The organism is Pantoea sp. GL120224-02 (assembly GCF_900215395.1).
GTDB classification, from domain to species: Bacteria; Pseudomonadota; Gammaproteobacteria; order Enterobacterales; family Enterobacteriaceae; genus Pantoea; species Pantoea communis.
The window spans coordinates 958,167-1,015,837 of record NZ_OBEC01000001.1; the positions used below are offsets into that span (position 1 = coordinate 958,167).

The 57,671-nt window shown below is 53.9% G+C and carries 52 protein-coding genes and 2 pseudogenes (2 of these 54 cut by a window edge); 22 read left to right on the top strand and 32 right to left on the bottom strand.

Features of this window, described 5'->3' with window-relative positions; all coding sequences use genetic code 11:
- Positions 1–96 carry the start of a hypothetical protein gene (locus CRO33_RS04390; protein WP_058959946.1) on the bottom strand. 105 nt of this gene lie to the left of the window's left edge, so the window shows 96 of its 201 coding nt (coding positions 1–96); its start codon is at positions 94–96; its stop codon lies off the left edge, out of view.
- Positions 97–382: 286 nt separating this feature from the next.
- On the opposite strand from CRO33_RS04390, the gene katE reads away from it, so the two are divergent.
- Positions 383–2,647 carry a catalase HPII gene (gene katE, locus CRO33_RS04395; RefSeq protein WP_058959947.1) on the top strand — a complete coding sequence of 755 codons (2,265 nt, stop codon included), beginning with the start codon at positions 383–385 and terminating at the stop codon, positions 2,645–2,647.
- 55 nt (positions 2,648–2,702) lie between these two features.
- On the opposite strand, the gene CRO33_RS04400 is transcribed toward katE, so the two are convergent.
- Positions 2,703–5,063: a membrane-bound PQQ-dependent dehydrogenase, glucose/quinate/shikimate family gene (locus CRO33_RS04400; RefSeq protein WP_097117170.1), complete on the bottom strand. Its 2,361-nt coding sequence runs from the start codon at positions 5,061–5,063 to the stop codon at positions 2,703–2,705.
- A 369-nt stretch (positions 5,064–5,432) separates the two neighbouring features.
- On the opposite strand from CRO33_RS04400, the gene CRO33_RS04405 reads away from it, so the two are divergent.
- From CRO33_RS04405 to CRO33_RS04415, 3 genes and pseudogenes are all read left to right on the top strand, one after another.
- Positions 5,433–6,362, top strand: a complete 930-nt coding sequence (locus CRO33_RS04405; RefSeq protein ID WP_097117171.1) for an aliphatic sulfonate ABC transporter substrate-binding protein — start codon at positions 5,433–5,435, stop codon at positions 6,360–6,362.
- Positions 6,362–7,678: pseudogene (locus CRO33_RS04410) on the top strand (NtaA/DmoA family FMN-dependent monooxygenase). Before CRO33_RS04405 ends, CRO33_RS04410 begins: the two are co-directional and overlap by 1 nt.
- A 293-nt stretch (positions 7,679–7,971) precedes the next feature.
- Positions 7,972–9,291: an MFS transporter gene (locus CRO33_RS04415; RefSeq protein WP_097117172.1), complete on the top strand. Its 1,320-nt coding sequence runs from the start codon at positions 7,972–7,974 to the stop codon at positions 9,289–9,291.
- A 2-nt stretch (positions 9,292–9,293) separates the two neighbouring features.
- On the opposite strand, the gene CRO33_RS04420 is transcribed toward CRO33_RS04415, so the two are convergent.
- A complete protein-coding gene (locus tag CRO33_RS04420) occupies positions 9,294–9,926 on the bottom strand; it encodes a DapH/DapD/GlmU-related protein (protein ID WP_097117173.1) in 633 nt (210 codons plus the stop codon).
- A gap of 132 nt (positions 9,927–10,058) precedes the next feature.
- On the opposite strand from CRO33_RS04420, the gene CRO33_RS04425 reads away from it, so the two are divergent.
- On the top strand, positions 10,059–10,961 hold the full coding sequence (locus CRO33_RS04425) for a ParB/Srx family N-terminal domain-containing protein (RefSeq protein WP_097117174.1): 903 nt from the start codon (positions 10,059–10,061) through the stop codon (positions 10,959–10,961).
- Positions 10,962–11,024: 63 nt separating this feature from the next.
- Here the strand turns inward: CRO33_RS04425 and CRO33_RS04430 are convergent, their stop codons facing one another.
- Positions 11,025–12,119: an NADH:flavin oxidoreductase gene (locus CRO33_RS04430; protein WP_097117175.1), complete on the bottom strand. Its 1,095-nt coding sequence runs from the start codon at positions 12,117–12,119 to the stop codon at positions 11,025–11,027.
- 105 nt (positions 12,120–12,224) lie between these two features.
- Here CRO33_RS04430 and CRO33_RS04435 point away from each other — a divergent pair, with 105 nt between their 5' ends.
- Together CRO33_RS04435 and CRO33_RS04440 are read left to right on the top strand one after the other, a co-directional pair.
- Positions 12,225–13,133: a LysR family transcriptional regulator gene (locus CRO33_RS04435; RefSeq protein ID WP_097117176.1), complete on the top strand. Its 909-nt coding sequence runs from the start codon at positions 12,225–12,227 to the stop codon at positions 13,131–13,133.
- Between the two features lie 43 nt (positions 13,134–13,176).
- Entirely contained in the window at positions 13,177–13,722 is a 546-nt protein-coding gene (locus CRO33_RS04440) for an NUDIX domain-containing protein (protein ID WP_097117177.1), read from the top strand.
- A 90-nt stretch (positions 13,723–13,812) separates the two neighbouring features.
- Here CRO33_RS04440 and CRO33_RS04445 read toward each other — a convergent pair whose 3' ends face one another.
- A complete protein-coding gene (locus CRO33_RS04445; RefSeq protein ID WP_097117178.1) occupies positions 13,813–16,206 on the bottom strand; it encodes a glycoside hydrolase family 31 protein in 2,394 nt (797 codons plus the stop codon).
- A gap of 15 nt (positions 16,207–16,221) precedes the next feature.
- Positions 16,222–17,523, bottom strand: a complete 1,302-nt coding sequence (locus CRO33_RS04450; RefSeq protein ID WP_034827231.1) for an MFS transporter — start codon at positions 17,521–17,523, stop codon at positions 16,222–16,224.
- 375 nt (positions 17,524–17,898) lie between these two features.
- On the opposite strand from CRO33_RS04450, the gene uxuA reads away from it, so the two are divergent.
- The 4 genes from uxuA to uxuR all read left to right on the top strand — a co-directional run bounded on the left by uxuA (position 17,899) and on the right by uxuR (position 22,882).
- Positions 17,899–19,077 carry a mannonate dehydratase gene (gene uxuA, locus CRO33_RS04455; RefSeq protein WP_097117179.1) on the top strand — a complete coding sequence of 393 codons (1,179 nt, stop codon included), beginning with the start codon at positions 17,899–17,901 and terminating at the stop codon, positions 19,075–19,077.
- Positions 19,078–19,133: 56 nt separating this feature from the next.
- Positions 19,134–20,615, top strand: a complete 1,482-nt coding sequence (locus CRO33_RS04460) for a fructuronate reductase (protein ID WP_097117180.1) — start codon at positions 19,134–19,136, stop codon at positions 20,613–20,615.
- Positions 20,612–22,030: a glucuronate isomerase gene (uxaC, locus tag CRO33_RS04465; protein WP_097117181.1), complete on the top strand. Its 1,419-nt coding sequence runs from the start codon at positions 20,612–20,614 to the stop codon at positions 22,028–22,030. Before CRO33_RS04460 ends, uxaC begins: the two co-directional genes overlap by 4 nt.
- 84 nt (positions 22,031–22,114) lie before the next feature.
- A complete protein-coding gene (uxuR, locus tag CRO33_RS04470; RefSeq protein WP_097117281.1) occupies positions 22,115–22,882 on the top strand; it encodes a Uxu operon transcriptional regulator in 768 nt (255 codons plus the stop codon).
- A gap of 33 nt (positions 22,883–22,915) precedes the next feature.
- Here the strand turns inward: uxuR and CRO33_RS04475 are convergent, their stop codons facing one another.
- The 4 genes from CRO33_RS04475 to CRO33_RS04495 form a co-directional block, all read right to left on the bottom strand.
- Complete coding sequence (locus CRO33_RS04475) at positions 22,916–24,103, bottom strand: aminotransferase-like domain-containing protein (RefSeq protein ID WP_097117182.1); 1,188 nt, start codon at positions 24,101–24,103, stop codon at positions 22,916–22,918.
- Between the two features lie 666 nt (positions 24,104–24,769).
- Complete coding sequence (locus CRO33_RS04485; protein WP_097117183.1) at positions 24,770–26,062, bottom strand: PQQ-dependent sugar dehydrogenase; 1,293 nt, start codon at positions 26,060–26,062, stop codon at positions 24,770–24,772.
- On the bottom strand, positions 26,059–26,481 hold the full coding sequence (locus CRO33_RS04490) for a DUF2231 domain-containing protein (RefSeq protein WP_097117184.1): 423 nt from the start codon (positions 26,479–26,481) through the stop codon (positions 26,059–26,061). Before CRO33_RS04490 ends, CRO33_RS04485 begins: the two co-directional genes overlap by 4 nt.
- A 132-nt stretch (positions 26,482–26,613) precedes the next feature.
- A complete protein-coding gene (locus CRO33_RS04495) occupies positions 26,614–27,729 on the bottom strand; it encodes an ABC transporter substrate-binding protein (protein ID WP_097117185.1) in 1,116 nt (371 codons plus the stop codon).
- A gap of 299 nt (positions 27,730–28,028) precedes the next feature.
- Here CRO33_RS04495 and CRO33_RS04500 point away from each other — a divergent pair, with 299 nt between their 5' ends.
- Genes CRO33_RS04500 through CRO33_RS04525 form a run of 6 tightly spaced genes read left to right on the top strand, consistent with a single transcriptional unit; the run spans position 28,029 to position 34,420 of the window.
- Positions 28,029–29,210, top strand: coding sequence for a mandelate racemase family protein (locus CRO33_RS04500; RefSeq protein ID WP_441339528.1), 1,182 nt, complete (start codon positions 28,029–28,031; stop codon positions 29,208–29,210).
- 60 nt (positions 29,211–29,270) lie between these two features.
- Complete coding sequence (locus tag CRO33_RS04505; RefSeq protein WP_097117187.1) at positions 29,271–30,902, top strand: ABC transporter substrate-binding protein; 1,632 nt, start codon at positions 29,271–29,273, stop codon at positions 30,900–30,902.
- A complete protein-coding gene (locus CRO33_RS04510) occupies positions 30,899–31,924 on the top strand; it encodes an ABC transporter permease (RefSeq protein WP_097117188.1) in 1,026 nt (341 codons plus the stop codon). The genes CRO33_RS04505 and CRO33_RS04510 overlap by 4 nt, the downstream gene beginning before the upstream one ends.
- Positions 31,921–32,826 carry an ABC transporter permease gene (locus CRO33_RS04515; RefSeq protein ID WP_097117189.1) on the top strand — a complete coding sequence of 302 codons (906 nt, stop codon included), beginning with the start codon at positions 31,921–31,923 and terminating at the stop codon, positions 32,824–32,826. Before CRO33_RS04510 ends, CRO33_RS04515 begins: the two co-directional genes overlap by 4 nt.
- The gene (locus CRO33_RS04520) at positions 32,798–33,664 is read left to right on the top strand and encodes an ABC transporter ATP-binding protein (protein ID WP_097117283.1); all 867 of its coding nucleotides are present in this window, start codon (positions 32,798–32,800) and stop codon (positions 33,662–33,664) included. Before CRO33_RS04515 ends, CRO33_RS04520 begins: the two co-directional genes overlap by 29 nt.
- Positions 33,665–33,682: 18 nt before the next feature.
- On the top strand, positions 33,683–34,420 hold the full coding sequence (locus CRO33_RS04525) for an ABC transporter ATP-binding protein (protein ID WP_097117285.1): 738 nt from the start codon (positions 33,683–33,685) through the stop codon (positions 34,418–34,420).
- Positions 34,421–34,526: 106 nt separating this feature from the next.
- On the opposite strand, the gene CRO33_RS04530 is transcribed toward CRO33_RS04525, so the two are convergent.
- Entirely contained in the window at positions 34,527–35,162 is a 636-nt protein-coding gene (locus CRO33_RS04530; RefSeq protein WP_034827257.1) for an RpiB/LacA/LacB family sugar-phosphate isomerase, read from the bottom strand.
- A gap of 128 nt (positions 35,163–35,290) precedes the next feature.
- On the opposite strand from CRO33_RS04530, the gene CRO33_RS04535 reads away from it, so the two are divergent.
- Positions 35,291–35,620, top strand: coding sequence for a cupin domain-containing protein (locus CRO33_RS04535; protein WP_034827258.1), 330 nt, complete (start codon positions 35,291–35,293; stop codon positions 35,618–35,620).
- 265 nt (positions 35,621–35,885) lie between these two features.
- Here the strand turns inward: CRO33_RS04535 and CRO33_RS04540 are convergent, their stop codons facing one another.
- From CRO33_RS04540 to CRO33_RS04560, 5 genes are all read right to left on the bottom strand, one after another.
- Positions 35,886–36,389 (bottom strand): protein disulfide oxidoreductase, encoded by a 504-nt coding sequence (locus CRO33_RS04540; protein ID WP_097117190.1) that lies wholly within the window; start codon positions 36,387–36,389, stop codon positions 35,886–35,888.
- On the bottom strand, positions 36,386–37,108 hold the full coding sequence (locus CRO33_RS04545) for a DsbA family protein (RefSeq protein ID WP_045814387.1): 723 nt from the start codon (positions 37,106–37,108) through the stop codon (positions 36,386–36,388). The genes CRO33_RS04540 and CRO33_RS04545 overlap by 4 nt, the downstream gene beginning before the upstream one ends.
- Positions 37,108–39,108, bottom strand: a complete 2,001-nt coding sequence (locus tag CRO33_RS04550; protein WP_097117191.1) for a protein-disulfide reductase DsbD family protein — start codon at positions 39,106–39,108, stop codon at positions 37,108–37,110. Before CRO33_RS04550 ends, CRO33_RS04545 begins: the two co-directional genes overlap by 1 nt.
- Positions 39,109–39,157: 49 nt before the next feature.
- Positions 39,158–39,508: a hypothetical protein gene (locus CRO33_RS04555; protein WP_097117192.1), complete on the bottom strand. Its 351-nt coding sequence runs from the start codon at positions 39,506–39,508 to the stop codon at positions 39,158–39,160.
- A gap of 197 nt (positions 39,509–39,705) precedes the next feature.
- Positions 39,706–40,500, bottom strand: a complete 795-nt coding sequence (locus CRO33_RS04560; RefSeq protein ID WP_034827267.1) for an SDR family NAD(P)-dependent oxidoreductase — start codon at positions 40,498–40,500, stop codon at positions 39,706–39,708.
- A gap of 294 nt (positions 40,501–40,794) precedes the next feature.
- On the opposite strand from CRO33_RS04560, the gene CRO33_RS04565 reads away from it, so the two are divergent.
- Positions 40,795–41,652, top strand: coding sequence for an NAD(P)-dependent oxidoreductase (locus CRO33_RS04565; protein WP_097117193.1), 858 nt, complete (start codon positions 40,795–40,797; stop codon positions 41,650–41,652).
- Here the strand turns inward: CRO33_RS04565 and CRO33_RS04570 are convergent.
- The 7 genes from CRO33_RS04570 to CRO33_RS04600 all read right to left on the bottom strand — a co-directional run bounded on the left by CRO33_RS04570 (position 41,625) and on the right by CRO33_RS04600 (position 46,481).
- Entirely contained in the window at positions 41,625–42,209 is a 585-nt protein-coding gene (locus tag CRO33_RS04570) for an AAA family ATPase (protein WP_097117194.1), read from the bottom strand. The genes CRO33_RS04565 and CRO33_RS04570 overlap by 28 nt on opposite strands.
- On the bottom strand, positions 42,206–42,643 hold the full coding sequence (locus CRO33_RS04575; protein ID WP_097117195.1) for a PTS sugar transporter subunit IIA: 438 nt from the start codon (positions 42,641–42,643) through the stop codon (positions 42,206–42,208). The genes CRO33_RS04570 and CRO33_RS04575 overlap by 4 nt, the downstream gene beginning before the upstream one ends.
- A 9-nt stretch (positions 42,644–42,652) precedes the next feature.
- Positions 42,653–42,922: a hypothetical protein gene (locus tag CRO33_RS04580; RefSeq protein ID WP_097117196.1), complete on the bottom strand. Its 270-nt coding sequence runs from the start codon at positions 42,920–42,922 to the stop codon at positions 42,653–42,655.
- 64 nt (positions 42,923–42,986) lie between these two features.
- Positions 42,987–43,829, bottom strand: a complete 843-nt coding sequence (locus tag CRO33_RS04585; RefSeq protein WP_045814340.1) for a class II fructose-bisphosphate aldolase — start codon at positions 43,827–43,829, stop codon at positions 42,987–42,989.
- Complete coding sequence (locus CRO33_RS04590; protein WP_034827290.1) at positions 43,816–45,183, bottom strand: PTS sugar transporter subunit IIC; 1,368 nt, start codon at positions 45,181–45,183, stop codon at positions 43,816–43,818. Before CRO33_RS04590 ends, CRO33_RS04585 begins: the two co-directional genes overlap by 14 nt.
- The gene (locus CRO33_RS04595; protein WP_034827292.1) at positions 45,176–45,490 is read right to left on the bottom strand and encodes a PTS sugar transporter subunit IIB; all 315 of its coding nucleotides are present in this window, start codon (positions 45,488–45,490) and stop codon (positions 45,176–45,178) included. The genes CRO33_RS04590 and CRO33_RS04595 overlap by 8 nt, the downstream gene beginning before the upstream one ends.
- Positions 45,491–45,500: 10 nt before the next feature.
- Entirely contained in the window at positions 45,501–46,481 is a 981-nt protein-coding gene (locus tag CRO33_RS04600) for a 6-phosphofructokinase (protein ID WP_034827295.1), read from the bottom strand.
- A gap of 435 nt (positions 46,482–46,916) precedes the next feature.
- Here CRO33_RS04600 and dld point away from each other — a divergent pair, with 435 nt between their 5' ends.
- Positions 46,917–48,611 (top strand): D-lactate dehydrogenase, encoded by a 1,695-nt coding sequence (dld, locus tag CRO33_RS04605; protein WP_097117197.1) that lies wholly within the window; start codon positions 46,917–46,919, stop codon positions 48,609–48,611.
- Between the two features lie 108 nt (positions 48,612–48,719).
- Here dld and CRO33_RS04610 read toward each other — a convergent pair whose 3' ends face one another.
- Positions 48,720–49,274 carry a YceI family protein gene (locus CRO33_RS04610; RefSeq protein WP_249221605.1) on the bottom strand — a complete coding sequence of 185 codons (555 nt, stop codon included), beginning with the start codon at positions 49,272–49,274 and terminating at the stop codon, positions 48,720–48,722.
- A 373-nt stretch (positions 49,275–49,647) separates the two neighbouring features.
- Here CRO33_RS04610 and CRO33_RS04615 point away from each other — a divergent pair, with 373 nt between their 5' ends.
- On the top strand, positions 49,648–50,337 hold the full coding sequence (locus CRO33_RS04615; RefSeq protein ID WP_097117199.1) for a hypothetical protein: 690 nt from the start codon (positions 49,648–49,650) through the stop codon (positions 50,335–50,337).
- A 199-nt stretch (positions 50,338–50,536) separates the two neighbouring features.
- Positions 50,537–50,632, top strand: a pseudogene (locus tag CRO33_RS24725) (helix-turn-helix domain-containing protein); the annotation flags it as partial.
- On the opposite strand, the gene pqqF reads toward CRO33_RS24725, so the two are convergent.
- From pqqF to CRO33_RS04665, 8 genes are all read right to left on the bottom strand, one after another.
- On the bottom strand, positions 50,623–52,941 hold the full coding sequence (gene pqqF, locus CRO33_RS04630; RefSeq protein WP_097117201.1) for a pyrroloquinoline quinone biosynthesis protein PqqF: 2,319 nt from the start codon (positions 52,939–52,941) through the stop codon (positions 50,623–50,625). The pseudogene CRO33_RS24725 and the gene pqqF overlap by 10 nt on opposite strands.
- Positions 52,941–54,080: a pyrroloquinoline quinone biosynthesis protein PqqE gene (gene pqqE, locus CRO33_RS04635; RefSeq protein ID WP_097117202.1), complete on the bottom strand. Its 1,140-nt coding sequence runs from the start codon at positions 54,078–54,080 to the stop codon at positions 52,941–52,943. The genes pqqF and pqqE overlap by 1 nt, the downstream gene beginning before the upstream one ends.
- Positions 54,067–54,348 carry a pyrroloquinoline quinone biosynthesis peptide chaperone PqqD gene (gene pqqD, locus CRO33_RS04640; protein ID WP_064511334.1) on the bottom strand — a complete coding sequence of 94 codons (282 nt, stop codon included), beginning with the start codon at positions 54,346–54,348 and terminating at the stop codon, positions 54,067–54,069. Before pqqD ends, pqqE begins: the two co-directional genes overlap by 14 nt.
- A 1-nt stretch (position 54,349) precedes the next feature.
- On the bottom strand, positions 54,350–55,105 hold the full coding sequence (gene pqqC / locus CRO33_RS04645; protein ID WP_097117203.1) for a pyrroloquinoline-quinone synthase PqqC: 756 nt from the start codon (positions 55,103–55,105) through the stop codon (positions 54,350–54,352).
- Complete coding sequence (pqqB, locus tag CRO33_RS04650; protein ID WP_097117204.1) at positions 55,102–56,028, bottom strand: pyrroloquinoline quinone biosynthesis protein PqqB; 927 nt, start codon at positions 56,026–56,028, stop codon at positions 55,102–55,104. The genes pqqC and pqqB overlap by 4 nt, the downstream gene beginning before the upstream one ends.
- Positions 56,029–56,083: 55 nt before the next feature.
- On the bottom strand, positions 56,084–56,155 hold the full coding sequence (pqqA, locus tag CRO33_RS24235; RefSeq protein WP_010617686.1) for a pyrroloquinoline quinone precursor peptide PqqA: 72 nt from the start codon (positions 56,153–56,155) through the stop codon (positions 56,084–56,086).
- A gap of 150 nt (positions 56,156–56,305) precedes the next feature.
- Positions 56,306–57,331, bottom strand: a complete 1,026-nt coding sequence (locus CRO33_RS04660; RefSeq protein ID WP_097117205.1) for a dipeptidase — start codon at positions 57,329–57,331, stop codon at positions 56,306–56,308.
- Between the two features lie 78 nt (positions 57,332–57,409).
- A protein-coding gene (locus tag CRO33_RS04665; RefSeq protein WP_097117206.1) for an ABC transporter substrate-binding protein crosses the window boundary here: on the bottom strand, positions 57,410–57,671 show its final stretch. 671 nt of this gene lie beyond the right edge of the window; only the last 262 of its 933 coding nucleotides appear in the window; its start codon lies beyond the right edge, outside the window; its stop codon occupies positions 57,410–57,412.

A 57,671-nucleotide genomic window follows, 5' to 3' on the forward strand; every position in this document is an offset into this window, starting at 1 on the left:
TTCGTACGCATTGCCGGCATTGGGCGCGGCCTCCGGAAGGCCTTTTTTGACATCGCCTTCTTTCTTTCGCTGTTCGTTCGTATTATGTGCTTTCATAATTAACTCCTTAGGAAGGAATGTTTTAGGTTAGGCTAACTTTTAAAAGTTCGCTTTCATGACTTAGCGTTTTAATTATTTAATCGCATGTATCCGGACATCAATAATTTCCCGCTTGGCTTTTATCACTGTGTAAAAACACTGACAATGTTCTGACCTTCACTTGCCCGAGATTGAACCATTTATACGGCTTCGTTTATTTTCGTTCGAACAAATAACCACCTGCTAATATTTTTTCTTCTCCTATATTTAATGGGGTCATTAAATCAGTCACTGGAGAATAGCAATGTCGAGCGAAACCGATAAGAAAAAGCTGACTCAGCGAGCCCCGACGAAAGGGCCAGAATCATCACAACCTGGATTAGGGTCGCTGGCACCCAAAGACGGTTCACACCAACCTCCCGCTGAACCAACTCCACCCGGAAAGCAGCCTACGGCACCGGGCAGCCTCAAAGCTCCTGATACACAGAGCACCAAGCTTGAGCAACTTGCTGCGCATCGTAAAAACGGCACCGAGCAGCCTCTAACGACGAATCAGGGCACGCGGATTGCGAACGATCAAAACTCATTGCGCGCGGGCACGCGTGGCCCGACTTTGCTTGAAGATTTCATCATGCGTGAAAAAATCACGCACTTTGACCATGAACGCATCCCTGAACGCATCGTTCACGCCCGAGGATCCGCTGCACACGGCTACTTCCAGCCATACCACTCGTTAAAAGCGCTGACTAAAGCGCACTTCCTTTCTGATCCGGAACGAGTCACGCCGGTGTTTGTCCGTTTTTCCACCGTCCAGGGCGGTGCCGGATCGGCTGACACCGTGCGCGATATTCGCGGGTTTGCCACTAAGTTTTATACCGATGAAGGGGTTTTTGATTTAGTGGGTAACAATACCCCGGTATTTTTCATTCAGGATGCTCATAAGTTCCCGGATTTTGTGCACGCCGTTAAGCCTGAGCCGCACAATGAAATCCCTCAGGGTCAAAGTGCACATGACACCTTCTGGGATTACGTTTCCCTGCAGCCTGAGACCTTGCATAACGTTATCTGGGCGATGTCCGACCGCGGGATTCCACGCAGTTACCGCACCATGGAAGGCTTCGGTATTCACACTTTCCGACTGATCAATGCGGAAGGCAAAGCGACCTTTGTGCGCTTCCACTGGAAGCCTGTCGCAGGTAAAGCCTCTTTGCTCTGGGATGAGTCGCAAAAACTGACCGGACGCGACCCTGATTTCCACCGACGCGATTTGTGGGAAGCCATTGAAGCCGGAGACTTCCCTGAATATGAATTAGGCCTACAACTGATCCCCGAAGAGGACGAGTTTAAGTTCGATTTCGATATCCTGGATGCCACCAAACTGATTCCGGAAGAGCTGGTGCCGGTAGAAATCGTTGGCAAGATGGTACTCAATCGCAATCCCGATAACTTTTTTGCTGAAACGGAACAGGTTGCTTTCCATCCGGGACATATTGTTCCGGGGCTGGATTTTTCAAACGATCCCCTGCTGCAAGGCAGATTGTTCTCCTATACCGATACGCAGATTAGCCGCCTGGGTGGCCCTAATTTCCATGAGATACCCATCAATCGTCCGGTTTGCCCTTACCATAATTTCCAACGGCAGGGCATGCACCGTCAGGACATTGATACTAATCCAGCGAATTATGAACCCAATTCGATTAATGATAATTGGCCACGTGAAACACCGCCGGCAGCGGAAGGTGGCGGCTTTGACAGTTATCAGGAGCGCATGGAGGGGCATAAAGTGCGCGAGCGTAGCCCGTCCTTTGGCGAATATTACTCTCAGCCGAGACTATTCTGGTTAAGCCAAACGCCTGTCGAGCAACAGCACATCATCGATGCCTATTCATTTGAGTTAAGCAAAGTCGCCCGACCGTACATTCGTGAGCGAGTGGTCGATCATCTGTTGAATATTGATATTGCCTTAGCGCAAGGGGTTGCTGATAACCTCGGGATTGCCTTGACGGCTGATCAATTGAAGACGCCGCCAGCACCCGATGTTAATGGCCTGCAGAAAGACAGTAGTCTGAGTTTGTATGCTGTTCCCGACGGTGATATCAAAGGCCGCCAGGTTGCCCTGCTGTTGAACGATGGCGTGAAATCAGCAGATGTACTGGCTGTATTACAGTCACTTAAAGCGGCTGGCGTACATACAAAATTATTGGCGGCTCACATGGGACAGGTTCGTGCCGACGATGGTTCAGTCTTACCCATTGATGCGACCTTTGCTGGGCTCCCTTCACTGACCTTTGACGCGGTGTTTGTACCCGATGGCAACATTGATGCGCTGTTGCTGAGTGGTGACAGTCGTTATTTCTTGCTGGAGGCTTATAAACATCTGAAGGTGATCGGCCTGAGCGGTGAAGCACGCCGCTTTAAAGCCCAGTTTGCGCTGCAGGAGAGCGAAAAAGAAGAGGGCATTATTGAAGGTGACAGTTCAGATGATGCTTTGCTGAGTGCTTTTATAGATGCAATGAAAGCACACCGTGTCTGGTCACGTAGCCAGAAAGCCCTTTCCGTTCCTGCCTGATGTTACGCATCGTCCAGAGGAATATTCCTCTGGACGACTTGGCTGTTATTTCACATTACTTCAAACGGAACGCCACTACGCTGTCACCCGCCTGGGTGCCCAGCGAACCGTGACCGCCTGCCGCAATCACCACGTACTGCTTACCGTCTTTACCCATAAAGGTCGACGGCGTGGCCTGCGCACCCGCGCTCAGCTCGGTCTGCCACAGCAGTTCACCGGTGGTGCTGTCGTAAGCGCGGAAGAAGTTATCCGCGGTTGCGCCATGGAACACCAGGTCACCCGCTGTCAGCAATGGACCACCGTGTGCCACCATGCCCATCGGGAAACCGATTGGGAAGCGGCCCGGCAGGAAGCTGGTTTTCAGGTTTTTGGTCACACCCACACGGCGCAACCACTCGGTTTTACCGGTTTTCAGGTCTACGCCCACCATACGACCCCACGGCGGCGCGATACACGGAATGCCGAGGCCAGAGGCCAGCTGCTGAATGTGAATCGCGTAGTCACCCTGGAAGTTTTCGTTCCAGTATGGCTGCCCATCTTTGGTGAACAGACGCTGCGTTTCGGTCTGCGGCGTACGCTTGATCAGGTTGTACTTGTAGGCCAGACGCACTGGCGCGGCAATCAACATCTGACGCTGCGGATCAACCGCCACTGAACCCCAGTTGAACACGCCAATGTTACCCGGGAAGATCAGCGAACCGGCTTCAGTGGCTGGCGTCCATGGGTTGCCATCATAACGCAGCGAACGGAAGTCCATGCGGCATGACATCTGGTCAAACGGCGTGATGCCCCACATTGATTTCTCAGTCAGCGGGTCTGGAATGAAGTTCAGGCTCGAAACCGGCTGCGTCGCGGCAAACTTCTCACCCGGCACACCACCTTCAGTGGAAACCTTCACCTGATTAACCGGATACACGGGCTGACCGGTCAGGCGATTCAAGACAAACAGGTTGCCGGTTTTAGTTGGCAGGATCACCACAGGCTGTATCTGGCCCTGATAATCGATATCCAGCAATGACGGCTGTGATGGGTTATCGCGGTCCCACAGATCGTGGTTCGAACTCTGATAACGCCATTTGAACGCACCGGTTTGCAGATCCAGCGCCACTAACGCATCGCGGAACTTCTCGGTGTTGCTGTTGGCATCACGTTCGATACCCACTTCATCCGGTGACGCGTTACCAAACGGCACGTAAACCAGACCATTTTTCAGGTCAGCGCTCAGCGTGCCCCAGGCGACTGGCGTATCTTGCGGATAGTTTTGTCCCGCAGCGATCGGCGCCGTATTTTCTGGATTCGATGGATCAAAGTTCCACACCAGACGACCGGTTTCAGCGTCATAAGCACGAATCACACCTGACGGGTTACCACTGTTGAAGCCGTTGTCCATCACGGAACCACCGACAATCACCAGCTTGCCGGCCACCAGCGGTGCGGCGGTTTGCATCAACGCATGTGGACGCACTTCACCCATGTTGGCATGCAGATCCACCACACCATTGGTGCCGAAATCAGCACAAGGTTTGCCGGTATCGGCATCCAGTGCAATCAGCTGTGCATCGGTGGTGGCGTTGAAGATACGCTTACGGCAGATGGCCGGCGCTGCAGCAGAATCCTGCGCAGCAACCGGGCTTTGCTCGTAATAGCTCACGCCACGGCAGGTCTGGTGCTGCTGCAGGTAAGAACGATCTTTATTCGGCGTGTACTTCCACTTCACTGCACCGGTTTCGGGATCAAGTGCGTGCACTTCGTTATGCGGCGTACAGAAATACAGCATGCCGTTGGCTTTCACCGGCGTCGCTTCGAAGGTGTATTCGCTGGCATCCGCATCCTGACGCAGGTCACCAGTGTGGTAAGTCCAGGCCACTTCGAGGTTTTGCACGTTTTCTTTGGTGATTTGATTCAGTGAAGAGAAACGCTGGCCATCAGTGGTGCCGCCGTACGCGGTCCAGTCGTTAGCGGCGCCCTGCTCGCTAGCTTGTTCACGCGCATTGCTAATCGTGCCCGCCTGCGGTAACGGATCGTAGAAGCACAGACCGATCACCACCACAATCATCACGATCACCGTGCCACCCAGGAAGGTGTGGAAGCGGCGTTCGCCTTGATACAGCGGTTTCACCACCCACGGCATCGCCAGCCACAGGCCAATCACGCCAAACAGGTCGCCGCGTGGGATCCACTGCCATTTATCAAAGCCCACTTCCCAGATAATCCAGGCCAGGGTAATCCACATCAAAAGCGCATACAGCGCCAGTGCACTACGCTGGTTTCTGAACAGTAAAATGGCGGTGATCAGTAAGCCCACCGCCATCAATGCATAGAACGCGCTGCCGCCCAGCATCAGCAACTTACCACCCATATAGAGCAACGCTAATGCCAGAATCGCCAGCACGATACTGGTTAATTTGTTAACCATGCCAATCCCTCAACGTTTTTCATCAATTACCACCCAAAATAAACCTACATAAACTCAACAGAATTTTAACTTACGTTATCGAATAGTAAAAACCCGTTGCTGAGTGTGTCGTTAGCTCCGCTTATGAATGTAGCCGGGCTAATGACTGACAAATCAGGCAGCCTTCAATCTGTGACTGAAATCACGTTTTATTTTTCGTTGTGATAATTAATCATTAGTGAGGATAAATCGCATTTTTTGATAACGGGAGTTGCGAAATCTTTCACCCTTCGTGGATTTTGCGCTCATTGCATATCGTTGCGCGGATTTGTTACTACGCCTGCTGTAGCGGAAAACTTACGCTGTTTTCTTTTTTCTCAGGGAAACATCATGAAACTCACGTTTATCGCCAGCGCATTGTTGGCCGCCACCTTCACCACTTATGCCGCCAATACCGAACTCGTGGTCGGCGACCAAAAGGGGAACGCCCGCGCCGTGATGTCAGCAGCCGGTGAACTCACCAATGTGCCTTATGAAATCAAATGGTACGAATTTCCTAACGCTGCACCGCTGCTGGAATCACTCAATTCCCAGCATCTGGATGCCGGATTAGTCGGTGATGGTCCGCTGGCTTTTGCCGTGGCGGCTGGGGCTAAAATCCGCGCTATTCAGGCCTCACAATATCTGGGTAACGGGCTGCTGGTTAAAAAGGATAGCGCCGTCCATACCATTGCCGACCTCAAAGGCAAAAAGGTGGCCACGGTGAAAGGTTCATCGGGTCAGAACATGGTACTCACTGCGCTGCACCAGGCCGGTTTGCCTGATGACAGCGTTAACTTTGTTTTCACCACGCCTGCTGAGGCGACATTGGCATTGGATAACGGTGCCGTGGATGCGGTGGCGACATGGGAACCGTATGTCTCTTTTGCGGTGGCTCAGTCAGGTGATCGCATCGCCATTGACGGCAAGGAGACACCGGTCTCCAACTATCTGGTGGCGACCGATAGCGCTATCAGCAATAAACGTGCAGAGCTGGCTGATTTCCGACAGCGTCTGATTCGCGCTCGCGCCTGGGGCGTGGCTCATCCGCAGGAGTATGCCAATGGCATCGCATCATTACTGCGTCTGCCAGATGCCGTCGCCTTGAGTAAGGTTCAGCGTGAAAACAACGCTCCGGTGGAAGACTACACGCTGGTGGCGCAACGCCAGCAGGCTGCGATTGATACTTTCGCACGCAGCGGGTTAATCAAACCCGGCTTGCAGGCGAGCAGCCTGGTCGATGCGTCATTCTTTGCAAAAGCAGGAGCCACTAAACCATGATGAACCTGGCGCTGTACCTCGACTCAGGCATTCATCAGGGTGGCTGGCGTCATCCGCAAGCCGCCACGACCGGTGGCCGCAACTGGCCGCTGTACCGCAAAATTGCCCAACGCGCTGAAGCGGCAAAACTCGATATGATCTTTGTTGCGGATAAGCTGGCGATTGATGATGTGTATGGCGGACATCTGGCGCACACCGTGCAGCATCGCCAGGTGGGCTGGTCTGAGCCGCTCACCTTGCTGGCCGCGCTGGCGGCGGTCACCGATCATATTGGCTTAGGCGGCACCGTCTCATCCTCCTATTCCGAGCCCTATACCACCGCGCGACAGTTGGCCAACATCGATCACATCAGCGGTGGGCGCGCCGCGTAAAATGTGGTGACTTCATTAACCCATGCCGAAGCACGTAATTTTGGCCGCAGCCAACACTTCAGCCATCAGGATCGCTATCGCCGCGCGGCAGAGTTCATCGACGTGATGAAAGCGCTCTGGGACAGCTTTGAAGAGGATGCGTTGGTGGTGGAAAAAAGCAGCGCACGCTTTGCCGATCCGACGCGTTTCCACCGCTTCGACCATCAGGGCGAGTCTTTCGAGGTACAAGGACCGTTGAACCTGCCCCGTCCACCGCAAGGGCATCCGGTAGTAATACAGGCTGGTGTGTCTGAGGCGTTTATTGACCTGGCGGCCCAACACGCGGAGATGCTGTTTGTCGTGCAACCTAACCGGGAACGCGCACAGCAGTTCTACCAAACGATCAAGGAGCGTGCGCAGCACTATCAGCGACAGCCTGATCAGCTGCGAATCATGCCGGGATTAGTGCCGATTGTCGGCCACAGCGAGCAGGATGCACGCGACCGCGCTGAATACCTCAAATCACTGATCACCGTGGAATCCGGGCTCAGTTTTGTTTCTGCCAGCATGAACATCGATCTGTCACAGTATCCGGTGGATGGACCGGTGCCCGATTTGCGCGAGCAGATTACCGGCAGTAAGGGACGTTTTCAGTATGTGATTGCTAACGCCATAGAGCAGAAACTCACTCTGGGGGAGATGGCCAAACGCTATGCGGAGAGCTTGTCGTTCCCCTCACCGACCGGTACGGCGGATCAAATCGCGCAACAGATGATTGACTGGTATCAACATCAAGCCTGCGATGGGTTTGTGATTCTCCCCACCTACATTGATGAAAATGAAGATCTCTTCCTCAGCCAGGTGGTACCCCGTTTGCAGGATGCGCGCGTGTTTCATCAGGATTATGCTGCGGGCACGCTGCGCGAACGTTTGGGCCTCGTGAAACCAGCTAATCGCTTTCATTGATGGATTTTGATCATCGCAAGTAATCGCAAAATGTGGGTGTTTTGAGATTGCTTGCGATCATGAGTAGTTAACAGATGACTGGATGTCGCTCAGAGGTCATTTATACCCTTCGCACTATAAAAGAACGCTTATGTGATCATGCTGGTGCAGACAGACATACTATGGGCGTCCTGATGGTCGCCCTTGCTACAGAAAGGCCTTACCTTGTATATCCGCGCTAATTGTTAGCAGCCTTACCATTCTGGCATCAGCTTTGCTTAATGAATCCTGTGTTCTATTTCAGGAGTCGCGCTATGCAAGCATCCTCTACTCGCTACACTATTTTTTCACTGCTGTTTCTCATCGCGCTGATCAACTACGTTGATCGCGGCGCACTCTCGTTTGCTGCTAACGCTATCTCTCAGGAATTTCACTTCACCAAAGTTCAACTGGGTGCGGTATTGGGCTATTTCGGTTTTGGCTACCTGTTCGGCTCGCTGTGTGGCGGTTTTCTCGCTGATAGATTGGGCACCAAAAAAGTGTGGTTGATGGCGGGGATTCTTTGGTCCTTGCTGGAAATTGGCACCGCATGGGCCGGTGAAGTCGGCATGGCGCTGTTTAGTGGTTCAGCCATTATGGGATTTGCTGCATTGCGTATCCTGTTTGGTTTTTCCGAAGGCCCGGCCTATGCGTTGATGAACAAAACCATTGCCCACTGGGCCCCGGATAATGAACGCGGTTTTGCGCTGAGCATCGGCTTGCTCAGTACTCAGGTGGGTTCACTGCTGACCGCACCCATTGCCGTGGGTTTGCTGCTGTTAACCAACGACTGGCGCATGATGTTTATCCTGCTCGGCGCTTTCTCGCTGCTGGCGATGTTGCTGTTTGCACGCAACTTTACCGACACACCGCTGCTGCATCCCCGCGCCAATACGGCCGAACGTCAGCTGATCATCAATGGACAAAAGCCTGAAAGCCAACATGAGTGTGCACTGCCGTGGTGGCGTTTCTTTACCAGTCGCACGCTGGTGTGCAACGCACTTGGCTATTTCAGTTTTCTCTATATCACCTTTACGCTGGTCACCTGGCTGCCTAAATATCTGCAAGATAACTTCCACTACGATCTACATTCGTTATGGTACGTGGCGATGATTCCGTGGAGCGGTGCCTGTTTCACTGTGTTGCTTGGCGGGCGTATAGCCGACCGTTTGCTGGCACGCTTTAACAACCTTCGCCTGGCAAGGAACGTCTTCGCAGCCGTCACGCTGTGCGCGACCGCCTGCTGTTTTATGGCGATTCCGTGGGTCAGTTCAGCGGCAGGGATCATCGCTCTGATGACGCTAGGTAACGCGCTCAATGCGCTGGTGAATAACGTGTATTGGTCGGTGGTGATTGATGTGACGCCAAAAGCTTCGGTAGGTGCTTACAGTGGCATGACGCTGGCGATAGCCAACCTTGCCTCCATCATCTCCCCGATGCTGTGCGGCTGGCTGGCGGAATATTACGGTTATAACGCCATGTTCACCGTTACCGCCTGCATTGCGTTTGGCAGCATGCTGGCGATGACGCTATTACAACCCGAGAAACGCCTGCAGGCTGATGCACCCAAAGTGGCAGCACAGCAGGCGATGTAATTTTACACCGCGTGCCGCTGGCAGAACGCAGCAATGTCTGGCGATTGGAAATCCGCCAAATGCGTCATCAGCTTCTCCAGCGGCCAGTTCCACCACGCAATCGCCTGCAACTGCGCCGCGATTTCTGGTGTGAAGCGGCCACGAATGGGTTTCGCAGGGACGCCGCCCACAATGGTGTAAGGGGCCACATCTTTGGTCACAACCCCGCCAGCCGCCAATACCGCGCCGTCACCAACGGTCACGCCCGGCAGCACAATGACGCCATGACCAATCCACACATCATTACCGATGATCACGCGGTCCTCGCGGCGATCGGCAAAGAAGCCTGCGTCACGCTGCGCATGCGGGTCATAATATTCCGGGCAGTAGGTAAAACGATGCTGGGACGCACGATCCATCGGATGATTTGGCGCACCAATACGCACCTGATTGGCTATCGCGGTAAAGCGACCAATTTGCGCATCAGCGACACAACAGTGCTCGCCGAGGTAAGAAAAATCGCCCAATTCGCTATATTCAAGATAACTTTCGGCGAGGATCTCACATTGCTGACCAATGTGGGTTTCGCGCATACGCACGCTAGGATCGATGACGGTGTGTTGCAGTTTAGCCGGTTGGACAGCGGCAAGGGCCATAGCAAGCTCCAATGTGGTCAGAGGTCTGGATAACGAGTTGTAATAGGTCAAGCGCGAAGCACAACACTAAAGCGGCAAGATGACAGAAATGCTATCGTAGCGGCTTCGTTTGAGGCCATTTAAGGAAAGGGAATGAGAACACCGTGGTCACTGTTAGCTCTATTGTGGTCTTCTGGCCAGGCGTCAGCAGCACTGCCCGCTGATATCAAAGCAGGTGATATCGTGCAGGTGCAGTTATCACAATTGCATCCCACGCAAGCCGCGATTGGTTATCGCCAGTTGGATTACAAACTGCATCGTTACCAGGCCGATCCCAAAAAGCTGTTCGATGATTTTTGTGAAAGCATGGGGCAGAAAGGCGTAGACAAGTTCAACAGCAAATCACGCATCTCCGATCCTGACAGCTTCACCTGTAAAGCCCCGGTGGGTGCGCAGCCAGGACCGATGAAAACTGCCGTCATCGCCCCGGATAATGCGCTCTATCTCACTGATGGGCATCACACCTTCAGTAATTTCGCTGATGTTGGGGGTTTGAAAACGCTGGTACAGGTGCGCATCACCAATGATTTCCGCAGTCTGAAAACGATGAATGCGTTCTGGCAGCAAATGGAAGCCGCCCATCTGGTCTGGCTGGATACGCCTAAAGGCAAAATCACCCCGCATGACCTGCCTAAAGAGTTGGGCCGTAAACACATGCAGGATGATGAATATCGTTCGCTGGTCTATTTCGTGCGCGATATCGGCTTTGAGAAAGAGGACAATCCGCCGCCGTTCCTTGAATTCTACTGGGGTAAATGGCTGGAGACTGAACTTCCGCTGAAATCATTCGATCTGCACGATCGCAAAGGCTATGGCGCAGCGGTCACCGCCATTGCTGAAAAAATCACCGACGTACCTAAAGACACGGTGATTGCCCAGAGCGACGCCGGACCGCTCACCGCTGAAAAGTTGGGGGCGATGAAAAAGGTCAACGCGAAGAAACTCGATAAAATGATTTCTGCGGATGGAAAATTGGGTTGGGCATTTAAAGAATAATAGTCAGTACGGGGACATGTCGTGCCCCCGTACTGATCACCATCTTCCGATGCGATTAACCTCTTACGCCAGCTCGCAATCCTTAACATCCGCGGAAGGGGCTAACAGATTTTTATCAAACTCACGCAAGGCTGCTGCATCACGGACACGCATCGGCCAGTCGGGATTGGCCAATGCACTTTTGCCCAACGCCACATAATCCGCCCCCTGCTCCAGCGCCTGAGAGGCGGCACGGCTGTTTGACAGCGAACCATTCGCCACAATAGTCAGGCTTGGTGCCGCCTCTCGCGCTATCTGTACCAGCGAAAGCGCATTGTCCGCAAAAGCGGGTTGCAGTGCGTCGTATTCGGTGAGATGCAGGTAATCAATACCTGACTCAGCCAATAAGCGAAACACTTGTTTTGCGCCCGCTTCCCCTTCCTGCCACTTATGATGGAAATCATTCACTTTGCCTTGTGAAATACGCACACCTAAAGTGACATCGTGGCCTATACGCTGGCGTACCGCGCGGATCACCGCCAGGGTCAGTGACAGGCGGGCAGCGATATCACCGCCCCAGCGGTCATGACGCTGATTGGTGTAATCCGTAAAGAATTGATCGAGCAGATAGCCATTGGCGCCGTGAATTTCAATGCCATCAAATCCCGCTACGCCAATAGCGCGCGCAGCGGTCTCGGCAAAACTGTCAATCGCCTGCTGAATCTGATCTTCGCTCATTTCTCCTGGCAACGCATAGTCGCCATGACCATGATAAAAGCCCAGCTGTTCTCCACGCGGTTGCACGACGGAGGGAGCCAGGGTATCGCGTCGGTAAATATTGCCCTGGGAAATCGCACCGGCGTGCATCAGTTGCGCAATGATCTTGCCACCATACTGATGCACACCATCAGTAATGGCTCGCCAGCCTGCGACCTGGCGGCTATTAACCAGCCCCGCTTGAAACGCATACGTCTGCGACCAGGCTTCGTCGATATACAGCCCTTCGGTGATGATGGTGCCAAAACCCCCCCGCGCGAAACGTTCGTAATAGTGCTTCATGCGGTCGCCCGGTACGCCATCTACCGTGGCGGAGATGCGCGTCATGGGTGCCACCATGATGCGATTTTTCAGCGCGAGTCGATTTAATGTCCCGCTCTGAAATAAGTGTTTATCGGCCATTTGCTACATCGTGTTCCCTGATTATCGTCAGAGCGCATTATAGTGTGTCGCTTTAGCGGTAAAAATGACCGAATATGATACGTCTGTATAACGGAAATCGTTAAAATGAACTCCAAAGATATTGAGGTTTTCCTGATGGTGTCGCAAACGCGTAGCCTGACCCAGGCAGCACGGCGGCTGAATACTACGCCGATGACGGTGTCGCGTCGGCTGGCCTCGCTGGAGGACGATCTCGGCGTGCGGCTGATGCACCGCACGACTCGCGCCATCGCGCTCACCGTCGAGGGAGCAGAGTTTCTGCCCTATGCGAAATCGCTGGCGGAAACCGAACAGAGCGCACGCAATCTGTTTTCACCACACCAGCAAGGTGCAACTGGCCAGCTGCGGATTACGGCGCCTTCTGGCTTTGGTCGTCGCACCATCATTCCGCTGTTGCCTGCCTTGATGGAGGCCAACCCGGAACTCCGCATTGAGTTTCAGTTGAGCGATGACGTCACCGACCTGGTAGGGTTGGGCTACGATGTCGCTATCCGCATTGCACCGCTGCGTGACTCCCGTTTAGTGGCTCACCGTCTCGCTAACAACACGCGTATGCTGTGTGCTTCACCCGATTATCTTCAACGCTTCGGCACGCCTCAGACATTAAACGACTTACATCATCACAACTGCCTGCGACTCTCAGGCGTGGTGCAGTGGAGCTTCATCATTGATGGGCATATTTCGAGCTTAAGCGTGGAAGGCCGTTTCAGTGGCAGTAACGTGGAAGGGGTGCGTACTCTGTGCGTGGCGGGCAGCGGCATTGCTCAGTTATCAGAGTGGGACATCCGTGAAGAGCTCGCTTCAGGCGAGCTCATCGCCATTGAATTACAGGATGCTCAACCGCAGATGCTCGGTGTCTGGGCATTGTTCCCCACGACTCGCCAGTTGCCAGCACGGGTGACGGTATTTCTTCATGCGTTAAAACAAGCGATGGAAAAAACAGATAAGTTACCTGTCACGGCACCCCGTTTATAGGCTTAAATCGTTGACTCAATGATTCACTTCATGGAGGCCCCTTTTGAAACCAGAAATACAAACCCTCACATCGACAGAGATCTATCGTAACCGCTGGATGACGTTAAAAGAGGACAAAATTCAGCGTGCCGATGGCAGCGAAGGTCTCTATTCGGTGATCGAAAAAAACGATTTTGTCGTCATCGTTCCGGTGGAGCAGGACAGCATTTTTGTGGTTGAGCAGTATCGTTATCCGATAAGTGAACGCACCATTGAGTTGCCGCAAGGCAGCTGGGAGCTGGACCCTGGCGCTACACCGGAAGCACTGGCGGCAGGCGAACTGCAGGAAGAGACGGGATTAATTGCAGATCGTTGGCAGTACGTGGGCTATCAAAAACTGGCGCAGGGATACTCCGCGCAGGGTTATCACATCTATCTTGCCAGCGAATTACGCTATGAAGGGCAGAATCTGGATGCCGAGGAAGTCGGACTCACTGCACGCAAAATGAAAATCAGCGAGTTTCTGCAGCTCGTGCTGGAAGGTAAAGTGACCGATGCCACTTCAGTGACCGCGTTTTTACTGGCGCGGGCCAAAGGGTTGCTTGATTAAGCCGGGTAACGCACAGGGCCACATTGATGTCAGGTCGCTGTGCGTTTGAAGAGTGTGCATTGCTGCGCACTCTTCCCTGAGCAATGACGCTTAGTGACTCACTATCTCCGCCAGCACTGCTTGCGCATCTGCCGCAGCAACCGCGACACCATCAATGTAAAGCTGGCGCCGTTCTCCGGCTGGCAAAGCAATTTGCAGCGTTTTCCATGCTGGCTGATAATCGCCTTTGCGTGTGAAGCTCAGGTGGATTGCCTCGGCATCGCTGCGCATCTCCCAGCTTAACCACAGCGCATTACCCTGCTGATAACCCCAGGACTCACCGTCATCTTCAAATACCAGGCCTTTGCTCTCGCCTTTACCCTGTAATGGATAAAGTTGCAGCGTGCGACGGTCATCTGCTTGTGCATCAACATGACGCAGACGCTGGCTCAGTGGCAAGGCCGCACCGGCGCGAACCAGCATCGGCTGGGTTTCCAGCGGTGCTGGCAGCGTGATCCATTGACCGCCGCTGTACCACTGTTGCGTTGCGAAGTCATACCAGCCAGTTTGGTTATCTGGCAGCCACAAACTGCGTTCACGCTGTCCTGCTTCCACCACGCTGGCCACCAGCAAATCGCGGCCCAGCATAAACTCATCGCACTCGGCGAAAGTCTGTTTATCCTGCTCATGGTCGAGGAAGGTTGGACGCAGCATCGGCTCATCATCAGCATGCGCTTGCCACAGTAAGGTATACAGATACGGCAACAGGCGATAACGCAGTTCGATTGCAGCACGAATCGCAGGCGTGACCGACGGATACATCCACGGCTCATTCACCGTGTGATCGTCATTCCACGAGTGAATGGTGAAACGCGGGTGCATTACGCCGTTTTGTACCCAGCGTACAAACAGTTCAGCGTCCGGCTTATCACCTGAGAAACCGCCGACATCGTGCCCGACGTTATACAGACCCGACAAGCTCATCCCCAGGCCCATACGGATGTTGTAACGCAGTGACGTCCAGTTAGTACGGTTATCGCCGCTCCATGTCTGCACGTAGCGTTGCATACCGGCACAGCCAGAACGCGAGATCAGGAAAGGACGCTTCTCTGGCGCGAAACGCTGCTGCGCTTCCATCGACGCACGCATCATCAACAACGGCATCACCGGGCGAATATGTTTGATGGCGATGGGCGTACCAAAGCCATGGCAACGCGCTTCGCCGTCCCACACTTCATATTCGTTGTTGTCATTCCAGGTCGAATCGATGCCCTTCGCCAACAGCTGTTGGGTGACGTTCTCCTGCCACCACGCCACCGCCTGAGGATGGGTGAAATCGAGGTGTGAACCCTCGTCGTCCCAGAACACTGAACGCTCTGGCGCATCTTCTTCTGAATCGCGAATAAATAAGCCCTGCGCCGCGACTTCTTCGTAGCGCGGATGGTCCTGCAACAGGCAAGGTTTGATGTTGGCAGCCAGACGCAAACCGGCATCGTGGAACGCCTGGCTCATCACTTCCGGCTGTGGCACTTTGTCGTAGTTCCAGTTGAACACGTAGCGCTTGTTATTGATCGAGGTATAACCCGATGACAATTGGAAAGAGTCGCACGGAATATCATGCTGTTCGCACAGGCGAATGAAGTTCATCAGTTGATTTTGTGCATCCGGTGCATCGGTGTAGTGCATGGTTGAGCCGCTGTAACCGAGGCTCCATTTTGGGCCAAACAGCGTTTTACCGGTCAGGCGCACAAAGGCCTTGGTGACATCCAACACTTTGTTGCCAACAAACAGGTAATAATCAATATCCCCGCTTTCCGCTTGCCAGCGGCGATAAGGCTGATGGTAGTTATCCAGCTCGTTACCGAGATCAAACCAGCTGCTGCTGAGGTTATCGTAGTAAAGACCGAAACTCACATCGCTGCGGCGCGTAATGGTAAACGGCACGTGTTTGTACAGCGGATCGGTTGACGAGGCGTTGTAGCCCATCGCATCGAGGTTACGCATCTCATAGCGCTTGCCATTGCGTTGGAGGTCACCGGTTTTCTCGCCCAGACCGTAATAGGCATCGTCATTCATACGACGCTGGTAGTGCGCCACGCCATCGCCGTGCGCGTTAATCAGGTAGGCACTGGTTGGGCGGTCGCAGGTCAGCAGTTGCCAGGCGCCAGCGCTATCACGATGTTGCCACTCCAGCGCCAGTGGCTGATGGACAATCACGCGCAGCACATCGGTGGAAACCACCAGCGTGTCGCCCTCTTCTTCCAGCGTGAACCCTGGCAGGGTAAAGCCCGCCAGGCTGTCACGTGGACGCCCTTCCCACGGCACATCGCTGTCTGGCGCTATGCTCCAGGTGCGGTCCAGTGCATAGCCGCTCTGACGTTTAATCGAAACACGGAACATGCCGGATTCCAGCACGAATAGGTTCAGCTGGTACTTCCCATCGACGGTTAACGCAACATGGTGTTGATCAGAATGCGTGAGTGACCAATTCTTTAAGGTTTTCATTGTTACCTACTTTATTCAGGCGCGCTGGGCGCGACGTTCAGCAATAAATGCAATCAGGAAGACCGCGCCAATCAGGTCGAAGAAGCCCATGGCGACAAATAACGGGTTAAAGCCAATCTTGTCGGCGGTGACACCAATTACCAGCGAGAACAGGAAGCTGGAGATCCACGCGAAGGAACCGCGCATGCCGTTGACGGTGGCCATCTGGCCTTTATCAAACTTCTCCACCACCAGTGCGCTGAGCATGCAGGAGATGATCTGGTGACCGAAACCGCCAATCGAGATCAGTGCAATCGCCACGTAGGGATCTTTGGTCATTGCCACCAATGCGAGGGAGAGCATCAGGAAAGCGCCGGTGACCGAACTGGCAACCACGGAGTTGACCAGTCTGAAACCAAACAGGCGGGTATAGAGGCGCGTCAGATAGCCACTGGCGACGCTGCCGAGGTCTGCAGCGAGGAATGGCATCCAGGCGAACATGGCAATCTGTTTGAGATCCATGCCGAGATCTTTCGCCAGGTAGAGCGGCACCCAAAAACTCAGCACGCCCCACGCCGGTTCGGCCATAAAAGCGGGAATGGCGATACCGTAAAAACGTTTATTCTTTGAGACACTTTTCAGGGCTTTAAAGAACGGTAATTTGACGGCGGGGGGTTCATTATCCTGACGAATAAATTCCAGTTCCGATGCAGACAGATTGGGATGAATTTCCGGATCGCGATACAGCAACCACCAGAGCACCACCCACGCCAGTGCCAGGCAACCCGTAAACAGGAAAGCGCCCTGCCAGCCGAAAGAAGCGTGCGCGAAGTAGATGATGGGCGGCGCCAGCATAGCGCCAATTGAGAAGCCCACGCCGGCCCAACCCGCTGCAACCGGACGCTCTTTTTTCGGGAACCATTCGCCTATCACTTTGGCGTTGGCTGGCGTGGCTGCGGCTTCCGCTCCGCCCATGACAAAACGCAGAATGGCAAGATGTACCCAGCTCGCCGCGCCGGCATGGAACAGACAGGCGACCGCCCAGACCGAGGCACAAATCAGGAAGCCGACTTTCAGGCCGATGACATCAATCAGCCAGCCGCAAATTGGTTGAAAGAAGGTGTACGCCAGCTGAAACGCACCGACGATCCATGAATATTGTTCAGTGGTGATGCCCAGGCTGGTTTTCAGCTCAGGTGCCAGAATGCCTAATGAGTTACGCGTGATGTAGTTGACGGTAACGCCCGCTAAGAACAACACCAATACCCACCAGCGCAAATTGCGGAAGGTGCGTTTGCTGCCAGCGGCAGCGATCCCTGGATTCAAACTGCGGTTCATCTGGTTCTCCATTCTTTATTAACATCATGAGCTTACAAATCCTGTGGTGAATGCGCGGGCAAGCGATAAACCGGAAATATCGTTGGCTGCCGCCCAGGAATTGTTGCTTGTTGTTGAGGAGCGACTTCAGTGAGTCATCTCTAACCATCCGCCAGGAGTGAACCACAGATGCGGAACCTGGTCGCCACTCAGATGCCGCATTTGTGATCTGGTTAACCAAAATGGCTTGCGAGGTTGACATCAGACGTTAAAGAGCCGAATTTTAGGCTCTGAGAGCGCAATCCACGCCATAAGCGGTGCGCTAACCGATAAATAGGTCAACCAATATAAGAATTGTCCTGGGTTTCATTTTCAGGACCTAAAAGAGGTAACAACATGAAGCAGACCTGGCGCTGGTATGGCCCAAATGATCCCGTTTCTCTTGCCGATGCACGACAGGCTGGCGCGACCGGCATCGTCACCGCCCTGCACCACATCCCTAACGGCGAAGTGTGGTCGGTGGACGAAATTATGCAGCGTAAAGCCATCGTGGAAGCCGCTGGGCTGGTGTGGTCAGTGGTGGAAAGCGTGCCGATTCACGAAGAGATCAAAACCGGCAGCGGTGAGTGTCAGAAGTGGATCCGTCATTACCAGCAGTCTCTGCGAAATCTGGCGCAGTGCGGTATTAAAACCGTCTGCTACAACTTCATGCCGATTCTCGACTGGACGCGCACAGACCTTGAATATCTGTTACCCGATGGCGCGAAAGCGCTGCGTTTCGATCAGATCGAATTTGCCGTATTTGAGCTGCACATCTTGCAACGTCCCGGTGCGGAGAAGGACTACAGCGCCACGGAAATAGCGCAGGCAGCTGAGCGTTTCGCCAACATGAGCGAAGCACATAAAACCCGCCTGACGCGCAATATCATCGCTGGTTTACCGGGTGCAGAAGAAGGTTACACGCTGGACCAGTTCCGTGCTCAATTAGCCCGTTATGACGGCATCGGCAAAGCTGAGTTACGTGAAAACTTCGCCACCTTCCTGCGCGCGATTATTCCAGTGGCGGAAGAGGCCGGTGTTCGGATGGCAGTGCATCCGGATGATCCCCCGCGTCCGATTCTGGGTTTACCACGCATCGTCTCTAACGCAGAAGATTTGCAGTGGATGATCGATACCGTACCCAGCCCGGCGAATGGCTTCACCATGTGCACCGGCTCTTACGGCGTGTTGGCAGAAAACGACCTCGCCGGCATGGTGAAACGTTTTGGCCCACGCATTTACTTCGCACACCTGCGGTCAACCAAACGCGAAGAGAACCCGAACACCTTCCACGAGGCAGCGCATTTAGGCGGCGATGTTGACATGTTCGCCGTCATTAAGGCGATTGCTGAAGAAGAACATCGTCGTAAAGCGGCCGGTCAGGAGGATTTGATTCCGATGCGCCCGGATCATGGTCACCAGATGCTCGACGACTTGAGAAAGAAAACCAATCCCGGCTATTCGGCGATTGGTCGTCTGAAAGGGTTGGCGGAAATTCGCGGTGTGGAACTGGCGATTCATCGCGCTTATTTCTGATGGCATTCGTTGCTGCCGGGTGCCATTGATGGCGCACCCGGCTAGATGGAGTTTACATGGAACCTAACCTCGCCAATGGCGAATTGAACGTGACCCGCCCCGCCTGGAACCATCAGCGGCTGGTGCCGCGTATTGTGCATATCGGCTGTGGCGCCTTTCATCGCGCGCATCAGGCGTTGTATCTGCATCACCTGCTTGAAATCAGTGACACTGACTGGGGCATCTGTGAGGTCAACCTGATGTCGGCGAGCGGCAAACTGTTGGTCGAACAACTGCGCCAGCAAGATCTGCTCTACAGCGTGACGGAAAAAGGTGCCGGGCAGAACGACGTTCACCTCGTTGCGGCCATCAAAGAAGCCTTGCATCCTGCACTGGATGGACACGACGGCATTATCGAAGCGCTGGCTCGTCCGGAAACCGCTATCGTTTCATTGACGGTGACGGAAAAAGGCTATTGCACTCAGGGTGCCAACGGTGAATTGGATGCGGATAATGCACTTATTCAACACGATGTTGCGCACCCTGGCACGCCGAAATCCGCCATTGGTTTTATTGTCGAAGCATTACGTGTGCGTCGTGAGCGTGGTTTAGGGCCGTTTACTGTGCTCTCCTGCGACAACCTGCGTGATAACGGCCATGTCGCGCGCGCCGCTGTGGTAGGCCTGGCGCGGTTGCGCGATGCGGCACTGGCGCATTGGATTGATGAGAACGTTACCTTCCCCAGCAGCATGGTTGACCGCATCGTTCCCGCAGTGACCGACGAAACACATCATGAGATTCGCGACTTGCTGGGCGTTGCCGATCCCTGCGGCGTGGCCTGTGAACCATTTCGCCAATGGGTGATCGAAGATAACTTTGTCAACGGCCGTCCTGACTGGGATCGCGTGGGCGCGCAGTTTGTGGCCGACGTTGCGCCATTTGAAATGATGAAACTGCGTATGCTCAACGGCAGTCACTCATTTCTTGCCTACCTCGGGTATTTGGGTGGCTGTGAAACCATCGCTGACACCATGCAACTCCCGACCTATCGCCAGGCAGCATTAGCACTGATGATGCAGGAACAGGCACCAACGCTATCAATGCCAGAGGGTATTGATCTGCTGGCCTATGCTAATCAGCTGATCGAGCGTTTTAGCAACCCTTCCCTGCGCCACCGGACGCAACAGATTGCGATGGATGGCAGTCAGAAGCTGCCACAGCGCTGGCTCGATTCCGTGCGCTATCACCTGAAGCACGGCAGTGACTATCGCCACTTGATGCTGGGAATTGCCGGCTGGATGCGTTACGTCGTCGCGCAGGATGAGCGAGGTGAAGCATTTGATGTGGTTGACCCATTACTTGCAACCTTGCATGACATCAACCAGCTCACGCCAGAAGGCGATGCGCGCGTTAGCGCCCTGCTTGTAGTGAGAACCATTTTTGGAGACGATTTGCCCGCCAATCCGGGCTTCGTCAGCCATCTTCAACAGGTGTACGCGCAGCTTTGCCAGCATGGTGCCCGCGCCGCCGTTGCATGCCTGAATCAGGAGCCGAAATGAAGCACTTTATGGATGACGATTTCCTGCTGCAAAGCGACGTTGCGCGTCGTTTGTACCATGACTATGCGGCTGACATGCCGATTTATGACTACCACTGCCACCTCAATCCGCAAGAGATCGCCGAGGATCGTCAGTTCGCCAACCTCGGACAAATTTGGCTGGAAGGTGACCATTACAAATGGCGCGCCTTGCGTGCTGCGGGCGTGGATGAATCGCTGATCACCGGTAAATCTACGAGCGATTACGATAAATACCTCGCGTGGGCCTACACCGTACCCAAAACGCTGGGCAATCCGCTTTACCACTGGACTCACCTGGAGCTGCGTCGCCCGTTCGGCATCACCAATACGTTATTTGGGCCGGACACCGCACAACGCGTATGGGACGAATGCGCCGAGAAACTGGCAACCCCGGCATTTTCTGCACGCAGCATTATGCGTCAAATGAATGTACGTATGGTTGGCACCACCGATGATCCGGTTGATTCGCTGCAATATCATCGTCAGATTGCTGAAGACAGCAGCTTTGATATTGATGTCGCCCCAAGCTGGCGCCCTGATAAGGTCTTCAAGATTGAGCTTGAAGGCTTTGTTGAATACCTGGGACGGCTTGAGGCAGCAGCGGATGTGGCGATCACCGACTTTGATGCGTTGCGCACCGCCCTGCTGCGCCGGTTAGATCACTTCTCCGCTCACGGCTGTCGTGCAGCGGATCACGGGATTGAAGTGCTGCGCTTTGCACCTGTTCCCGACGATAGCGTGTTGGACGCCATTCTGGCGAAACGTCGCAACGGCGACACGCTAAGCGAGCTGGAAATCGCGCAGTTTAGCAGCGCGGTGCTGGTCTGGTTGGGTTCCGAGTATGCACGACGTGATTGGGTGATGCAGTTACACATCGGTGCCATTCGCAACAACAGCACTCGCTTGTTCCGCCTGCTGGGTGCAGACAGCGGTTTTGACTCGATTGGCGATAACAATATTGCTTTGCCACTCTCGCGCCTGCTGGATGCGATGGATGTTAACGACCAACTGCCAAAGACCATTCTGTACTGCCTCAATCCGCGTGACAACGAAGTGCTGGCGACGATGGCAGGTAACTTCCAGGGTGCGGGCATCGCCGGTAAAGTGCAGTTTGGTTCCGGCTGGTGGTTCAACGATCAGCGCGATGGCATGCTGCGCCAGTTGGAGCAACTGTCGCAAATCGGTTTGCTCAGCCAGTTTGTCGGGATGCTGACCGATTCACGCAGCTTCCTCTCTTACACACGCCACGAATACTTCCGCCGTATTCTGTGCAACCTGCTCGGTCAATGGGTGCAGGATGGCATTGTGCCGCACGATGAAGCGGTACTCGGCAACATGCTGCAGGATATCTGTTTCAATAACGCACAGCGCTACTTTATCCTCAATCCACGTTGAGAATTCCGCCCTGTGCTATAGTGCAGGGCGCAATTGATGGCAGCGTCAGTGGTCGTCAACTTCTTAATCAGCAGAAAAGAGCTCATGAAAACACAAGCATCAGCGCAGCGCCCTTATCAGGAAGTGGGGGAAATGTTGCGTAACATGATTATGCAAAAGCAGTATGCCGTGGGCGAACGCTTGCCGCCTGAGCGTGAACTGGCTGCGCTGCTGGATGTCACGCGTACGCTGGTGCGTGAAGCACTGATCATGCTGGAGCTGGAAGGCTTGATTGAAGTGCGTCGTGGTGCCGGGATCTACGTGGTAAACGACAGTCCTGCACCGCGCGCGACGACACAAGCCGCCTGTAACGATGCCGGCCCGTTTGAGATGCTGCAGGCGCGTCAATTGCTGGAGAGTAATATCGCGGAGTTTGCCGCCCTTCAGGCCACGCGTGAAGACATCATCAAGATGCGTCAGGCGCTGGAACTGGAAGAGAGAGAACTGGCATCCGGCGCCGTGAATGAGAGCGAGAACGGCGATCGTAACTTCCATTTAGCGATTGCCGAAGCGACCCATAACAGCATGCTGGTCGAGTTGTTCAAACAATCCTGGCAGTGGCGTGAAGATAATGTGATGTGGAGTCAGTTACATCGTCATCTGGTGAACACTCATTATCGTAAGCAGTGGCTCGACGATCACAAGAAGATCCTCGCCACATTGATCAAGAAAGATGCACGCGCCGCCAAGCAAGCCATGTGGCAGCATCTGGAAAATGTGAAACAGCGATTGCTGGAATTTTCAGATGTCGATGACATCGATTTTGATGGTTATCTGTTTGAATCCTGGCCGCTGGACAGTGCCAACGGCTAAAACAAGCCCTTGTTACCAAGGGCTTTCAGGCGATTACTGCGGTAATGAAGCTTTCAAACGCTGTGCTGCTACGGCCAGATTGGTTTCCGATACTGAGGCATACGAAATACGCAGCGTTGAAGTATCTGGATTATCACAATAGAAAAACTCACCCGGCACATACACCACACCCTTGCTCAGCGTAGTCTTCAGCCATTCCGTGGTGTTGAACGCTTCTTTAAAGGTTGCCCATAAGAACATGCCACCCAGTGGGCGATAGAAATGCAGCTGACCCCCCAACTCTGTCTCCAGTGCCGTACAGAGCGCATCGCACTTCTGCTTATAAGCCGCACGGATCAATCTGATCTGCTCCGGCAAGCGACCGGTTTCCAGATAATGACGCGTCAGGGATTGTGACAAGGCACTGGTGTGCAGATCCGTTGCCTGCTTCAGGTTCACCACTGATGACTTCAACCAGCCCGGCATGGTGATCCAGCCAACGCGTGCGCCCGGTGCCAGGATTTTGGAGAAGGTTGAGGTATAAATCACATTCTCGCTGGCCCCCATCGCTTGCGCATGGGATTTTAATGGGCGGAATGTCTGATTGGTGAAGTTGATCTCGCTGTAGGGATCGTCTTCAAAAATCAGGAAATCATACTGCTTCGCCAGCGCGACTAACTGCTGACGACGCGCATCAGATAAGGTGACGCCGCTTGGATTGCCAAAGGTCGGAACGATATACACGGCTTTGATTCTTGTCTGTTTGACTAGCTCTTCCAGCTCATCAACAATCATGCCTTCGCCGTCAGTGCCAACAGATTTGAACTGCGCTTCAGCCAACTGGAAAACCTGCAATGCGGCGAGATAAGTTGGACGCTCCACCACCACCACATCACCGGGGTTGATTAACGCGCGGGCGAGAATATCCAGTGACTGCTGGGAGCCAGAAGTGATCACCACGTCGTCTGGCGTGCAATCAATACCGCGGTCGGCTGAAATGCGGCAGATCGCTTCACGTAATAGCGGATCCCCTTCACTCAAGCCATACTGAAATGCGTTGTGACCATCCTGCGACAAGGCGCGATCCATGGCGATCTGCAGGCCTTCGGTATCAAACAGGTCGGGATTCGGGATGCCACCACCCAGAGAGATCACCCCTTCCATTTTGCTGTGTTTCAATAAATCCCGAATGGCAGATGAATGAATGCGTTGAACGCTTTTGGACAATTTTTGCGACGACATAAAACCTTTACCTGATTATTTTTTTCTAAGACTAAATTCATAACATAAGTTAGCTAAGCTGATAATCACATTTTCACTGTCTGGCAAAGAGAATTTAGTGCCGGAAGGTAACTACCGATATTGAGAAAAAATCACCTGTTGAAACTAACGAAAAAAGGCGGAGGGGTAAGCTCCGCCTTGTTTCAAGTTCCGGTCAGTGCGCCTGACCGGTCAGTTGCAAAAGGGCAACGATGATTTGCAGGATCACCCGGACCAGGTCCAGGAGTAACCGAACAAGTTCCATCACTTTCCTTCTCCTCTGACAGGAGCGCGCTTTTCAGCCTTCGGAGCTTTGACTCCACCCGCCGATGGCCTGAGCACAGCTGTGAGGAGTGCTGAGCGCCACTCATTGTGGAAGCCACAGGCCAGCACCACCTGAAACCTGCCGGGATTTGACAATCCGCGCCCCTGGGAGTCATCAGAAAACAATGAGACTGCGCTCGCCACTCAACACCTGTATAACCATACAGTACTTTTGCGAAACTTGAAATATTCCCCCGCACATTTTATGATTTGCTTTGTGAGGAGTGCTGAGCACCCCGTTCGCAGCGCGGTTACCAGCCGGTTAGCGAACATAAAAAAAGGATTTGGCTATCAAGCCAAATCCTTTTTTATTGCCTGCAGAAATCAATTGGCAGAGCTGATACGCCAAATGGCATTACCTGCATCATCCGCGATCAGCACACCGCCCTGCTGATCTGATGCCAGTCCCACCGGTAAGCCCCGTACCTGTTTTTGGTCATCGGTCAGGAATCCGGTCACCACCGGCTGTGGCTGACCAACCGGTTTCCCGTTTTCGAATTTCACCCACACCACCTGATAGCCATTCAACGGCGTGCGGTTCCAACTGCCATGTTCACTGATAAATGCCCCACCACGATACTGCGGCATGTTGTCAGCGCCATAGAATAGCAAGCCAAGCGGTGCCACGTGTGAACTGAGCGCGTAATCTGGCTTGATGGCTTTTTCTACTAAGTCAGGCCGCTGTGGCTGCGCCCGCACATCGACATGTTGACCATAATAGCTGTACGGCCAGCCGTAAAAGCCTTTGTCCTGCACCGAGGTCATATAATCCGGCACCAGGTCCGAGCCAATCTCGTCGCGTTCATTAACGATCGCCCACAGCTTGCCCGTTTGCGGTTCCCATTGCAGACCGGTGGGGTTGCGCAGCCCACTGGCATAGATGCGGCTGGCACCGCTCGCCGCATCGACTTCGAGTACCGCCGCTCGACGATATTCGGCACCAATGCCATTTTCCGTAATGTTGCTGTTTGACCCTACCCCGACATACAGCCTGCTGCCGTCGGGGCTGGCCAGCAGTGACTTAGTCCAGTGATGGTTAATCGGCCCGCCGGGCAGTTCAGTCACCACCACCGGCGGCGTACGAATCTCAGTTTGTCCGTTTTCATACGGGAATTTCACCAGACTATCGGCGTTGGCAACATACAACGTATTGCCCACCAGCTGCATGCCAAACGGCGCGGTCAGGTTATCGATAAATCGATGCTGCTCCCACTTGCCGTTCACATTACGCAACAGCGTAATACGATTGCCACCGGCCCCGCCTTTGCCCGAAGCATTTTTTACGATGCCGGTAATGAGATCTTTCGGCGCGGTTGTCGGTTTCGGTGTGCCGTTGGATTCGGCCACCAGCACATCATTGTTCGGCAGCACCAGTACCTGACGTGGATGCTGTAAGTTATCAGCGATCTTTTCAATCTTCAGCCCCTCCGCCACTTTTGGCATTTCACCGGCTTTCCAGGGGATACCCTCCGGCACCTGCATCGGCGGTACAAAGAAGTTTTGCGCCTGGGGGAGTTCAGGATTGGGGCCAATCTGTTTTTGCGGATCGATAAGTGAGCCATCATCACAAGCGCTGAGAAGCATGGCGAGGGTCACTGCACTCAGAATCTGTTTCATGCGCGACCTCCTGCTGTAATGCGTCCACGCAGCGCTAACTGCACGTTGGCGAGCAACAGCAGTACCACCACCAGAGTCGACAACGTTACCCCAAGCGGCACCACGGCATACGCATCACGACTGTGAATAAAGGCATTCGCGATAGCCACGACGATGGCCAGTAGTGACAGCCAGAAATGGGTCTTTTCACTGGGATAAGGCCCGCGGAATAAGTAAACAAGACTGATTAATCTTGGCAGGATGGCGAGCACCAGACCGATAGCAATCAACCAACTGGCTGATTTGGTCCACATGATGACGAAGGTTTGCAGATAGATGATATCGAACAGCCAGGCCGCAACAAAAAAGCCCAGCGGTAGCGGTTCCAGCAGAGCGTAAAGCCCCACCGCAAACGCTGAACGTCCCGAGGTATACAACATTTCACTCTCCCTATTACGTTTATTATTCAGGCGATGGCTGCGTTTCGCTTCCCCGAAATCGCAGCCAACCGCCTGTAAAATATTAGTAAAGATGAAGAGTAATGCGCGCGATTACCGCAAAAAGCCTAAAGGTTATGACTTATCCGCAGGCAGTGTCACCCAGTAACCCGGCTGATAAGGCAATGGCAGAAACTTTTCATGGAACTCACGGAAGGTGGCGTCAGGATCGATATCTTTGAACAGATCCGGATGCAGCCACTTGGCCATCGCCTGAATCGCGACAAACTGATATGGGCTGTCGTAGAACTGGTGCCAGATGGCGTGTGCATTGCCGTTGTGGGCAACCGGCAGGGTTTTAAACGCATCGCGCATCATCAGCAACTTCAGACGTGCCGTGGCTTCTTTGGTGTCTGCGCCAGGGCCAACGCCCACCCATTTGCCCACGGTGTTGTAGTTCTTCCAGTTGGCACCGGTCACTACCACCACATCCGGACGGCTGGCAATGATTTGCTCTGGGTTCAGGGTACCGAAGGTGCCAGGGATCAGATCTTTAGCGATATTGCTCCCGCCGGAGATTTCGACCATCTGACCAAAGTTCTCATTACCAAACGACATGCAGCATTCATCGGTGTAGCCGCCTGCACGATCAATCATCACTTTTGGACGTGTGCCGGTGAAGTTTTTCAGGCGATCGGTCACCTTTTCGATCTGCGCGCGGCGGAAAGCCACAATCTCTTCAGCACGCTGCGGGTTATTGACCAGTTCGCCCATGATGCGGATGCTCTTCTCGGCGTGCTCCATCGGCTTCTCGCGGAAGTCGATAAACACCACCGGTACACCAACCGCCTGCAACTTTTCAATCAACTTGCCTTCATCCGTGGCGGCTTTTGATTCGAGGTTCATCAGCACCAGGTCCGGCTTTAACGTCAGCGCCTGCTCAACGTTGAAGGTGCCGTCTTTCGCCCCACCAAAGGTAGGCAGCTTTTTAATTTCCGGATACTTGTTCTCATAAGCCATATAACCGTCATAGTCGGCCTTATGGAAATCATCACGCCAGCCCACTACGCGATGGAAAGGCGCGGCGGTATCGAATGCCGCCAGCAGATACATCTGACGCCCTTCACCCAGAATGATACGTTTGGATTCTTCTTTGACTTCAACCTGACGCCCTGCGATGTCAGTGATGATTTTTGCCGAAGCAGAACCCGTTACAGCCAGTAACCCCAGTGCTAACAGCCATTTTTTCATTGTGTCTACCCATACAAATGATAATGATTATTATTAAAATTTCGCGGCGTCACTATTACCTGGCAGACGCGAAATGAAAAGCCCCTGAGACACATTTTTTTACATCCCCTTGCCGTTTTTCTTACTGTGTAGCCGCTCACAAAACGACCTCCTTTCGTGAAAGTGCTCACAGCACCCCATGCAACTGCCCAGGTAATGACCTTCTCTTCCCGCATTTCACCTAATGCGTAAACAAATTGTGAACGCTAAATTACGAATTGAAACGCTGTTTTATTTTTAATTTAACGCTCGCCCTGAGCATGGAAATCCTGTCTGGAGGTCTTACCGTGAAGATCAGCGCCATTGATGTCACCCTCTTTACCTACCCTACGCGCCGCGTATCAGATAGCGCGGGCCACTCGCACCCTGGTGCAGAAACCGATGCGCAAATGGCGCTGCTCACGCTGACCAGCGAAGACGGCGATTGCGGATATGCTTTCGCACCAGCCGAAGTCATACGGCCGCATGTGGTCAACGCCTTCTTCCGTAAGGTGCTGATCGGGCAAAACGCCTTCGATCGTGAACGCTTGTGGCAGGATTTAGTGCACTGGCAGCGTGGCAGCGCGCACCAACTCACTGAGCGCGCACTCTCCGCTGTCGAACAAGCCATGTGGGATCTGATTGGCCGCAAGCTTAAACAACCGGTGCATAAGCTAATGGGCGGTTACCGTGAAAAAATTCCCGCTTACGGCAGCACCATGTGCGGCGATGAGTTGGAGGGTGGCCTCTCAACGCCGGACGAGTACGCCCAGTTTGCCGAGAGGTTGGTAGCACGCGGTTATCAAGCCATAAAACTGCATACCTGGATGCCGCCGGTTTCTTTCGCCCCCAGCACCTCAATGGATATCAAAGCCTGTGCCGCGGTACGCGAAGCGGTAGGTCCGGATATCGCCCTGATGCTGGATGGCTACCACTGGTACAGTCGCAGCGAGGCACTCACCATAGGTAAAGCGCTGGAGAAGCTTAACTTCGCCTGGTTTGAAGAACCGATGGAAGAGGAGAGTATGGCCTCTTACGCCTGGCTGGCGGAAAATCTCAGCATTGACGTACTCGGCCCGGAAAGCCTCGGCGGCAAACACCACAGTCGTGCCGACTGGGTGCGTGCAGGTGCCTGTGACATCCTGCGTGCCGGAGCCAACGGCGTCGGTGGCATCTCTGCCACCCTGAAAGTGGCCAGCCTGGCAGAAGCCTTCGGCATGGATTGTGAAGTGCACGGCAACGGCGCGGCCAGCATCGCGGTGGTGGGTGCAATTCGTAACTGCCGTTGGTACGAACGGGGGTTGTTGCACCCTTTCCTCGATTACGAACAGCCGCCGGCCTACCTCAATAGCCTGGTCGATCCGATGGACGATCAGGGCTTTGTTCACCTGCCTACCCGGCCTGGACTTGGGGAGGACATTAATTTCAGCTGGATTGAAACCCACACGCTCAATCGCTGGTAAGCGTCGAACACAAGCAGTACGGCAAACAACTATAAACCTCTGACCTGCTGGACTTTGCTTATGAACATATCTCGTTATTGCAGAGCATGGTGCGCCGCGCTAATGCTGCTCACGGGTAGCCCGTCGCTGCTGGCCGCCACGCCAGACGACCAGCTGATTGTGGGCATGAACATGAACAACCTATTGACGCTCGATCCCGCTGCCATGACCGGCAATGAAGTGGTGGGCATTGTGGTCAATCTTTATGATGGGCTCGTCGAGTTAGATCCGCGCCAGCTCACCCACGTGCGCCCTGCTCTGGCGGAACGTTGGGAGATCAGCGCCGATCATCGCCAACTCACTTTCCATCTGCGCGAAGGCGTGCATTTCCACTCCGGTAACCCACTCACCAGCGAAGACGTGATTTGGTCGATGCGCAGGGTGTTGCATCTCAATCTGGCTCAGGCGTCAGTGTGGAAATCCTATGGCTTCAGTAAAGACAACGTGGAACAGATGATCACTGCACCTGATGCCCGCACGGTGGTGATCCAGCTGCCTAAGCCTAACGATCCGCAACTGGTGATCTACTCCCTGGCAGCACTCGGCAGCATGGTGGTGCTGGACAGTAAAACTGTACAGGCCAACGCGGTGAACGATGACTGGGGCAACCGCTGGCTGACCACGCACGAAGCCGGTTCCGGCCCGTTCCGTCTTGATGTCTGGCAGGCCAAAGATGTATTGCGCATGAGCAGGGATGAAAATTACTGGCGTGGCGCTCCCAGGTTAACCCGCGTGGTGTTTCGGCATTTGCAGGAGTCACAAACCTTGCGCTTGATGATGGAGAAAGGCGATATCGACATTGCCAGTAACATGGCCATTCCTGATGTGCAGGCGCTGCGCCACGATCCGGATCTCACCATTGATGCGGTGCAGAAAGGCACCCTTTATTACCTGGCGATGAGCATGAAGGATGACCACTTCGCCAATCCGCAGGTGCGCGAAGCCGTGCGCTACTTAGTCGATTATCAGGGCATCAATAAAACCCTGATGGCCGGTTATGGCACTTTGCATCAGCGTCCGATCCAGTCTGGTATGCCTGAAACACTGCCCGATCCCGGTTATCGTCTTGATGTGCCGCGAGCCAAAGCGTTGCTAGCCGCAGCGGGCTACCCTAATGGCTTCGACACCACCTTGCGTGTGCTGGCTGATCAGCCGTTCCTCAATATAGCCATCGCCATTCAATCCACGCTGATGCAGGCAGGCATTCGCGCCAAAATAATCACCGGCACTGGCAACCAGATTTATGGCGCAATGCGCGAACGTCAGTTCAATCTGCTGGTGGGGCGTGGCGGCAGTGGTGTTGAACCGCATCCGCACTCCAGTTTGCGATCGCTGGTGTACAACCCGAATAACGCCGACAGCGCCCGACTCACCAACTTCCAGGGTTGGCGCACCGGCTTCTACGATGCTCAGCTTAACCAGATGATCGATCAGGCGCTGCTGGAACGAGACAGTCTCAAACAGCAGCAGGATTACGTGGCGATTCAACAGCGTTACGACCAGTTGATCCCGGCGCTGATGCCGATTTCGCAGATGACGGATTCGGTGGTGGTAAATAATCGCGTACAGGATTATGTGCCGCATCCTTCTGCCACCACCTTCCTGCGCGATGTGTGGAAAACGCCAAACAGCCTGGCCGGAGGTGTCCAATGACCTTAACCAAACGCCACTGGCGTCGAGTGCGTAGCCGCGCATTGCAGGTCGCCATCACGCTGTTCGGCCTGTTGCTGCTGACCTTTTTTATTGGCCGCGTGATGCCGCTCGATCCGGTACTGGCGATTGTTGGACCGGATGCCGACCACGCCACTTACCAGCAGGTTTATCACCAGTTAGGCTTTGATAAACCGCTGTGGGTGCAGTTCTGGATCTACCTGCAAGGTTTGCTACACGGCAATTTTGGGCTGGCGCTGCTCACTGGGCAGCCGGTGATTAACGATATCCTGCGCGTGTTCCCTGCCACCCTTGAACTCGCCACGCTGGCGACTGTGCTTGGCACCGGACTCGGCGTACCGCTGGGCGTCTGGGCTGCGGCACGCCGTAACAGCCTGGTGGATTATCTGGTGCGCATTATCAGTCTGGCCGGTTACTCCACGCCAATCTTCTGGGTCGGCATGATCGGTTTATTGCTGTTTTACGCGCATTTGGGTTGGGTTGGCGGTGCCGGACGGGTTGATTTCAGTCTGGATGGCATTGTGCCGCGCCGCACTGGCCTGCTGCTAGTGGATGCACTGCTGGCGGGCAATATTACGGTGTTTAACAACGCGCTCAATCATCTGATCCTGCCCGCTTCGCTGTTAGGTTTCCACTCGCTGGCCTACATCAGCCGTATGACGCGCAGCTTTATGCTGGCGCAGCTGTCGCAGGAGTTCATCCTGACCGCGCGGGTGAAAGGGCTGACCGAGTGGCAAGTGATTTGGCAACACGCCTTCCGCAATATTCTGGTGCAATTGCTGACGGTGGTGGCACTGGCGTACGGATCCCTGCTCGAAGGGGCAGTGTTGATTGAAACCGTGTTCTCATGGCCCGGCTTTGGCTCTTATCTCACGGGCAGTTTGATGCTCGGCGATATGAATGCGGTGATGGGCTGCGTGCTGGTGGTCGGCCTGATTTTCGTGCTGCTTAACCTGCTTTCCGACCTGCTTTATCAGGTATTCGATCCGAGGACCAAAGTATGACTGCCTCTCTCGATCTGCTTCATGCCAGCGCCACGCGCGAACGTGTGGCGCGCTATCGTCGTACGCTCTCGCGTATAGCCCATTTCCTGTGGCAAATGGCTTGTAACCCTCTCACGGCCATCGGCGGCGGCATCATTTTACTGTTGCTGATCGTGGCGCTGTTTGCGCCGTGGATCGCCCCCTACCACCCCTTGATTCAGGATTTGAATAACGCACTCACGCCGCCGAACGCGCAGCACTGGTTTGGCACCGATGAGTTTGGACGCGACATCTTCAGCCGCTTAGTGTGGGGCGCGCGCATTACCTTGTATATCGTCATGCTGGTGTCGATCACCGTCGGGCCATTAGGCCTGCTGTTGGGCGTCACCGCCGGCTACTTTGGAGGCAAAGTGGACAGCGTATTAATGCGCGTCACCGATATCTTCATCTCATTCCCGAGCCTGGTGCTGGCGCTGGCGTTTGTCGCGGCGCTTGGCCCCGGCCTGGAACATGTGGTGATGGCGATTACCCTCACCGCCTGGCCGCCGATTGCTCGACTGGCACGCGCGGAAGCGCTGTCGCTGCGGCAGGCAGACTTTGTCTCTGCCGTGCGCCTGCAAGGTGCCTCGTCTCTGCGTATTTTGTGGAAGCACATTGTGCCGCTGTGTCTGCCTTCGGTGATCATCCGCATCACGATGAATATGGCGGGCATCATTTTGACCGCGGCAGGTCTGGGTTTCCTCGGTTTAGGCGCGCAGCCACCCGACCCGGAATGGGGCGCGATGATCGCCAGTGGCCGCACGTATATGCTGGAGTGCTGGTGGGTGGTCACCGTGCCTGGGTTAGCGATTCTGATCAACAGTCTGGCGTTTAACTTCTTAGGAGATGGCTTACGTGACATTCTCGATCCCCGCAGCGAATAGCGTTGCTCCCCTGCTCGACGTGCAGGATCTTCAGGTTAATTTCGTTAACGGACGCCAGATTACCCCAGCAGTGCGCGGCATCTCTTTTCAGTTAGGCAAAGAGAAACTGGCCATCGTTGGCGAATCAGGCTCAGGTAAATCCACGGTGGGCCGCGCACTGTTGCAACTGCATCCGCGCAGCGCGCAGGTTACCGCCCAGCGCATGCAGTTTGCTGATGTCGATCTGCTGCGGGCTTCTCCTGCACAAATGCGTGCCGTGCGCGGCAAGCGTATTTCGATGATCATGCAGGACCCGAAATACTCGCTGAATCCCGTGGTACGCGTGGGTGAACAAATTGCCGAAGCCTGGCGCAGTCACCATCCGGGGCAGCGTGAGGTGGCACGCCAGCGGGCGCTGGAGATGCTGGAGGTGGTGCAGATCCGCGATCCTCAGCGCGTCTATCAGTGCTACCCACATGAGATCTCCGGCGGACAAGGTCAGCGTGTGATGATCGCCATGATGCTGATTACCGACCCGGAACTGCTGATCGCCGATGAACCGACCTCGGCGCTGGATGTTTCCGTTCGCTTGCAGGTATTGACGCTGCTGGATGAACTGGTGCAACAGCGCGGACTGGGCCTGATCTTTATCAGTCACGACCTCAATCTGGTGCGGCGCTTTTGCGATCGCGTATTGGTGATGTATGCCGGTCGCGTGGTCGAATCGCTGTCTGCCGATCAACTCGACCACGCCCAGCATCCTTATACCCAGGGATTACTGGCCGCGCTGCCGGATATGGATGCGCGCCGTTCTCGGTTGCCAGTGCTACAGCGCCAGGCCAGCTGGTTACAACCTTAAGGAGTGAGCATGAACGAGATGATCCGTGTGAGTCACCTTAACCTCAGCTTTGGCGAGGACGAGCAGCGCAATCAGGTGCTATATGACGTCAATTTGTCGGTGCGTGAAGGAGAAATTTTTGGTCTGGTCGGCGAGTCTGGATCGGGGAAAACTACGGTGCTGAAATGTCTTGCCGGGCTGTTTACCCATTGGGATGGTGAGCTAGCGATTGCCGGAGTAAAACTGGAGCATCGCATTGCCCGCGCACGCTGCCGCGAAGTGCAGATGGTGTTCCAGGATCCTTATGGCTCGTTGCATCCGCGCCATACTATTGGCGACATTCTTGAAGAGCCGCTGCATATTCACGGTATCGGACAACGTTCCCAGCGCGTGATTACCATGCTGGAAAAAGTGGGCCTCAACCGCGCCTGGCAAACTCGTTATCCGCATCAGCTTTCGGGCGGTCAGCGTCAGCGTGTGGCGATTGCACGTGCGTTAATCCTCGAACCGCGCGTGCTGTTACTGGATGAGCCGACCTCGGCGCTGGATGTTTCCGTACAGGCAGAGATCCTGAACCTGTTGAGTGATTTACAGCAGCAGGAGAATCTTACTTATTTAATGGTGACACACGATCTCGGTGTGGTGGCGCATCTGTGCCATCGGGTTGCCGTCATGCAGCACGGGAAAATGCTGGAGACGCTGGATGTCGATGCATTGTTGGGGAATCGCGCGCAAGTGGCGTATACACAGATGTTGGTGGAGTCGAGTAGGGCTTAAACGGTACGGGTTGCCATTAACGGGGATGGCGCTGAGGTGAGTTCTGATCAGGTGCGCAAGGGTGCGCACCTGATTTGAGTAGCAAGATCCGCTTAACAGCAGCGCATTAAAGCAATTCACGCACGTATCGCACGATATCCTGATTCTGTCCGTGTTCGAACAGGCACTCCTGCAAACGCGCCCCGCTCACTGCGGTTTTTACCAACTCAGGGTCCAGCGCGCGCAGTGAATCGAGGTAATTGTCTTTCATCAGCGCGGCTTTGACTTCATTGAGAATGCCCGCATTGCGCACCTGCGGCTCTTTGCGCTCTGGCGGGTAACCCAGACCTTTTTCGCCGGTAAAGGCCTTCTCAAAGATAAAGCGCAGATTCAGTTCAGCACCCCAGCCAAAACCTTTGGCGAACGGCAGCGAAAGCGCGTTGCCATTGTTGATCTGAGCAAACAGATAGGCATCAGCGGGATCGATACAATAGCCACACACCACGCCAGGATGCAGGTTGAGCGATACCAAGGCGCCCTGTCCGGTGCCACAACCGGCGACCACAAAGTCCACCGCTTTGCTGTTAAGCAGGACGCTGGCCATGATGCCGAGGTGAATATAAGTCAGATGGTGATCCTGCTCGTCGCTCATGCCGACGTTGAATACCTGATGGCCGAGCGGTTGCGCGACGGTTTGCAGCTCCTTCCATACGGTTGCGTTCTTAGCGGCCTGGCTATTTTCCATCATCAAAGCGATTTTCATGATCCATCCTCAAATTAAATTGAAACACTGTTTCATTTTAATCAAGGTGCGCTAAAATGCAGCCCTGAAATGCCCTTTTCGGTGTGATTTACGTCACACATTGATGAAGTCACTGGTGAGGAGAGCCCATGTTTATTTATAAAAGCGCAACCACTCAGGAAGACCTCGGTAACGGCGTGAAGAGGCGAGTCATGGCCCACGGGGGACGGATGATGGCGGTCGAAGTGACCTTTGAGAAGGATGCGGTTGGACCGTTGCATCATCATCCACATGAACAACTAACCTACGTGTTGTCGGGCCGTTTCGCTTTTACGATTGATGGGCTTACGCAGGAGGTCGGCGCTGGAGATACGTTGTATAAAGCGCCCAATGTGGTGCACGGCTGCGTTTGTCTGGAAGCGGGTACCCTGCTGGATACCTTTACACCGCAGCGCGAGGATTTCCTCGGAGCGCGGTAGATAGCGGATACACATGCAGTTGCATCTCTGGATAGTGCATGCGTTCCTGCTGGATTGCCGCTTGTCTGTTAAACGATCAGCGTTAACGCAGTCTGGGGCCGCTTTGGGGCTGGCGGTCCTCGCGCCGCTAACACGGTGCCTTCATGTCATTCGTTTGCCTTAGCACGAAAAAAGCTGCCACTCCGAGAAGTGACAGCCTGGCTAAGCAGTAATCTTATCTGTCAGTCAATACGCTGTTTAGCGCGATCTGACATTCACTTACGCGCTAGCTAAATTTTTCCGCCCACCAGAGCCGCAATTTCAATCCCCAACTGCTGCTCCAGCCGGTGGTGGTGCTCACCACTTTGCCCTGCTGCAATACGATAAAGGTCGGTGTCACGCTGATATCCCAGCGTTGACTCACTGCACCGTTTTCATCGTTCACCGCTGGGCCTTGCAGCCCTTTCTTCTCCAACCAGGTCGCAACACGCGAGTCATCACCCGACCGCAATGCCACGCTCACCACCTGCGTACCGCTCTGGCTGAGCGCGGCTACCGTTGGCGTGGTGAGTTTGCACACCCCGCACCAGGTGGCCCACACATACACCAGCACCGGCTTGTCCTGGCTTAATGTGGCCAGATTGACTTCGCCTTGCAGCGTCGTTAGCGGCTGTTGTGCCAGATCGGCTGGCAGCTGCGGGGCGCGCAGCCAATCCATCCCCCAAATGACAGCAGCGGCGATCAGCACCAGCCAGAGCGCTTCACGCAGCCAGCGCTTAATGCGCATCATGGCTTCGCCTGCAACGCGCCCTTCACTGCCGCTTCGAGTTGCGCATACGGCACCGCGCCGCTGATCAGCTCATTGCCCACCAGCGTGGCGGGTGTGCCCTGAACACCTAACTGCTGCGCCAGCGTCAGGTTCTCGTTGATGGTATCGAGGCTGGCTTTGCTGGGTTCTTTCAGCTTAATGCCGGTTTTATCCAGCGCCGCGGCAATGCTCGCTTCGTCGTGGTTGCCCTTTTTCGCCATCAACCGCTCGTGGAGTTTCAGGAAGTTTTTAGGTTGCTGTTCCCAAACCGTCAATGCCAGACGCGCGGATGTCAAAGAGGTTTCGGCACGATACGGCAGCGGTTTTAATACCACCGCCACCTGTGGATAGGTTTTCAGCAGCTTCTCAATATCCGCATCGAATTTCTTACAGAACACGCAGTTGTAGTCAGTGAAGTACACCAGCGTCAGCGCGGGTTTTTCAGCGCCGATGCGTGGTGAACCCGCATCGTTGAACAAGGCATCGTGGTTTTTCTTCACCATCTGCGCGACAACGCTCTGCTGCTGTTTCGCCGCTTCTTTATCAAAGGCATCCGCTGCTTCAGCCAGAATCGCCGGATTCTGCACCAGCGTTTCTCGAATCAGCTGTTTGATGCGTGCCTCTTGTTCAGGTGTAAAGGGTGCCGCCGCCAGCGCAGGCAGAGTCAGAAACATCAGGGACAGTAACAGGGATTTTTTCATCATTTTTTGGCCTCAGAGAGAGTAGAAATCACCGCTTCACGACTCAGCAACGGTGACAAAATGTGGCCATGCGGCAGTGCCGGGCCATAAATTTGGTTAAAAGGGATGGCGACACGGTCGCGTTTACGCAGGAATTCACCGATCGCCGGATCGGGCTGGGTCCAGTCACCGCGCAGCAGCACCACATCGTCGGCTTTCAGCGCGGCGCGCACGTCAGGTTGATTCAGCACGCGGGATTTATTCACCTTGCAGGTAATGCACCAGTCGGCGGTGACATCGACAAACACGCGTTTATCTTGCTCCAGCGCCTGATTGATTGCCGCTTCGGTCAGCGGCTGCCAGTAGAGCGTTTCCTCCTCTGGCTCAATGCGCGTCATCAGGAATACCGCCCCCACCAACGTCAGAGTGATAAATACCACACCGGCTTGTTGCAGCGCCCGACGCTGAATTAACCAGCCACAGAGCACCAGCAGCAATACGCCACCCAGTACCGTGGCAACGGTGCTACCCCAATGCGGGATCAACAGCGTGACCAGCCAGAAGGTGGCGAGCAGCATTAACAGACCAAGCAGAGTACGCAGATGAACCATCCAGCGCCCCGGACGCGGCAGACAGCGCGCCAAACCTGGCAATGCCGCCACCAACAGCCATGGCAAGCTCATACCGATACCGAGTGCCGCAAACAGCAACCACAGCTGCGGCAAGGGTGCGGTAAGCGCATAGGCCACTGCGGTTCCGAGAAAAGGCGCGCTGCACGGCGTCGCCAGTAAGGTGGCAAATGCCCCCTGACCAAAATGCCCCAGCAGCCCGCTACCGCCCTGCGTTGCCAGTCGGGTGTTAAGGCCTGAAGGTAAACGGAAATGCAGCAAATCGAACAGACTGGCGGTGAACAGGAACATCACCAGTACCATCAATAGCAGGAAACCACTGCTCTGGAACTGGATGCCCCAGCCAAGTGCCTGGCCGCTAAGCCGCAGGCCAGTCATCAACGCCGCGAGCAGCAGAAACGAGAACAGGATTCCGGCGCTGGAGGCGAGGAACTGCTGGCGAGTCTGACGGCGTGATTGCCCCTGTTGCTGTACGAGACTGCTGAGTTTGATCGCCAGTACCGGCAGCACACAAGGCATGAGATTGAGGATTAAGCCGCCCATCAGTGCCAGCAATATCACCGACCATAGGGTTTGTGGGCTTCCGCCTGTGACAAGTGGCTGCGCGCCGATGACCACAGAACTCTGCTGGGCAATTCCCGCGTCAACGACCACCAGCGACAAGGTTTTGCCCCGCAAATCGGGTGCTGCTTCGCCCCACTCATCGGTGACCGCGACCCGAGCGCGGAGTATGTCGCCCTTCACCGTGATCTGCGGTGCAGCCAGCATGCTGCCTTTTGGATAGTCGAAGAACAGCTCAGGTTTAGTCCAACCACCCTGACGCTGAGCGCGGATTTGGAGTTCGCCATTGACGTTGCTGACGTCGAGTTGATCGGTCAAACCGCTTTCAGCGGGGATCTGCCCCATCGCCTGGGCGTAATCACGGGCGAAATCACTATCAGCTTGCTGGTTGAAATCCAGCGTGAAAGGGAAATCGGTCAGAATGCAGACATCGCTACAGGTCGACAGCGTGAGCGTGCCGGCGAGGTGTTTATCTGACACCTTAGCCAACTCGATCGGCAGCGTGATATCGCCTTTATAGCCTTGGGTGGTAAGTCCGCTCACGTCAAAACGAGCAGGTGCTGGCCAATACCACGTGGCATTGATATCGGGCGTTTGCCAGCGAATTTCAGGGGCCACGCCGCCTTCGCCCGGTGACCGCCAGTAGGTTTTCCAACCCTTTTCCAGGCGGATATCCAGCAATATTTGCGCATCGGCGCCATTGTTTGCGTTGCGTAAGCGCACTTCTGCATGGCTGTTTTGTGCATTACGCAGCCAGCCTGTGTCGGCAGCGTGCACAATACTCGTGCAACTGACCAACAGGAGCAATAGGCTCCTGATAAAGAGATTCATTCATTTTTCTCCGGTGAATAACAAGGTTTACGCGATGGACAGCGTGGTGTTATTCCCGGAAGACACAGAAGGTCAGATGCCGCCGCTGTATCGGCGGAAAGAGGGGTTCGCGACGATAGCCGCTAACAGCATTGGACGGACATAGCGTGGTAAGCAGAGCCACGACCATCAATAAAAACGGCATGACGCTGTCGATAATCGGGGCAGCCGCGTGCAGTGATTTTCCGCTGATGGAGCAGAGTTTTTCGCCACCGAACGTTTCATGATCGCTGAACGACGAGGCGCTGATCTGCGCCTGAGGGGCACTCGGCAGATTAAAGCTACGCTGGGCGAGACAGAACGCCAGCACCAGACAAAGCAGTGCCAGAATCCATTTTGCGCGTTGTGCTGATTTGGTCATGCCATCGCCCCAGAGTAAAGTGCGGGCATTTTATGCACATGCAGCAGAAACACCAAGCTTTGCTGTGTAAACTTTTGTCTTGGTGTTTTGCATGTCGATAGCGTAGCAGCGAATGATTTATGCTTTCTGGCAGTTTGATAGCTGTCAGAAGGCGCGATAAATCACGCCGCTACGGTTTTGTGCTTACCATCAAATGGTTAAACAATATCATCCACCACACCGCCATCAACGCGCAACGCCGCGCCGGAGGTTGCTGATGCCTGTTGTGAACAGACGTATACCACCATATTGGCAACTTCATCGACCGTTGCCGCGCGCTGAATCACCGAACTCGGCCGCTGTGCCATCACAAACTCTTTTGCCAGCACCTCTAACGATTTTCCGGTACGTTTTACCTCGTCTTCCATCATCGCGGCAAAGCCATCGGAGATCGTAGGGCCAGGCAGCACACTGTTTACCGTCACGCCGCTCCCTGCCGCGACTTTCGCCAGCCCACGCGCCAGGGAGAGTTGCGCGGTTTTGGTCACACCGTAATGCACCATATCCGCGGGGATATTGCGCGCCGATTCAGAAGAGATAAACACCACACGCCCCCAACCGCGTTTCACCATCTCCGGCAACAAAGCGCGAGACAGACGTACGCCCGACATCACATTGGTCTGCCAGTACGCTTCCCAGGTTTCATCATCGGTGGCGTAAAAGTCCTGCGGACCATAAATCCCCGCATTGTTGACCAGAATATCGATGGGCGGTAACCCGTTAAGCAACTGCTTCACGCCCTGCGCGCTACCCAGATCGGCGATAAAAGTATGAATTTTGGCCCCCGCCACCAATCCATTCAGCTTCTCACGCGCGCGGCTTACCGAGGCTTCACTGCGACCGTTAAGCACCACTTCGGCCCCACTCTCAGCCAATCCCTGAGCAATGGCGAAGCCAATGCCGCCCGTTGAGGCAGTGACTAATGCGGTTTTACCGTGCAAATCAATTTTCATACAGGTCTCCTTGATGGATGCGCAATATCATGCAGAACATCCATCAAGCCTGGTTGAGCGTATGAAATAGGCCTTATCAAATCATGCGGTTATTATCACGATCCGGGATGACCATATGCGCTTGCGGCCCGTTTTCTTCCCCGCCAAATCGTCCACAGCGCCACCGTCAGCAGTAATAAAAGTGCCGGGGCAAAACCACATCGAGTTAACGGTTGTATTTGCTTGCACTTCCCTGCACACGATCCTTTTAACACGTTCCATACTGAGAACTTGATGCCTGAAGGAGTTATCGTGATGACGACTATTGCTATCGCCGCACCGGGCGCTATGGGCGCGGCCATCGGGGCTGTGCTTGCCCAGCACGGGGCGCAGGTGATTACCCCGCTAAGCCAACGCTCCGCCCAATCTCAACAGCGTGCACAACAAGCCAATATTGCCAACTGCAGCGCAGAGGCGATTTGCGAGGCCGATATTATCCTTTCAATCCTGCCGCCCGAATCGGCACTCAGCTGGGCGCAGCAGATGGCCCCGCTTCTGCAAGCTGCCGCACATAAGCCGCTGTATGTAGATTGCAACGCCATCAGTCCGGAGACGCTAAAGCAGGTGGCTCAGGTGATCGAAAGCACCGGCACACCCTTTGCCGATGCAGCGATTATTGGCTTGCCGCCGGGCGAGCAAAATCCCACCGGACCACGCTTATGGTTTGCAGGACCCCATGCCGGAAAACTGGCGCAGTTAAGTGATTATGGATTGCGGATACGGGTGATGAACGCTGAAAACGGCGCCGCCTCAGCATTGAAGATGGCGTACGCCGGTATCAACAAAGGCATTACCCTGCTGACCTCGGCGATGCTGATTAATGCCAGCCGCGTGGGTGCCGCCGAAGCGTTACGTGAAGAGATGCAGGAGAGCCAGCAGGCCCTGCTGAAACGAATGGAAAAAGCCGCCCCGGACATGCTGCCAAAAGCCTGGCGCTGGGCGGCGGAGATGGATGAGATTGCCACGCTCAATCAGGGCGAACTGGCCACCGACCAGCTTTATCGCGCATTAGGGGAAATCTGCCGCCAGCTGGCTGACGATCGCCAACACGATCAACAGTTCAGCGCCTTACTGGCGGACTTCTTTCAACCTGATGCAGACAAAGCGGGCTGAGCACTCACCGGCAGCCGCAGCTGACGCTGCAACCAGGCACACGCGGCCGCTTCATCCGGGTCGGCCGCATCAAGTTGCAGCACCGGTCCCAGCGCCATCGGCTGCGCCGTTTCCGCCAGCTTTCGCAGTTCCGGCAGGTACTCGGCACCTGGATGGCCTGGCATGCGATCGGTCAATCGTGACTGATAGCGCGCGACCGCTTCGTCCGGTGTGATGGAAAGCCACAGCTCCAGTACCCGGGTAATGCCCGCCTGCTGCAATCCTTGCTGCAGCACTTCTTTGGGCTGGAAACCAAACCAGGCGTCAATCAGGTAAACGCAGCAGTTGGGAGCCTGTCCGACCACCTTCCAGATCGCCTGATAGGCCGCGCACCCCAACTGCCGGTTACGCAGTCGGTCCACCGGCGCGAAACTGGCCATAAACGGTTCTTTCAGGCTGTCCAGCGTCAGCACTGGAAAACCAAACTGCTCCGCCATGGCGCGTGTCAGGGTGCTTTTCCCCGACGCGGGGATGCCGTTGACCAGCACCACCACCTTTTCTGCAGTGTGAGAAGTCATAGGATTTCTATCACCTCCGCCACACTGCTGGCCTGGCGTAACCGCATCAGCGTCTCTTCATCTTCCAATAATGAGACGATGGCGCGAATGCCCTCTTCGATGTGCGCATTGCTGTCGCGCGCGCCGAACATGATCACGATATCGGCTTTGTCACTCCCTTCAAAAGAGATCGGCTCATCCAGCACAATCATGCTGAAGCAATCTTTCAGCACGCCCGTTTCCGGACGCGCATGCGGAATGGCTATCCCTTCCTCAAACACATAATAAGCGCCGTGCGTCAGGGTATTGGCTATCACCGCCTCCGGATAGGAATTCTTCACATATCCACCGCTCACCAACGGTTGTGCGGCCAGCGCGATCACTTCGCGCCAGTCCGTGGCGCTGATCCCCACCTGAATCGCATTCGCTTCTTGCAGCAGTCGCTTAATACTCATACTGCCTCCTTAAATTGATTTGCGAATGGTATTACGCAGTTCATCAATTTTAACGAACAGCGGATCAATTTCCTGACGAAAACGACGGCTTTTCGCAAAGATATTTAATGCACGATTATATTCCAGCATTAATTGTTTTTGCGCATCGACCGCTTGCGGATTAACAGCGAGCTGTTGTTCCAGCTCGCTAATTTTTCCACTGATGGTTTCTGCCTGAAGATCTATTTCTTGTGAATCCTGGCTTTTATTTTCTGAGCCCTTTTTCAAGAATCCAAACATAGCGTCTCCTGCCCCGAATGGCGCCAGGGCACCTCAGGTTTATTACGTCATGAGTGAGTCGTACTTAACGGAACAGTGAAATCTTTTCTACCAGCACATTGGTAACGGCATCATTTGCGGGCACCAGGAAGTTGCGTACGCTGTCATTCACTTTACCTTTTTCAAACGTCTGCTTGCAGTTTGCCACCCACTGCACATTCATTTCCGTGCCGACGTTCACTTTTTCGATACCGCTGCGCACGGCCAGGCGCATGTCTTCATCACTCACGCCCGTACCGCCGTGCAACACCAACGGGGTTTTAGTCGCTTCAGTAATATCGGCCAGACGCTGATGCTGAATATGCGCTTTACCGGTATACAGTCCATGTACAGTACCGATGGAGATGGCCAGCATATCAACGCCTGTTTCATCCACGAAACGCTTAGCATCATCTACGGTGGTAAAGGACGCATCGTTCATTTCGACTTCTTTACCGTCTTCTGAACCCCCGATAGCACCCAGTTCGGCTTCAACCGATACCTGCAATGGGCGCGCCATATCAATCACGCGACGCGTATTGGCAATATTCTCTTCAATTGATAAATGCGAGCCGTCGTACATAATGGAGCTGAATCCGGCGTCCAGTGCCGTTTGAATCGCATCGAGATCTGAACAGTGATCCAAATGCAGGCACGTCGGTACATTACGGCTTTCAGATAATGAGCGAATCGCATCCACTAATAATTTGTGTCCGAGATATTTCGCCGTGCCGGTTGAGATCTGAATCATTAATGGACTGTTGGTTTTCTCTGCTGCTTTAAAAAAGGCCGGTAACATTTCCAGGCAGTGCAAATTAAAGGAACCTAGCGCTTTAAATTCACGTTGTTTAGCCACCTGTAACAGATCGGTAAAGTTATAAAGTTTCATGAAGCTTTTCCTCGTGGGATTTAGGGGATTTTCCGTTAACAAACCAGGCGATCAGAGTGATAAAGACAATAAAGAGTGCGACGAACAACCAGTTGCCCTGGAACGCATGACCCAATACCAGTCCGGTACTGATGACGTCAGAGTCACTGAAGGTCACACCGGTGAAGCCGTAGCTTTCGAGCATCGGTACCAGAATGGCCGGCAAAAAGGTGATAAACAGACCGTGTACAAAGCCGCCAATCATCGCTCCGCGGCGTCCACCCAGCGCGTTACCAAACACGCCAGCGGTGCCACCGGCAAAGAAGTTAGTGAGCAGCCCAGGCAGAATCATCGCCAGACCGAACATGGGGAATACCAGCATACCGACCACGGAACCCAGCGTTGTTGCCAGGAAGCCGACAATCACAGCATTCGGTGCGTAAGGGAACATTACCGGGCAATCGAGTGCCGGTTTGGCATCCGGCACCAGGCGCATAGCGATACCACGGAAGGCTGGCACCAGTTCGTTCAGCAGTAAACGCACACCGCTGTACAACACGAAGACACCCGCAACAAACTGAATCGACTGCATGAAGGCATACATCAGGTAGTTCATGCCGTTGCTGTACTGGCCGATAAATTCTGGGCCTGCTGCCACTGCCGGGATCAGGTACATCGGTACCATCACCACTGCCATCGACAGATAGGTGTCCTGCAGGAACTTGAAGTTGTCTGGCAGCTTGAGATCTTCCGTTGAGCGCGAGCCTTTACCGACCACCTTCGCCACTGCGGCTGTCAACAAGTAGCCAATGGTGCAGAAGTGTCCGAGTGCCACATCATCGGAATCCGTGATTCGGCGCACCACCGGCTGAGCCAGCGCTGGCATCACGACCGCCATAATGCCGCCGAAGATGCCGCCCGTCAGGATCAGCGGTAAACCTGTCAGCCCGGCTTTGTAGCCAATCACCGCGCCGATGGTTGCCATCCACAGCAGCGCCTGCCCGGTGAGGAAGATGTATTTGAACGGCGTCAGACGCGCGATGATGATGTTGACGATAAAGATCACCAACAATGTCAGCGCCACTTCTGATCCCAACTCGCGGCTGGCTAATCCGGCAATGGCGGCCACATCGGTGATATAGCCCTTCATGCCAAAACCGTGGGTGAAGATGGTATTCAGGAAGGTCAGCGTACCGACAATAATGTTGATACCCGCCATCATAATTAAGAAGCCCAGCAGCGTTTTAAAGGTGCCTTCCACCACCTTACCTGCGGATTTTTTCTGCAGTAGCAGACCAATCAGGGCAATAAAGGCGATCAGAATCGATGCCTGCCCTAATAAGTCTTTTACCAGGAAGTTGATCACACTATTCATGGTTAGCAACCTTCAGATTACGTTCTTTCATAAACGCCACGATTTTTTCTTCAATTTCTGCCTTGTCGGTCAGCTTATTGAGAATAATCACCCGTTTGATTTGCTCGGGGCTGGCATCGGCATTCAGGACATCCGCAAAGGCTTTTTGGGTTAGAATCATGTCGGATTTAAAAGCATTGGCTTCTGAAATCGTGGTGTGATCAATATCCGCTTCAATTTCGAGTTTCTTTAATACGGATTTGGCACTCATTTCGATAGCGAAACTGGAGCCCAGACCACATCCACAGACACATAATATTTTCAGCATGGCGTTTTCCTCACAGAATATGCAGTTGTTTAGCAAGTTTGTAATGATGCCCTTCGGTATCAACCAGGCGTTTTTTCATGCTTATAAGATCAATCGGTATCGGTCGATTACTGCCATTAATAATCACCGCTTTGTTGCGCATCCCCGACTGAATACAGCGCGCAACTTCACTGGCCATAATGGTGCCTTGATAAATCTCTTCACAGGTCGGGTCACCACTACGCAAGCCGTAACCGATAATAGTTTTACGAATTCGTACCCCTATTAGCGGCTCAATCTGTTTAATTAAGGTATCAATCGCGCCCTGAAAGCCCGGCGAGTATTCGCGGGTGTAGCCTTCAGAACAGAGGATTACCACACTGTTTTGTGCAGCAAGCCGTTGCGTGATGCGCTCTGCCAACTCTTGTGTTGGGATTTGGCACTCCGGAATCAGCGCAAAATCAGCATTGGATTTAATCGCTGACTGCAGCGTCAATTCACCACAATAACCGCCGAGCAACTCCACCATGAATACGCGACCGGTTAATGCACGGCCGGTATTTCTTAACTTCGAGACTTCTTTCAAGACTTGCTCACAAGCGGTAGAGAAACCAATGGTGTAGTCACTGCCAAAAACATCATTATCAATGGTCATGCCTACACCAAAGCAATTCACGCCGAATTCACTTAATGTATGTAAAAACTGTAATGAGCCATCCCCCCCGGCCATAATTAATACATCAATGCGCAGCGATTTGAGTTGTTTGGCGATCATCTCATACTCAGGGCGAATTAATTTTCGCGTGGTTCGTCCTGATTGCATCACGGGAATGGAAGTGATGGCATAGTCCACCAGATCGCGCTGTGACATTTCCTGATGGCGATTTTCTAATAAACCGGGAATGCCTCCATTAAATAACACCATATCCGCCTGCGTCATACGTGATATCTGAAACACAAAGTTATTTATTCCGGTAACATCGCCACCGCTTATCACTATGCCAATTCTCATTGTCATCACTCCGTATGCTGCGCGTCTGACATTCATTCTTCCGGTGAACGACTTTTCTATTTGCAACAGAGATCACATTTTTGCCATGTATTTCATTCCCTCTGACGTTGACAAGGATTAATAGTCATTGTTTTTTGTGATATTTATCACATTGCAATTCTTACCCATTATTTAACAAAACCAATAAAATCATCCGGTTATATTTATTTCATGGTGTGAAACGCATTTAGCCTGCCATCACGTTTTCGCCTGAGTTTCTTTCGATCTGAATTGTGATTGCCCGCGCATTTTTATCGGTACGCCGACTTTTCCCCACGAAAGATAAAGGGATAATGATTCAGTGCGTTATTTGTTGATCAGTGCCGATGAATGATTGACGTCACGTTTATCTGGCTGTCCAATATCGCAGCAAATAAATGACGAAGAAGAGAAAACATGACCAACTCGCAGGAGATGTTGCGTCAGCTCGCTGGCATAGTGGGCGACAAACAGGTATTGACCCATGCTGATGATAAAGCCTGGTACACCAAAGGATTTCGTGTCGGTCGCGGTGAGGCACTGGCAGTGATATTGCCGCAAAACTTGCTACAACTTTGGCAAAGTCTACAGGTCTGCGTGGCACAGGACGCTATTATCCTGATGCAAGCCTCGAATACCGGTGTGACCGGTGGCTCAACGCCGGATGGCAATGATTATGACCGCGAAGTGGTGATCATCAGTACCCGCCAGCTCAAGGGCGTGCAGGTGATCGATCAGGCGCGTCAGGTCATCGCCTTCCCCGGCACCACCCTGACCGAACTAGAGCACACGCTGCAACCGCTGGGACGCGAACCGCACTCGGTGATTGGTTCCAGCTGCATTGGCGCTTCTGTCGTGGGCGGTATCTGCAACAACTCGGGTGGTTCGCTGATTCGCCGGGGCCCCGCCTTTACTGAAAAATCACTGTTTGCCCGTATTCATGATGATGGGCGCTTAGAAATGGTCAATCATCTGGGTATCGATTTGGGTGAAACGCCGGAAGCAATGCTGAAGAGTCTGACTGAGCAACAGTATCAGACCGGCGACCAGGCAGACTGGGACGGCAAAATCTGGGCCGATGATTACGCCGATCGCTTGCGTGATGTCAACGCTGACTCCCCTGCGCGTTTTAATGGTGATCTGCGCTATTTGCACGACAGTTCTGGCAGCGCGGGTAAAGTGGTGGTGTTTGCGGTGCGCTTGCCCACCTTTGAGGCCAGCGCGGGTAGCGATACCTTCTACATTGGCACAAACGATGAACGCGAATTGGTGGCACTGCGTCGTTTTCTCCTCACCGAGATGAGCGAACTGCCGCTGCAGGCAGAATACATTCATCGCAACGCCTTCGACTTAACCGTGCGGTACGCCAAGCATATGTATCTGGCGATCCGCAAACTCGGCCCGCAGGCTATTCCTAAAATGATGGGCAATAAAGCGAAGTGGGACGTGCGTGTCAGCCATCTGCCTTTCCTGCCGCGTAATTTTGTTGATCGGGCGCTGCAATGCTTTAACCAGCTCACGCCGAGCTTTATTGCCCCGCGCGTCATGGCTTATCGTGATGAATATCAACATCATCTGATGATTAAAGTCGATGCCCAGCAGACCCCTGAATTGCAGACGTTATTGCAGCAGTTCTTTGCCGGGCACAGCGGCGGCTTTTTCCATTGTGATGCCCGGGAAGGCGCAGATGCCTTCCTGGTGCGCTTTGGCGTGGGCGGGTGCACCATCTCTTATTGTGATGCGCTGGGTTATAACCCGAATGAAAGGCTGGTGGCCTTCGACGTGGCGCTACGCCGCAATGATGAGGACTGGCGTTTAACCTTGCCGGATCACTTAGCAGCGCAGGTGCAGGTTGATTCCTGCTGCGGACACTTTTTCTGTTATGTGAATCATCAGGATTATGTGTTGAAGGAAGGGGTCGATGCGAAGGCGTTTAAGGAGGCGGTGAAAGTCTATCTGGCTGAGCGTGGTGCAAAGTATCCGGCTGAGCATAATGTGGGGCATCTCTATCAGGCATCGTGCGAGCATGTGGATCATTGGAAGCAGTTGGATCCGACTAATAGCTGCAACCCTGGCGTGGGTAAAACCAGTAAGAAGAAGTATTGGGGTTAAGGTTACAGGGTAAAAAGGCTTTAGCTGTAGCGGCTTGAGTTATCACGCATCCTGATGCTGTTTGGTGGACAGGATGCGTGATTTTGCGACGTTAATATGCAGTGTGAATTACTTCGCGTACGCTTCGGTAGACAAGGTCAGCGTCACATCATCGTTTACCGCTGGCACATATTTATCCAGTTTGAAGTCCGAACGTTTGATCACGCCTGTAGCATCAAAACCAATCGCCTGCTTCTTCACCATCGGGTGCATGCCCTGTTGATTCAACGTCGCGTGCAGCGTGACCGGCTTAGTGATGCCTTTCAACGTCAGATTACCTTCCACATCAAACTTATTGTCACCCTTCGCCACCACTTTGGTGCTGTGGAACACAGCTGAAGGATATTTAGCCGTATTGAAATATTCCGTACCGAGGAACTCTTTGGTCAGCGCGGGCACATGCGTGTCAATCTGTGAAACCGGCAACGTAACGTCGACGCGCGACTGCTCTGGATGATCCTTATCAAACACCAGCGTACCTTTGCTGTTGGGGATGTCAGCCGTTGGATGGGAAAAACCGAAGTGCGTCCAGGTCACAATAACCGAGGTATGCGCGGGGTCGAGGTCATAATGCATCGCCGCAGCCTGTGAAACGGGTGCATACAAAGCAGCGGCTGCCAACATTGGCAGGATTAAACGGGTAACGTTTTTCACTCAGCGTTCCTTTTAGATCGGGAGAATCTATTGAGTGTCTCGGAATCCCGGGCTGAGGAATAGTGAAGAGATTTGCCCGTGACCTTCAAATATATTCAAAAATATCAGTAGGTAATGGTTTAGTGTGGTGAAAGTTTTTTTGACTGATAGTATTCATAGCCTGTTAACTATGACATCTGTCATAGCAGAAAAAACTGTGGGATTGCGCACACAACACCGCATTATTTGATTGGCGATTCATTCAAGTAGTGTTCAATTAAAAATAGCGGCTTGCCCCGTATTTTGCTATGTTCTCGTTTATATACCTACAATCTGTAATGGAATTATTGATAAGGAAATCAACTTGCACAACGACTACATCATTTCTCAAATCGAGTCAGACAGGTCTCTAGCTCTGCGCTTAGAGAACGCCGTCAAAGGTGTGAGTGAAAATCTTGCAAAACAAATGAGCCAGATTGGCTCTGGTGTGACCCGGCTCAGCTGGTATACGTCATGTTTAACTGATAACTATCTCGACGTGTGTTCTAAATTGAAGGACGAAGATGTTAGATTTTTACTCGGCCTACGGGAAATTTACAAAAGGCAGAGCATTGCAGTTGATATAATACAAATATATGTGGAGCATGAAATAAAAAACCTTAACTCTCATGGTAGAGATAAAATAATTAAAGAGTTAAGCGGGTATGGTAGTCGAATAGCATCCAACTTTGGCTTAAGCAATGGAATTTCCCTATCCATTGCATTAGCTGTAACTCGTGGATTAAATATTTCTGGATTTCATGTCGGAAAATGGACGGCTATACCTGTAATGGCGACAGGGCTTTATGGTGTTGTTCAGGATGCTGCAGAATCAGCTGGAAGATTGAAAATGTTAAATCCATTATTTCATCATGTTCTTTACACTAAAAAATTAGAAATGATGTACTTTATAGTGGAACCGGTTCTTGGCCATGTCATCAAGGATTCATTTTTCGACGAAAATACAGTAATTAAAAATTTAAAACATTTGCTCACCATGTCAGGAAATATGTAATCTTATGAGAAATTTAAAAAGCTTACTAAAAGATTTCCTTTGGATGCAAGTATTTACTGTGATACCCATTATATTTCTGGTGATCATTACATCATTTACCTATGACAGATGGCCTGAGAAAACCTGGGCTACGTTAGCAATAAGTACATTTATACTGTATGGAATATTGATTTTCCTCGCTAAGAAATTTTGGAAGTAACTTCGGACTATAAGGCGTTACGTGGCTGCATTGGGCGGAGAGATAAGTATTGATGTGACTTTGCCTAACGGTAAGCACATCGCTTTTCAACTTTGATTAACGAGTATTCGCCAGCGGCGGCGTTCGCGCATTAAGCGGGTATGAAGCTGCTGGATAAGGGGCAGTGTCAGGGATGCAACCGCATCGCGCGTGAGGGTCGGCAATCCCTGCTGTTGTCGTAACCCCTGCAGTGCGACTTCCGCGTTATCGCTGGCATCGCACTGTTCGCGCAGTGTGGCTTGCCAGGCCGCTAAGGTTTGCGGCGTGATAATATCTAGCTCTGCCACGATTTCGCGTAAAAAGCGTTTGCAGTGTCCAAGCAGCGTTTGCCATGGAATCTGTGGCGACTGCAGTGCCAGCATTAGCCCATCGACATCCGCCACGCGCTGGTAGCGTGCCGACACCACATAGCCAATTTGCTGATCGACCCGTAATCGCTGGAAAAAGCGCGGTTCCAGCAACAACGACAGCGCGCGCAGTGCGGCTAATTGCCTGTCATCAGCTAGCGGCAGCGGAATAAACAGCAACAGCGCCTGATCGCCTCCGGTACAAGGGACCGGCTTAATGCCCCGCTGCAAGCGCGGCGGCTGTGCACCGCTTACTAAATCAGGCGTGAAGTCGCTGAGCAGATGCGATACTCGCTGATGCAATGACGTGTGCTTACCGCACCATGCTGCCAGCCATCGAGTGTCACCGGCCGGGGCAATCAATTGAGCGGGCAAGGCGGCAAGAAGCTGCCGAATCACAATCGTTTGGGCATGCGGCAGCGGTTTTGGCTGGGGCGTCAGGTTCAGTGCCTCAAGTGCATGATGCACAGCCAGCAAAGCGTGTGACTCACAGACAGGCTGATTCAGCACCAACTGCCAGACCCCCTGCTTCTGCTGCCAACTGCCACTTCCTCCAGCATGCCGCAACGCCGCCAGCACTGGACGCAGCCGGGTTTGCCGGGCCTGCGCTTCGGCATCACTCATCGTGTGATAAAAAGCGGGTCGCAACAGCAAGGTTTCAACCTGTTGCCGGGGCGCAAAACGCGGCAGCGGCATTGCTATCGGTGATAACAGTGGCAATACGGCCGGTTGCGCAGTGGGATAGAAAAAGAATGCCGGCGTTGAGAATGTGCTCGGACTTTGCGGCAGCCCTTTTTTGCGCAGCAGCGTGAAACCTTGCGTCTGGACGCTTTCTGGCGAGTCCAGTTGCTGCTGAGTAAGCAAGCGTGAGCAAGGCGCCTGCGCCAATGCGGCGATAAAAGCACTGAAACCCTGCGGCACATAATCGGCAGGCGCAAAGCCCAGCGCCCGGCCACGCAACTGCTCCAGTGGCGACAAGCAGGCAAAATCATGCCGTGCCAGCTGCGCATAATGCTGCTGTTGCTCCGAAGAGCAGAGTTTGATGGCGTCTAAATGCTGCCAGAAGCAGTGTTCAATGTGATGAGCCTGCTCCGCACTGATTTTAGGCCCGCTAAAGCGCAGTGCTAGCCAACCGTGTTGCGCATCCTGCCACAGCCATTGTCCCTGCAGCGTATCGCATAATTCAGCCTCTCTGAGCGCGCTCAGCAGGCTGCCCGGTGCCTCATCTTGCCAGAACACGCTGAGCAAGGTGACATTGTCACGTAAAGTCCGTTCATCGCCGGATAACATCAACGTCAGCCAGAAGCTTTCATCACCTGCCAGCAGCAACATCACGTCGCCGGGAGGCTGTGTGAGTGTGAGATTTGAAGGTAAGATTTTTGCCGAGCTGATCGAAGAAAAATGCAGCGCCAGTTCCGCCAGCTCATCTAACGATTGCGGTCCCTGCAACCACAACTCCATGGCATTCGCGTGATAAAAGCGCTGATGGAAGACGCGCAACGCAACCTGCAATGAAGTGACATTGTCACCAAAAACCTGCTGATTGCCGACGCGAAAACGTTGAAATGCCCCGCCCAACCTATCCACCAGCGCCGTTTCGCAAAGCGTGTCGGCATGCTGTTGCAGAAGTTGACATTCCGCATCAATCACCGCCACTTCCTGCCGAATAGCCTGCTGGCTTAACAGTGGTGCGGCGATCATATCGCTCAACCGCTGCACACCCTCAGACAGGTTCGTTGCGGGAAGCTGGAAAAAAAAGGCGCTGTGGCTAAGTTGCGTGGTGGCGTTGACCTGCCCGCCGAGCTGTTGCACCCACGGCATCAGGCGCTCGCTATCTTTAAAACGCTCGCTGCCGCAAAACAAAAGGTGCTCCAGCAAATGCGCCAGACCCGGCCAGCGGTCGGGTTCATTCAGACTGCCCGCCTGCACGCGAATCAGGGCTGCAGCGTCGCGCGCATCGGCCTGATGATGCAGGTGGCAACGCAGGCCATTGGCTAACACCAGCTGGCGAGAGGTCATCAGGTGACTCGCTGCTTGAAGATCAGTTCAGAGTTGGAGCGATTGCGGAACTGAAGCTGGGCGATTTTGATATCGCTGCAGGTGGCTTCGCGGCGCGCTTCCAGGATCTTACCGTGATGGGGTGACTTACTGCACACCGGATCGGTATTATCCGCATTGCCGGTCAGCATGTAGGCCTGGCAACGGCAACCACCGAAGTCTTTCTCTTTCTCATCACAGGAGCGGCACGGCTCCGGCATCCAGTCATAGCCGCGATAACGGTTAAAACCAAACGAATTGTACCAGATGTCTTCCAGACTGTGCTCAAGCACTGATGGGAACTCAACCGGTAACTGGCGTGCGCTGTGGCAAGGTAACGCCGTACCTTCCGGTGTCACACTGAGGAAAATCGAACCCCAACCGCCCATACAAGGCTTTGGCCGCTCTTCGTAATAATCCGGCGTGACGAACAGCAGATTCGTGAGGTTACCGGTTTCGCTCATTCGCTCACGGTACTCCGCCACTACCGATTCGGCATGGGCAATCTGTTCCCTCGTCGGCAATAAGCCCTGGCGGTTAAGATGCGCCCAACCATAGAACTGGCAGGTTGCCAGTTCCACGTCGTCCGCTTCCAGCTCAATGCACAGGTCGATGATCTTATCGATCTGGTCGATATTATGTCGATGCAGCACGAAGTTCAGCACCATCGGATAGCCGTGCGCTTTAACCGCTTTCGCCATCTCCAGCTTCTGCTGGAAAGCTTTTTTCGAACCGGCCAGCGCGGCATTGAGGGTTTCATCACTCGCCTGGAAGCTAATCTGAATATGATCCAGACCCGCATCCGCGAAAGCGTCGAGTTTTTTCGCCGTCAGACCGATACCGGAAGTAATCAGGTTGGTGTAGAAACCGAGATCGCGCGCTGCCTTGATCAACTCGGGCAGATCTTTCCGCGTCAGCGGTTCGCCGCCCGAGAAGCCCATCTGCACACTGCCCATGGCGCGCGCCTGACGGAACACCCCGATCCACTGCTCAGTCGTCAGCTCTTTCTCCTGTTGCGAGAAGTCGAGCGGATTCGAGCAGTATGGGCACTGCAGCGGGCAGCGATAAGTCAGCTCAGCCAGCAGCCACAGCGGCGGCGTGGCGGTTTTATTCAGGTTCACGACACTGGATCCATTTCTGTTCTACGGCGGATTGCAGGAATTCCTTCACGTCATCATCCACGCCACCCGCTTCCGGGAAACGGCTGTTGAGAATGGCGATGATGGCGGCCACATCCTGTTTGCCGGTGACCAGTTCAAGGATCGCCGTCGCGGTTTCATTCAGCTTCGCCATGCCTTCGGGATACAGCACCACATGGCTATCCTGCGCCGCTTCCCACTGCATGCGATAGCCACGACGGAAGGCGGGAATCAGATTATCTTTTATCATGTTACACCAGTCTTGTGCTGTGCCAGGACACCTGATCGGTGACCGTGTGATAAGGCGGGCGTTGCAGAGAATACGCCATGGTCATGGCATCCAGCAGCGTCCAGAGAATATCGAGTTTGAACTGCAGAATTTCCAGCATGCGGTTCTGCTGCTCAGCAGTGGTGAACACTTCCAGCGCCAGCGCCAACCCGTGCTCCACATCGCGGTTTGCCTGGCTCAGGCGGCTGCGGAAATAGAAGTAACCCTCTTCTTTGATCCACGGATAGTGTTGCGGCCAGCTGTCGAGGCGCGACTGGTGGATTTGCGGTGCAAACAGTTCAGTTAATGAGCTACAGGCTGCTTCCTGCCAGTTGGCGCGACGGGCGAAGTTAACGTAGGCATCCACGGCAAAACGCACACCCGGCAGTACCAGTTTCTCAGACAGCAGGACTTCACGATCCAATCCCACCGCTTCACCCAGTTGCAGCCAGGCTTCAATACCGCCTTCCTGATCGTTGCTGCCGTCATGATCGAGAATGCGCTGCACCCATTTACGGCGGGTTGCGGGATCCGGGCAGTTCGACATGATCGCCGCATCTTTCAGGGGAATATTGGTCTGGTAATAGAAGCGGTTCGCGACCCAGCCCTGAATCTGTTCACGCGTCGCTTCACCATTATGCATCGCGATATGGTATGGATGATGAATGTGGTAAAACGCGCCTTTGGCACGCAGCGCCTGCTCAAACTCTTGAGGCGATAAGGCTTCGGTGATAATCACGATGCGCTCTCCTGCAGATGAATCGCCATCCCGTCCCAGCTCACTTCAATGCCCTGCTGCGTCAGATACTGACGCTGCGGCGACTGCTCGTTGAGGATCGGATTGGTGTTATTAATATGAATTAAGATTTTGCGTTTTGCCGGCAATGCAGCCAGCAGCGCCATCAGGCCATGCTCTTCCGCGAGGGCCAGATGCCCCATCGCTTTGCCGGTGTTTTTACCGACGCCAGTGGCGAGCAACTCATTGTCCTGCCAGACGGTGCCGTCAATTAACAGGCAATCGGCTTTCTCCAGCCACGGCATGATCACCGCATCGGGCTCGCCCAGACCTGGCGCATACAGCAGGGTCTGGCCATTGGCGGTGTTCTCAATAAATAGAGCGACGTTGTGGCCCGGTAACGGACGATCGCGATACGGCGAGTATGGCGGCGCGTTGCTGAGAATAGGAATCGCGGTGAACTGCAGATTACGACATACATCGACGCGGAACGGTTCGAGTGGCGTAAGACCATGATGCTGCAGCCCGCCATTCCAGTGCTGCAACATGGTAAAAATCGGGAAACCGCTGGTGAGATCGGCATGCACCTCGGGCGTGCACCACACCTGATGCGGGCAGCCTTCGCGCAGACTGAGTAAACCGGTAGTGTGATCGATCTGACTGTCGGTAAGAATGATGCTGCCAATCGCCGTGCCGCGCAGCACCCCTTTTTTATTTAGCTCGGGTGTGTGGGCGATCTGCTGGCTGATATCTGGCGATGCGTTACACAGCACCCAATCTTCGCCGTTGTCACTGACAATGATCGAGGATTGCGTCCGCGCCTGAGCCTGAATCGTACCGTTGCGCAGGCCGCTGCAATTGGCGCAGTTACAGTTCCACTGCGGAAAGCCGCCGCCTGCCGCTGAACCGAGCACTTTAATAAACATGAGAGATAACCAGAATGAAAAATAAAATGCCCGCACGAATGGCGGGCAGAAAGTCTTAGCGGTTGGAGATGTACAGAGTCACTTCCAGGCCCAGACGCAGGTCAACAAATTCAGGTTTTTTCCACATAACTTTCTTCCTCAAAACAAATAACGCAGAGCAGGCTCTGCTGGAAATGCTTGCACCAGTAAACGAATTTTCTGGCAGCAAGGCACGACGCGGGCTGATGTTGCGCCAATGTAGCGGGCAGATCAACCCTGATTCGGTAAGGGAATTGTGCTAATCCTGCCAAATCTGTTGCAGGACGCGCAGCCAGTTCCCCCAGGCAAACTGCTCAATCATGACTTGATCATAGCCGAGCGACGTGAGCAGCGCATAGAGATGCGGTAGCCCTGAAACATCTTTCAACGCATCGGGCACGCTAATGCCGTCGAAATCCGAACCAAATGCTACGTTTTCTGGCCCCATTATTTCAACTAAATGATCCAGATGTTTAACAATTTCAATCAATGGCGTATCACTATCGCGCTTGCCATCCGGCCGTAAGAAAGCGTTACCAAAATTAATCCCTACCACTCCGCCACGATCGCGAATGGCACGCAGTTGATCGTCAGTCAGGTTACGCGGCTGGGCGCAAAGCGCGTGCACGTTAGAGTGGCTGGCCACCAGCGGTGCCGTTGAGAGCCGTGCAGTGTCCCAAAACGCTTTCTCATTCATGTGCGACACGTCAATCATCATGTGATGGCGATTGGCAGCAAGGATCAACTGCTCACCGGCGGAGGTCAGGCCCGGTCCGGTGTCTGGCGAATGCGGGAAAGCACCGTTTACTCCCTCACCAAATCGGTTAGGTAAGTTCCAGAAAGGCCCGATGCTGCGCACACCTGCCTGATAAAAGGCATGCAGATCTTCGCCATCGGCATCGAATCCATCCGCCCCTTCAATATGCGCGACCATCGCCAGCACGCCATCCTGGCGACAGCTGGCAATATCCGAAGCCGTCAGGCATAAGCGGGCGCGCCCGCCGGACTGCGCTGCCAGCGTCTTGAGGATGTCGAGTTGCTGCCAGATAATATCCAGCGGCTGCCACTGCTCGTTTGCACGTTGTGGTGCCACTTCGTTGATGTAACGTTGCGGCGGGACAAACAGCGCAAAGAGCCCACCGGCAAAACCACCCTGCTGCATACGTGGAAAATCCAGATGCCCTTTCTCAATGCCAGAAAAAAAGGCGCCAGCGGGATCGTCACGATGATGCAGCCACAGATTAAGCAGCAGGTCGTTATGACCATCGAAGGTTTTAAATAACATAGGGGATCACACAGCGAGATATATAGGCGCTATGCTACTCGCGCCCGGTTGATTCGCCAAACAAAGGGGCACAAAGCGTTAGTTTTGTGCAACCTTTAGGCCATGATAAAAGGTGGGTTTGACGTCGAGATGCTGCTTAATCAGGCCCTGTTTTTGATAAAAATCGGCGGTGTCCTGCTGCTGCGCAATGGTGGCGTCATCAATGGTTTGCCAATGCGACTGGCGGCGTGCAAAGGACTTCGCCGCGGCTTCTTTCGGGAAGCCGATGATTTTCGCCAGCGTGGTGGAGTACGCATCAACATGGCTGTTCGCCCAGCGATCCGCCGCCGCAAGGCGATTA

Excerpts from the sequence above, each read along its gene's own strand:
- CRO33_RS04505 (WP_097117187.1), top strand. The coding sequence starts at position 29,271 with ATGAACATATCTCGTTATTGCAGAGCATGGTGCGCCGCGCTAATGCTG.
- CRO33_RS04545 (WP_045814387.1), bottom strand. The coding sequence starts at position 37,108 with ATGAAAAAATCCCTGTTACTGTCCCTGATGTTTCTGACTCTGCCTGCG.
- CRO33_RS04590 (WP_034827290.1), bottom strand. The coding sequence starts at position 45,183 with ATGAATAGTGTGATCAACTTCCTGGTAAAAGACTTATTAGGGCAGGCA.
- uxaC (WP_097117181.1), top strand. The coding sequence starts at position 20,612 with ATGAAGCACTTTATGGATGACGATTTCCTGCTGCAAAGCGACGTTGCG.
- CRO33_RS04490 (WP_097117184.1), bottom strand. The coding sequence starts at position 26,481 with ATGTTGTATACCTCGGGACGTTCAGCGTTTGCGGTGGGGCTTTACGCT.
- CRO33_RS04525 (WP_097117285.1), top strand. The coding sequence starts at position 33,683 with ATGATCCGTGTGAGTCACCTTAACCTCAGCTTTGGCGAGGACGAGCAG.
- pqqF (WP_097117201.1), bottom strand. The coding sequence starts at position 52,941 with ATGACCTCTCGCCAGCTGGTGTTAGCCAATGGCCTGCGTTGCCACCTG.
- CRO33_RS04420 (WP_097117173.1), bottom strand. The coding sequence starts at position 9,926 with ATGGCCCTTGCCGCTGTCCAACCGGCTAAACTGCAACACACCGTCATC.
- CRO33_RS04595 (WP_034827292.1), bottom strand. The coding sequence starts at position 45,490 with ATGCTGAAAATATTATGTGTCTGTGGATGTGGTCTGGGCTCCAGTTTC.
- CRO33_RS04575 (WP_097117195.1), bottom strand. The coding sequence starts at position 42,643 with ATGAGTATTAAGCGACTGCTGCAAGAAGCGAATGCGATTCAGGTGGGG.
- CRO33_RS04415 (WP_097117172.1), top strand. The coding sequence starts at position 7,972 with ATGCAAGCATCCTCTACTCGCTACACTATTTTTTCACTGCTGTTTCTC.
- CRO33_RS04425 (WP_097117174.1), top strand. The coding sequence starts at position 10,059 with ATGAGAACACCGTGGTCACTGTTAGCTCTATTGTGGTCTTCTGGCCAG.
- CRO33_RS04555 (WP_097117192.1), bottom strand. The coding sequence starts at position 39,508 with ATGACCAAATCAGCACAACGCGCAAAATGGATTCTGGCACTGCTTTGT.
- CRO33_RS04610 (WP_249221605.1), bottom strand. The coding sequence starts at position 49,274 with ATGTTGGCAGCCGCTGCTTTGTATGCACCCGTTTCACAGGCTGCGGCG.
- CRO33_RS04460 (WP_097117180.1), top strand. The coding sequence starts at position 19,134 with ATGGAACCTAACCTCGCCAATGGCGAATTGAACGTGACCCGCCCCGCC.
- CRO33_RS04450 (WP_034827231.1), bottom strand. The coding sequence starts at position 17,523 with ATGAACCGCAGTTTGAATCCAGGGATCGCTGCCGCTGGCAGCAAACGC.
- CRO33_RS04565 (WP_097117193.1), top strand. The coding sequence starts at position 40,795 with ATGACGACTATTGCTATCGCCGCACCGGGCGCTATGGGCGCGGCCATC.
- CRO33_RS04495 (WP_097117185.1), bottom strand. The coding sequence starts at position 27,729 with ATGAAAAAATGGCTGTTAGCACTGGGGTTACTGGCTGTAACGGGTTCT.
- CRO33_RS04570 (WP_097117194.1), bottom strand. The coding sequence starts at position 42,209 with ATGACTTCTCACACTGCAGAAAAGGTGGTGGTGCTGGTCAACGGCATC.
- CRO33_RS04445 (WP_097117178.1), bottom strand. The coding sequence starts at position 16,206 with ATGAAAACCTTAAAGAATTGGTCACTCACGCATTCTGATCAACACCAT.
- CRO33_RS04600 (WP_034827295.1), bottom strand. The coding sequence starts at position 46,481 with ATGAGAATTGGCATAGTGATAAGCGGTGGCGATGTTACCGGAATAAAT.
- CRO33_RS04485 (WP_097117183.1), bottom strand. The coding sequence starts at position 26,062 with ATGAAACAGATTCTGAGTGCAGTGACCCTCGCCATGCTTCTCAGCGCT.
- CRO33_RS04660 (WP_097117205.1), bottom strand. The coding sequence starts at position 57,331 with ATGTTATTTAAAACCTTCGATGGTCATAACGACCTGCTGCTTAATCTG.
- CRO33_RS04400 (WP_097117170.1), bottom strand. The coding sequence starts at position 5,063 with ATGGTTAACAAATTAACCAGTATCGTGCTGGCGATTCTGGCATTAGCG.
- pqqD (WP_064511334.1), bottom strand. The coding sequence starts at position 54,348 with ATGATAAAAGATAATCTGATTCCCGCCTTCCGTCGTGGCTATCGCATG.
- dld (WP_097117197.1), top strand. The coding sequence starts at position 46,917 with ATGACCAACTCGCAGGAGATGTTGCGTCAGCTCGCTGGCATAGTGGGC.
- CRO33_RS04550 (WP_097117191.1), bottom strand. The coding sequence starts at position 39,108 with ATGAATCTCTTTATCAGGAGCCTATTGCTCCTGTTGGTCAGTTGCACG.
- CRO33_RS04540 (WP_097117190.1), bottom strand. The coding sequence starts at position 36,389 with ATGATGCGCATTAAGCGCTGGCTGCGTGAAGCGCTCTGGCTGGTGCTG.
- CRO33_RS04585 (WP_045814340.1), bottom strand. The coding sequence starts at position 43,829 with ATGAAACTTTATAACTTTACCGATCTGTTACAGGTGGCTAAACAACGT.
- CRO33_RS04435 (WP_097117176.1), top strand. The coding sequence starts at position 12,225 with ATGAACTCCAAAGATATTGAGGTTTTCCTGATGGTGTCGCAAACGCGT.
- CRO33_RS04500 (WP_441339528.1), top strand. The coding sequence starts at position 28,029 with ATGGAAATCCTGTCTGGAGGTCTTACCGTGAAGATCAGCGCCATTGAT.
- CRO33_RS04430 (WP_097117175.1), bottom strand. The coding sequence starts at position 12,119 with ATGGCCGATAAACACTTATTTCAGAGCGGGACATTAAATCGACTCGCG.
- uxuA (WP_097117179.1), top strand. The coding sequence starts at position 17,899 with ATGAAGCAGACCTGGCGCTGGTATGGCCCAAATGATCCCGTTTCTCTT.
- CRO33_RS04580 (WP_097117196.1), bottom strand. The coding sequence starts at position 42,922 with ATGTTTGGATTCTTGAAAAAGGGCTCAGAAAATAAAAGCCAGGATTCA.
- pqqB (WP_097117204.1), bottom strand. The coding sequence starts at position 56,028 with ATGTTTATTAAAGTGCTCGGTTCAGCGGCAGGCGGCGGCTTTCCGCAG.
- CRO33_RS04405 (WP_097117171.1), top strand. The coding sequence starts at position 5,433 with ATGAAACTCACGTTTATCGCCAGCGCATTGTTGGCCGCCACCTTCACC.
- katE (WP_058959947.1), top strand. The coding sequence starts at position 383 with ATGTCGAGCGAAACCGATAAGAAAAAGCTGACTCAGCGAGCCCCGACG.
- CRO33_RS04510 (WP_097117188.1), top strand. The coding sequence starts at position 30,899 with ATGACCTTAACCAAACGCCACTGGCGTCGAGTGCGTAGCCGCGCATTG.
- CRO33_RS04530 (WP_034827257.1), bottom strand. The coding sequence starts at position 35,162 with ATGAAAATCGCTTTGATGATGGAAAATAGCCAGGCCGCTAAGAACGCA.
- CRO33_RS04475 (WP_097117182.1), bottom strand. The coding sequence starts at position 24,103 with ATGTCGTCGCAAAAATTGTCCAAAAGCGTTCAACGCATTCATTCATCT.
- CRO33_RS04535 (WP_034827258.1), top strand. The coding sequence starts at position 35,291 with ATGTTTATTTATAAAAGCGCAACCACTCAGGAAGACCTCGGTAACGGC.
- CRO33_RS04515 (WP_097117189.1), top strand. The coding sequence starts at position 31,921 with ATGACTGCCTCTCTCGATCTGCTTCATGCCAGCGCCACGCGCGAACGT.
- uxuR (WP_097117281.1), top strand. The coding sequence starts at position 22,115 with ATGAAAACACAAGCATCAGCGCAGCGCCCTTATCAGGAAGTGGGGGAA.
- CRO33_RS04560 (WP_034827267.1), bottom strand. The coding sequence starts at position 40,500 with ATGAAAATTGATTTGCACGGTAAAACCGCATTAGTCACTGCCTCAACG.